At 50.6% G+C, this 57,671-nt stretch carries 41 protein-coding genes (2 of these 41 only partly in view); 29 read left to right on the plus strand and 12 right to left on the minus strand.

Annotated features, from left to right (window positions below):
* On the plus strand, window positions 1-391 hold the 3' portion of the coding sequence (locus L6442_RS06005) for a PhnE/PtxC family ABC transporter permease (protein ID WP_237100243.1). The gene continues 419 nt to the left of window position 1, outside the view; 391 of the gene's 810 nt are visible here — the last part of the coding sequence; its start codon lies beyond the left edge, outside the window; the stop codon is at window positions 389-391.
* A 68-nt stretch (window positions 392-459) separates the two neighbouring features.
* Window positions 460-1,266 carry a PhnE/PtxC family ABC transporter permease gene (locus L6442_RS06010; RefSeq protein WP_212981309.1) on the plus strand — a complete coding sequence of 269 codons (807 nt, stop codon included), beginning with the start codon at window positions 460-462 and terminating at the stop codon, window positions 1,264-1,266.
* Here L6442_RS06010 and L6442_RS06015 read toward each other — a convergent pair.
* The 3 genes from L6442_RS06015 to L6442_RS06025 all read right to left on the minus strand — a co-directional run bounded on the left by L6442_RS06015 (window position 1,188) and on the right by L6442_RS06025 (window position 5,127).
* The gene (locus L6442_RS06015; RefSeq protein WP_237100244.1) at window positions 1,188-3,182 is read right to left on the minus strand and encodes an IS1182 family transposase; all 1,995 of its coding nucleotides are present in this window, start codon (window positions 3,180-3,182) and stop codon (window positions 1,188-1,190) included. The two genes, L6442_RS06010 and L6442_RS06015, sit on opposite strands and share 79 nt — an antisense overlap.
* A 164-nt stretch (window positions 3,183-3,346) precedes the next feature.
* Window positions 3,347-4,471 (minus strand): cytochrome P450, encoded by a 1,125-nt coding sequence (locus L6442_RS06020; protein WP_212980756.1) that lies wholly within the window; start codon window positions 4,469-4,471, stop codon window positions 3,347-3,349.
* Window positions 4,472-4,548: 77 nt separating this feature from the next.
* Window positions 4,549-5,127 (minus strand): TetR/AcrR family transcriptional regulator, encoded by a 579-nt coding sequence (locus L6442_RS06025; RefSeq protein ID WP_212980755.1) that lies wholly within the window; start codon window positions 5,125-5,127, stop codon window positions 4,549-4,551.
* 254 nt (window positions 5,128-5,381) lie between these two features.
* Here L6442_RS06025 and L6442_RS06030 point away from each other — a divergent pair, with 254 nt between their 5' ends.
* Together L6442_RS06030 and L6442_RS06035 are read left to right on the plus strand one after the other, a co-directional pair.
* A complete protein-coding gene (locus tag L6442_RS06030) occupies window positions 5,382-5,570 on the plus strand; it encodes a DUF3934 family protein (protein ID WP_194233827.1) in 189 nt (62 codons plus the stop codon).
* A gap of 226 nt (window positions 5,571-5,796) precedes the next feature.
* Complete coding sequence (locus tag L6442_RS06035; RefSeq protein WP_194233826.1) at window positions 5,797-6,084, plus strand: hypothetical protein; 288 nt, start codon at window positions 5,797-5,799, stop codon at window positions 6,082-6,084.
* Window positions 6,085-6,154: 70 nt separating this feature from the next.
* Here L6442_RS06035 and L6442_RS06040 read toward each other — a convergent pair whose 3' ends face one another.
* Window positions 6,155-6,499, minus strand: a complete 345-nt coding sequence (locus L6442_RS06040) for a winged helix-turn-helix transcriptional regulator (protein WP_212980754.1) — start codon at window positions 6,497-6,499, stop codon at window positions 6,155-6,157.
* Window positions 6,500-6,648: 149 nt separating this feature from the next.
* On the opposite strand from L6442_RS06040, the gene L6442_RS06045 reads away from it, so the two are divergent.
* From L6442_RS06045 to L6442_RS06080, 8 genes are all read left to right on the plus strand, one after another.
* Entirely contained in the window at window positions 6,649-7,587 is a 939-nt protein-coding gene (locus L6442_RS06045) for an aldo/keto reductase family protein (RefSeq protein WP_212980753.1), read from the plus strand.
* Between the two features lie 700 nt (window positions 7,588-8,287).
* Entirely contained in the window at window positions 8,288-11,824 is a 3,537-nt protein-coding gene (locus L6442_RS06050) for an S-layer homology domain-containing protein (protein WP_212980752.1), read from the plus strand.
* A gap of 364 nt (window positions 11,825-12,188) precedes the next feature.
* Window positions 12,189-12,800 (plus strand): glycerol-3-phosphate responsive antiterminator, encoded by a 612-nt coding sequence (locus tag L6442_RS06055; RefSeq protein WP_194233822.1) that lies wholly within the window; start codon window positions 12,189-12,191, stop codon window positions 12,798-12,800.
* A 179-nt stretch (window positions 12,801-12,979) separates the two neighbouring features.
* Window positions 12,980-14,293, plus strand: coding sequence for an ABC transporter substrate-binding protein (locus L6442_RS06060; protein ID WP_237100245.1), 1,314 nt, complete (start codon window positions 12,980-12,982; stop codon window positions 14,291-14,293).
* Window positions 14,294-14,335: 42 nt separating this feature from the next.
* On the plus strand, window positions 14,336-15,244 hold the full coding sequence (locus L6442_RS06065; RefSeq protein WP_212980750.1) for an HAD family hydrolase: 909 nt from the start codon (window positions 14,336-14,338) through the stop codon (window positions 15,242-15,244).
* Window positions 15,198-16,271: an ABC transporter ATP-binding protein gene (locus L6442_RS06070; protein WP_212980749.1), complete on the plus strand. Its 1,074-nt coding sequence runs from the start codon at window positions 15,198-15,200 to the stop codon at window positions 16,269-16,271. The genes L6442_RS06065 and L6442_RS06070 overlap by 47 nt, the downstream gene beginning before the upstream one ends.
* Window positions 16,268-17,140 (plus strand): carbohydrate ABC transporter permease, encoded by an 873-nt coding sequence (locus L6442_RS06075; RefSeq protein ID WP_194233818.1) that lies wholly within the window; start codon window positions 16,268-16,270, stop codon window positions 17,138-17,140. The genes L6442_RS06070 and L6442_RS06075 overlap by 4 nt, the downstream gene beginning before the upstream one ends.
* Window positions 17,141-17,260: 120 nt before the next feature.
* Entirely contained in the window at window positions 17,261-18,079 is an 819-nt protein-coding gene (locus L6442_RS06080; RefSeq protein WP_194233849.1) for a carbohydrate ABC transporter permease, read from the plus strand.
* 1,421 nt (window positions 18,080-19,500) lie between these two features.
* Here L6442_RS06080 and L6442_RS06085 read toward each other — a convergent pair.
* Window positions 19,501-20,028 carry a hypothetical protein gene (locus L6442_RS06085; protein WP_194233817.1) on the minus strand — a complete coding sequence of 176 codons (528 nt, stop codon included), beginning with the start codon at window positions 20,026-20,028 and terminating at the stop codon, window positions 19,501-19,503.
* A 663-nt stretch (window positions 20,029-20,691) separates the two neighbouring features.
* Between L6442_RS06085 and L6442_RS06090 the strand changes: the two genes are divergently transcribed.
* Both L6442_RS06090 and L6442_RS06095 read left to right on the plus strand, forming a co-directional pair.
* Complete coding sequence (locus L6442_RS06090) at window positions 20,692-21,885, plus strand: amino acid deaminase/aldolase (protein ID WP_212980748.1); 1,194 nt, start codon at window positions 20,692-20,694, stop codon at window positions 21,883-21,885.
* On the plus strand, window positions 21,873-23,186 hold the full coding sequence (locus L6442_RS06095) for a D-arabinono-1,4-lactone oxidase (protein ID WP_212980747.1): 1,314 nt from the start codon (window positions 21,873-21,875) through the stop codon (window positions 23,184-23,186). The genes L6442_RS06090 and L6442_RS06095 overlap by 13 nt, the downstream gene beginning before the upstream one ends.
* A 247-nt stretch (window positions 23,187-23,433) precedes the next feature.
* On the opposite strand, the gene L6442_RS06100 is transcribed toward L6442_RS06095, so the two are convergent.
* The 4 genes from L6442_RS06100 to L6442_RS06115 form a co-directional block, all read right to left on the minus strand.
* Window positions 23,434-25,368 carry an FtsX-like permease family protein gene (locus tag L6442_RS06100; RefSeq protein ID WP_212980746.1) on the minus strand — a complete coding sequence of 645 codons (1,935 nt, stop codon included), beginning with the start codon at window positions 25,366-25,368 and terminating at the stop codon, window positions 23,434-23,436.
* On the minus strand, window positions 25,343-26,113 hold the full coding sequence (locus tag L6442_RS06105; RefSeq protein WP_212980745.1) for an ABC transporter ATP-binding protein: 771 nt from the start codon (window positions 26,111-26,113) through the stop codon (window positions 25,343-25,345). The genes L6442_RS06100 and L6442_RS06105 overlap by 26 nt, the downstream gene beginning before the upstream one ends.
* A 300-nt stretch (window positions 26,114-26,413) precedes the next feature.
* Window positions 26,414-27,427, minus strand: a complete 1,014-nt coding sequence (locus L6442_RS06110) for a sensor histidine kinase (RefSeq protein WP_212980744.1) — start codon at window positions 27,425-27,427, stop codon at window positions 26,414-26,416.
* Complete coding sequence (locus L6442_RS06115; protein ID WP_373871852.1) at window positions 27,424-28,128, minus strand: response regulator transcription factor; 705 nt, start codon at window positions 28,126-28,128, stop codon at window positions 27,424-27,426. The genes L6442_RS06110 and L6442_RS06115 overlap by 4 nt, the downstream gene beginning before the upstream one ends.
* Window positions 28,129-28,522: 394 nt before the next feature.
* Here L6442_RS06115 and htpG point away from each other — a divergent pair, with 394 nt between their 5' ends.
* The 15 genes from htpG to L6442_RS06190 all read left to right on the plus strand — a co-directional run bounded on the left by htpG (window position 28,523) and on the right by L6442_RS06190 (window position 53,927).
* A complete protein-coding gene (gene htpG / locus L6442_RS06120) occupies window positions 28,523-30,403 on the plus strand; it encodes a molecular chaperone HtpG (protein ID WP_194233811.1) in 1,881 nt (626 codons plus the stop codon).
* 473 nt (window positions 30,404-30,876) lie between these two features.
* Window positions 30,877-32,043, plus strand: a complete 1,167-nt coding sequence (locus L6442_RS06125; protein WP_212980743.1) for a YecA family protein — start codon at window positions 30,877-30,879, stop codon at window positions 32,041-32,043.
* 294 nt (window positions 32,044-32,337) lie between these two features.
* Entirely contained in the window at window positions 32,338-34,044 is a 1,707-nt protein-coding gene (locus tag L6442_RS06130; RefSeq protein WP_212980742.1) for an amylo-alpha-1,6-glucosidase, read from the plus strand.
* Between the two features lie 577 nt (window positions 34,045-34,621).
* On the plus strand, window positions 34,622-36,349 hold the full coding sequence (locus L6442_RS06135; protein WP_212980741.1) for a cache domain-containing sensor histidine kinase: 1,728 nt from the start codon (window positions 34,622-34,624) through the stop codon (window positions 36,347-36,349).
* Window positions 36,346-37,533, plus strand: coding sequence for a response regulator transcription factor (locus L6442_RS06140; RefSeq protein WP_212980740.1), 1,188 nt, complete (start codon window positions 36,346-36,348; stop codon window positions 37,531-37,533). Before L6442_RS06135 ends, L6442_RS06140 begins: the two co-directional genes overlap by 4 nt.
* A gap of 132 nt (window positions 37,534-37,665) precedes the next feature.
* Entirely contained in the window at window positions 37,666-38,931 is a 1,266-nt protein-coding gene (locus L6442_RS06145) for an ABC transporter substrate-binding protein (RefSeq protein WP_212980739.1), read from the plus strand.
* Window positions 38,932-38,988: 57 nt separating this feature from the next.
* Window positions 38,989-39,978, plus strand: coding sequence for a carbohydrate ABC transporter permease (locus tag L6442_RS06150; RefSeq protein WP_194233805.1), 990 nt, complete (start codon window positions 38,989-38,991; stop codon window positions 39,976-39,978).
* Window positions 39,975-40,787, plus strand: a complete 813-nt coding sequence (locus L6442_RS06155; RefSeq protein ID WP_212980738.1) for a carbohydrate ABC transporter permease — start codon at window positions 39,975-39,977, stop codon at window positions 40,785-40,787. The genes L6442_RS06150 and L6442_RS06155 overlap by 4 nt, the downstream gene beginning before the upstream one ends.
* A gap of 22 nt (window positions 40,788-40,809) precedes the next feature.
* Window positions 40,810-43,917: a beta-galactosidase subunit alpha gene (gene ebgA, locus L6442_RS06160; RefSeq protein WP_237100246.1), complete on the plus strand. Its 3,108-nt coding sequence runs from the start codon at window positions 40,810-40,812 to the stop codon at window positions 43,915-43,917.
* 11 nt (window positions 43,918-43,928) lie between these two features.
* Complete coding sequence (locus L6442_RS06165; protein ID WP_212980737.1) at window positions 43,929-44,711, plus strand: SDR family NAD(P)-dependent oxidoreductase; 783 nt, start codon at window positions 43,929-43,931, stop codon at window positions 44,709-44,711.
* 396 nt (window positions 44,712-45,107) lie between these two features.
* Window positions 45,108-46,514: an aminomethyl-transferring glycine dehydrogenase subunit GcvPA gene (gene gcvPA / locus L6442_RS06170; RefSeq protein WP_212980736.1), complete on the plus strand. Its 1,407-nt coding sequence runs from the start codon at window positions 45,108-45,110 to the stop codon at window positions 46,512-46,514.
* An 18-nt stretch (window positions 46,515-46,532) separates the two neighbouring features.
* Window positions 46,533-48,110 carry an aminomethyl-transferring glycine dehydrogenase subunit GcvPB gene (gcvPB, locus tag L6442_RS06175; RefSeq protein ID WP_212980735.1) on the plus strand — a complete coding sequence of 526 codons (1,578 nt, stop codon included), beginning with the start codon at window positions 46,533-46,535 and terminating at the stop codon, window positions 48,108-48,110.
* Between the two features lie 668 nt (window positions 48,111-48,778).
* The gene (locus L6442_RS06180; protein WP_212980734.1) at window positions 48,779-49,948 is read left to right on the plus strand and encodes a glucose-1-phosphate adenylyltransferase; all 1,170 of its coding nucleotides are present in this window, start codon (window positions 48,779-48,781) and stop codon (window positions 49,946-49,948) included.
* Window positions 49,949-50,354: 406 nt separating this feature from the next.
* Entirely contained in the window at window positions 50,355-51,458 is a 1,104-nt protein-coding gene (gene glgD / locus L6442_RS06185; protein ID WP_194233799.1) for a glucose-1-phosphate adenylyltransferase subunit GlgD, read from the plus strand.
* Window positions 51,459-51,485: 27 nt separating this feature from the next.
* Window positions 51,486-53,927 (plus strand): glycogen/starch/alpha-glucan phosphorylase, encoded by a 2,442-nt coding sequence (locus tag L6442_RS06190; protein ID WP_212980733.1) that lies wholly within the window; start codon window positions 51,486-51,488, stop codon window positions 53,925-53,927.
* A gap of 344 nt (window positions 53,928-54,271) precedes the next feature.
* Here L6442_RS06190 and L6442_RS06195 read toward each other — a convergent pair whose 3' ends face one another.
* The 3 genes from L6442_RS06195 to L6442_RS06205 all read right to left on the minus strand — a co-directional run.
* Window positions 54,272-56,710 carry an ABC transporter permease gene (locus L6442_RS06195; protein ID WP_306436705.1) on the minus strand — a complete coding sequence of 813 codons (2,439 nt, stop codon included), beginning with the start codon at window positions 56,708-56,710 and terminating at the stop codon, window positions 54,272-54,274.
* A gap of 53 nt (window positions 56,711-56,763) precedes the next feature.
* Window positions 56,764-57,432 (minus strand): ABC transporter ATP-binding protein, encoded by a 669-nt coding sequence (locus L6442_RS06200; RefSeq protein ID WP_212980731.1) that lies wholly within the window; start codon window positions 57,430-57,432, stop codon window positions 56,764-56,766.
* Window positions 57,433-57,543: 111 nt separating this feature from the next.
* Window positions 57,544-57,671 carry the 3' portion of a sensor histidine kinase gene (locus L6442_RS06205; protein ID WP_237100247.1) on the minus strand. Its footprint extends 790 nt past the window's final position, so 128 of the gene's 918 nt are visible here — the last part of the coding sequence; the start codon falls outside the window, past its right edge; it ends in the stop codon at window positions 57,544-57,546.

Here is a 57,671-nt window from a genome sequence, read left to right on the forward strand (position 1 = left end):
ACAAAATGTCATGACGGGCTATTTTGCTCTTTTCTTCGGCTCCTTCGGGTTCCTGACCCGGGCTTTTCTGGAGTCGATCGACGAGTCCAGCGGCCACTCCGTGGAGGCGCTGCGCGCGACCGGGGCCGGGTACGCCACGATCATATGCCAGTCCGTCATCCCATCCGTGCTGCCCCAGCTGATCAGCTGGATTCTGTTCATGATCGAGACCAATATTCGGAACGCCACCCTGATCGGAATACTGACCGGCACCGGAGTCGGCTTTTTGTTCAACCTGTACTATAAAAATCTGAATTACAGCGCCGCCAGTCTGATCGTGCTGATCATCGTGGCGTCCATCCTGATCATTGAATTTGCTTCAAACTATATTCGAAAGGTGGTCATAGGATGAGGATGAGCGCCGGTGCCGCCGACAAAAACGCAACCGCAGAGCTGCTTCGTCCCTGGGAACGTACCGGCATGAGCGTTCCCCCGAAGAAGCCGTTTAATAAGGCCGTTTTTACGATCCGGCTGACGCTGCTGGCGTTGGGCCTATTAACCGTGTTTGCCTTCTTGACCTTCGATTATAAAGGGGTACAGGTATTTCAAGGAGTCTACGCGACTTTGCTAAACTTGAAGACGATGTTCCTGCAGCCGAGGTTGCATCATTTCACGCTTATGGATGCGCTTTTTGAGGTTCTGATTACGTTGGGGCTGGCTTTTCTTGCGACGTTGTTCGGCGCGGTGATCGCCCTCTTTCTCAGCTTGTTTTCCGCCCGCAATTTATCTTCCCCGGTCGCTGTGGCCGTCATCAAGGGCGGGGTCGCGTTCGTCCGGGCCGTTCCTACGGTGATGTGGGTCCTCATTTTTGCCGTGGCGGCAGGTTTGGGAAGCGTGGCCGCGGTGATCGGCATGACCTTCCACTCCATCGGTTATTTGATTAAAGCGTATTCCGAAGCCTTCGAGGAAATAGACAAAGGCACGATCGAGGCGCTCAAGTCCAGCGGGGCGAACTGGTGGCAGATCGTATTTCAAGCAGTTATTCCTTCCTCCATGTCTTATTTGATGTCGTGGACGCTGCTTCGCTTTGAGATCAATTTCTCCGTAGCGGTCGCCATGGGGGCGGCGGCAGGGGCCGGCGGGATCGGTTACGACATGTTTATGGCCAGCAGCTTTTATTTTGACCTGAAGGAAATCGGAGCCATCACCTATTTTATTTTGGGATTTGCGATTTTGCTGGAGGTGGCGGCGGGCCGGGCCAAACGCAGGCTTAAAGCCGGGAAATAGGACCGCGGGATGCCCAAGCTGTTATCATAAGGACTGATCCCTGCGAAAATGGGGCTGTCCAATAAGTCCCCAAAATAAAAAGTTGGACGGGAAAACGTCATGTTTTCCGTCCAACTTTTTTTGTTCTGTCGCTTTTGCAGGAAAGTGGCTGAGCGGATGCCCGCCACCTTCAGTAGATTGTGGGCCAAAGCCACAATCCCAAATTCGGTGTGAACCTTCTCCATCCCTCGCAAGGAGAAGCGACGGAACGAGCGATTGCCCTTGATGTGACCGAATACGCTTTCTACCTCGACTTTACGCCGAGCATAGATCGCAGATCTCTCGTCATCCTCAAGGGCTTTCTTGGCCTTTGCTTTTAACTCTTCCCAGATTGTATTCCAGTGTACCTGGCGGTTCCCCTTGGCCTTGGTGCAGCTTGCCTTGAGTGGACAATCACTGCAATCTTCACATTCATAAATCTTAAAGCTTTGCTCCAGGCCAGACGCGTTTTTCTTCATTTGGTATTTCTTAAAGCGAACGTACTGGCCATTCGGGCAAATAAATCGGTCATCTTGCTCTTCATACGTCCAATTGGAGGCATGTCGGATGTCCTTCTTGTAGCGACGCGCTTTCTCTTTCATATAACTGCCGTAAGGAATGAGAAAATCAAAACGAGGCTCTTTTTCTTCGCCCACCGCATACAAGTAATTTTCCTCGCTGCCATAGCCTGCATCGGCAATCACCGTTTTCGGCATCGGCAAAGCAGACGCAGCCAATCGCTCCATATGGGGGATGAAGCAACGTGTATCTGTAGGTCGCTGATGAAGGCTGTAAAACAAAATGAACTGGTTTTCTGTCGCTATTTGCACATTGTAACCCGGTTTCAGTTGACCATTCTTCATGTGGTCTTCCTTCATCCGCATAAACGTGGCATCTGGATCAGTTTTGGAGTAGCTGTTGCGATTGCCAAAGCAGGCTTTCTGCTGCTCATACTTGGCGAGCCGCGGAAGAAAGTCCTCCCAAATTTGTTTCAGTGGCTGCTTCAGGGCACTGCGCTCTTTGCGTAAGGCTTTTCTCGCTCCGCTGTCGTTTGCCTGAGCCATTTGTTCGGTGAAATCCTCCACTTTTTCTTCCAGTAGGGCGGCTGCTTCTTCGAGTCTTACAGGAAGTTCATCCGGGGCTGCCGCCGCGTATTCGTCGGCTTCTTGCTGTGTGAGCGTATGAATATGCGCAAGGGTCGCCTGTACCTTTTCCTTGAGCTTCTCTTCAAAGTGAAGGGTGGATTTTTTCCACACAAAAGAATACTTGTTAGCATCAGCTTCGATCTTCGTGCCGTCTAAAAAGTAGTTCTCCATCGTGATGTAATTGTCTGCGATGAGCTTTTGGATCATTGTTTCAAACAGCTCGTCCATAAATGCTTTCATACGCACGCCACGGAAGTCGTTCAAGGTACGGAAGTCGGGCTGTTGCATCGCCGCCAGCCACATCGCCGGGAGGTTCTCTTGCAGCAGCTTTTCAATGCCTCGGCAAGAGTAAACCTTTTGCGAGTAACCGTAAAGGATCACCTTGAGCATCATTTTGGGATGGTAGGGACTGCGGCCTCCGCCTGTGTAGTGGGCAAACAGTTGCTGATCTGGAATGGATTCGATCATTTCATCAATGACATGTGCCACATGGTGGTCAGGAATGAATAGTTCCAAATTCAGAATCATCTGAGCTTGCTTGTTATCGTACGGCTTGAAGGTAGGGGCAAGATTTCGTTTAGGTATCACTTTTTCTTCCACATCCTCTAGAGGAAGTGTCACTTGCATGGTATACTGTTCGGTAGTAGTCGTTAGATTACGCAAAAAAATCGCCCTTTCCTGAGTTGGTTGTGTGGTAACTTCCATTCTACAAGAATTGGCGTTTTTTTTGTTCCTTTTTTTAACATCCAACAAAAACGGGGCGTCCAGCATCAGCTTTTACTGACTTTCTGGACAGCCCCATTTTTTTAGGATTCAACGCTTTAGGCATACCTGTACCGGGCCAATGTTTGGGAACCCCACAGGAATGTGACGATTACCGTCGCAATGGCTGTTCATGATCCGGCCACATGAAAACGTTATTTCAAAATAATAGGCAGTTCCTTCAGCGCAAACATCACCGTGCTTTCCTGGCGCTCAAGCTCTACGGAATGGTCGCGGCGAAAATCCGGAAAACGTTCCAGCAGTGTTTCGATGGCAATTTTGGATTCAAGGCGGGCAAGCTGGGCGCCGAGACAATAATGAATACCGCTGCCAAGGCCCAAATGAGGGTTGGGATTACGATGGATGTTAAATTCATCAGGCCGTTCAAAGACATCCTCGTCATGGTTGGCTGCAGCCATCCAAATATGCACGAACTGACCTTTTTTGAGTTCTTTGCCGCGCAGCACGGTGTCTTCTTTGACATGGCGGAACATCAATTGTACCGGTGAAAAATAGCGGAATGTTTCTTCGATGGCTCCCGGGATCAGCGTCCGGTCGGCAAGCAGTTGCGACCTTACTTCGGGTAAACTGTCGATGGCAAGCATGGCTGAGGAGATCAAATTGGTTGTGGTTTCATTGCCGGCCACGAGCAGAAGGATGCAGAAGCCGATGATTTCCAAATCGCTGAGATGTTCATTATCAATGCGCGCTTCCACCAGTTTGGTGATCAGATCATCTTGCGGATGGCGGCGCCGGTCCTCGGCAATGACCGAGAAATACTCGCTCATTTCCCGCTGGCACTGGTAATAGCTTTCTGCATGATCGCCAACCAAAGCATCCGACCATTCCTTGAATTTTTGCCTGTCTTTTATGGACACCCCGAGCATTTCAGCGATGACGGTAATCGGAAGCGGACTCGTAAAATCGGCAACCGCGTCCATTTTGCCGTTTTTCTCGGCTTCATCAAGCAGGGAAGCGGTAATGGCTTGGATTTTCGGAGCGAGGGATTCAATCACACGCGGGGTAAAGGCCTGGGAAACAAGCTTGCGCAGCTGACGGTGTTTTGGCGGATCCTGCCGCAAAATGCTTGATTCAAGCGGATCTTCAACAGAAGGGGAACCTTGGGAAGAAAAAACTTCGTAATTCGTAAAGACAGCCTTGACGTCCTCGTATTTAAAAACGTTCCAGAACCCATTTTCTTCGGGTTGAACGACCGGGGAGTTCTCGCGCATTTGTTTGAACCATTCCAAGGGCAGCAAACCGTTTTTGTTCCATTCCATATTTTAAAATCCTCGCTTTCATCCGCATTTTTTTGAACTGACTGGTCAGTTTTATAAATTTAAAAAAGAAGGCCTTGCTAATCGATCGATATAAACAGGCCTTTAGTAATAACTGTGAAGATAAAATGCTCCAAGTCCTGGCGGGAATACTCATCCTGGTGGCTCAGATAGTAATTGCAGGCGCTCTCCATTGTGCCGACAATGCTGGCTGCGGCCAAATTTGCATCAAGATCGCGGAGCAGATTTTGTTCGCATTTGCCTTCCTCCAGGATTTTCGCCAGGAAGTTCAGATGCTCGCGTCTTAGCTGCTTTAATTCATCCAGGACATCCTGCTCGATTCCATTTGAAATCTCATTAAAGACAATATGCGCAAAATGGCGGGATTCCAAAAATAAATCCAAATGATGACGTATGATCCGAAAAATCATTTCTTCAAGCGGAAGAGGAGCATTCAGATCGGCTTCCGTCCGCCGCATAATGTCTTCGAAGCCGGCTTTGACCACCGTTTTGAACAGCTGGGATTTCGAAGGGAAATTATAGTAGAGCGTACCTTTGGCGACCTGTGCCCGCAGGGCGATTTCGTCCATGCTCGCACGGTGGTATCCATTTTCGGAGAATACTTCGATGGCTGCGTGAATGATTTTTTCTTTACTCAAGGGTATCTACCTTTCACAAGCATAATTCGCATTAAAATTAATCTGACTGGTCAGTTCAAAAAGAGAATAACATGCTGGGAAAAATTAGTCAAATGGGTTAACATGAAGAAGAAGAAGAGGTCCGATGATTTGCTTTTTCCGTGCGTATCCTGTACATATGGACCATAGTAGTGTATATTTCAACATCTGGTTCATTTATCGGTAGAAATGGATATGACTGAATCAAGAACAAAATAAGGTAACGGAGTGATCACTTGAGCAAATCAAAAGGCAAGGGCGGAACAGGCAGGGGAACGGGCAAGAAAGGCTGGACCCGCTGGGATGCTAAAGCCCGCCGGATCAAAAGCGCCCCGAAGCCTTATACCAGTAAGGGGACGAAAAAAACTGGTGAAGCCGCAGGCGATGGACCCGTCAAAAACGACAGCGACGCAAAGCGCGGGTGACATTCATAAGGGGATGACATGCAAATTAAATACGGAAGTGGAAAGTAAACGCGCAAGCGGTCTGCCCGAAGAATTACAATGAACTAAAATGCCGCCAACCGCACGACGGACTGAAGAGAGCGGCTGGGCGTTGTCAAGCGGTTAGGCCAGGGGAAAAGGCAGCAAACGATTGACAAGCGCCGCCAACTACAATTTAAGGAGTGGTATTCTGAGAAAGCAAAAACCAATGTCATTTGAAGATCTGCTGAAAGAGCTGCAAGGCCAAAAAATGGTTCAGGAAGATCCGGATCATGTACCGCTGAACGAATTGTTTGATGCGTCGTTTATGCGGAAGCATTCTTCCTTCAACAGTTTTGGGGAGTTTGTAGAGAAGGGCAACTTCCAAATCGAGACGTATGCAGACATCGGCAACATCCCTGACGAGCTGTTTGACCGGCATATCTCCAGAGAGACCGACTTCGCGGACTGGAAATCCATGCTGGATCAAGCCAACGCGGAGTATAACGGGAAGTAAGAGAATGCTCCGCATCTCAGTTTATAGAACCTTGATCTTAGAAGAGCGCACCGATACAGGCTGCGCTTTTTTAAGTCCACCGTGCCGCCCATAACTTCATTTCATGGCAAATGACATGCAAATCCTGACCTTTGGGCGTTAACGTATACTCAACGGTTACCGGAACGGTTGGGAAAACCTCACGTTCAAGGACGCCGTGCTCTTCAAGATGGCGAAGCGTACTGGTCAAGGCCCTCGGGCTTACGCTTGGAATCCGGCGCTGCAGTTCACCAAAGCGGAGCGTGCCGCCGAATAATTCGCGGATCACGAGAAAAGCCCATTTCCCGCCGAGCACATCAAGCGTTTTTTCGATATTGCATTCGATATGATCCGGGTTTTTCGGAATATAACTGCTGGCTTTTTTGATCGTTCCCATAAGCATCCACCTCCATTAGTATTTACTATACTTAGTATACTAGATATCATCCGTATAATTAACTGAAAAACATTTCACTTCTTTTAATCGCATATAAACTTTTATAGAATGGACAATGTATGCAGGAAATTTTAAGGAGGAATGTGAACATGAAATACCGGAGATTGGGCGGAAGCGGCCTTAAGGTCAGCGAAATCAGCTTGGGAAGCTGGCTTACATACGGCGGTTACGTAGAACGCGAAAATGCGGTAAATTCGATTAAAACGGCATATGATCTCGGCATTAATTTTTTTGATACAGCAAATGTGTATGAACGAGGCGCGGCGGAGGAACTGGTTGGCGAAGCGCTGAAAGCGTATCCGCGTGAATCGTACGTGCTGGCGACCAAAGCCTTTTGGCCGATGGGCGACGGTCCCAATGACCGCGGTTTGTCGCGCAAACATATCATGGAGCAGGCCCATGCCAGCTTGAAGCGGTTGAATCATGACTATGTGGATATTTTCTACTGCCACCGTCATGACCCGGAAACGCCTCTCGAAGAAACGCTCCGTGCGCTCGACGACCTGGTTCGCCAAGGCAAAGTATTGTATGTGGGCGTGAGCGAATGGCAGGCTTCGCAGATTGCCGAAGCGCTTGGCGTAGCCGATCGCTACCTGCTGGACCGGATCGTGGTGAACCAGCCGCAATACAACATGTTCGAGCGTTATATCGAAAAAGAAATCATGCCGCTTTGCGAACGTTCCGGCATTGGCCAAGTGGTATTCTCGCCGCTGGCTCAAGGTCTGCTGACAGGCAAGTACACCTCCGCTTCGGATATTCCGCAGGATAGCCGCGCCGCCAAGCTCGAATGGATGCGCAAAGGCATCACCGAAGAAAAAATCAACAAGGTAAAGCAGCTGGAGGGCATTGCGGGCGAACTCGGACTTTCCGTAGGCAATCTGGCTCTGGCCTGGATTCTGCGCAACAGCAATGTGGCCAGCGCGCTGGTTGGCGCAAGCCGTCCGGATCAGGTCACAGAAAATGCCAAGGCTTCCGGCGTGGAGCTGAGTGCAGAGGTAATCGACCGCATCGAGGAAATTTTGAAATAGATAGCATATCGTGGGCGAAGTAATCATTGGTTTGAAGAGAACCTTTGATTGGCTTGCCATCAAAAATAGCGGCTCATGTAATTGGGTCGCTATTTTTTGTGTGTAAAAATATCTTCTCTTTGGATTGTGGCCCTCTTCACGGGTTTCTTAGTGCGGTGCTGTCGCAATCTGTGCCCAATGTTTCGTTGGGGTATATCCCATATAAGCTAACGAAACAGAGAAGCGCTATTGCTGCTAAAAGGGAGCCGAATCCTGCGTAACGAAACTACATATCGTTATTTGGGCCAAAAGCGGTTTGATCTGCTCCAATTTTGGCGAATAACGATGCACAGTTTCGTTAGGATATTTTAAGGCTGTATTTTGGCTTAATAGCGATATCCAGTTTCGTTAGAGCATCGCAATGTGATCCGTCCAGTTTCATTAGAGCGTCACAATGCAATCTGCCCGATTTTAAAGAGCATCACAATGTAAATGTACCCTGGTTGCGATAGAAAACAGCGATGGGAATATCTCCCTGATTTCCCACGTAATAGCTATAAAAGGATGGTTATATTTGGTTTATGTAAAATGCGACGCTTACTTTTGTATAGTTTCTGTAAAATCATATACTTAGTAGATTCAAGTTTGATATAGTGTTCATCAAGGTAACCGGATACCAGGAACGATACATTTATTTTTACTTCAAGGCGGTGCAGACAACTTGTTATCTCAAAAATGGACACGAATGTTATTGGCAGTTCCACTTACGTTGAGCTTGTTTGGACAGGGAGTGCCAGCGGCTTCGGCGAGCAGCGACAGTTCCGCGCAGGCGCAGGAAAGTCCGGCAGCAAGCGGCACGGGCAGATGGATGTCCGGGGAATTTCACGTACATACGTTTCAATCGGATGATGCGCAGACTTCTTTGAAGGATGTGCTTGATCATGCATTTGACAAATACGGCTTCGATTGGATCGCGACCGCGAATCATTTGCGGTCTTCGAAGCGTGACGATAAAGGGAATGATATTCCGGGTGGACCGATCCCGTTTTCCAAAGGGGCGATGGAATACGAGGTGCCCGAAATCAAGAAACTTCAGGAACAAGGCAAATATGCAGGAAAAATGATTTTCTCCGGTTTCGAATGGGATATGCCAAGCCATGAGCATGTGTCCATCGGAATTTTGGGCAACGAGCCGAATTCGGAAGCGACGCTGAAGGCGGCGAATCAGTTCGAATATTTGTTTACGAACCGGGATGCTTCCTGGTTCGATCCGGCAGATGTCGCCGAGTGGAACCAGCAGGATCAGCGGGCGTACACTACGCATGCGGATGCCTTAACCGCCATTAGCTGGCTCAAAAATAAATTTCCGCAAACGAGCTACGTGATTCTGAACCATCCGTCCCGTATCGTAGGCAAATACACGATTGCGGACATCCGCGACCTGAATAACCTGGCGCCGGATATCGTGTTCGGGATGGAAGGCATGATCGGAGGTCAGATGGAGCCGGACCGGGGGGGTTATAATACGCCTTATACTTCGGCCGACCCCCTGTTAGACCCGAAGGCCAAAAACAGATCTTACGGCGGTACGGACTACATGGTCGCCAAGGTCGGAGGCGTATGGGATGCATTGCTTGGCGAAGGGCGTCATTTTTGGAATTTCGCCAACTCGGATTTTCATTTTAAAATCAGGGGACCTTATTCGAGCGGATATTGGCCTGGGGAATATTCCAGGAACTATACCTGGACCGAAGGCAGCGACATGCAGTCGATCCTGAACGGTCTCCGATCGGGTAAATCCTTCTCCGTCTACGGAGATTTGATCAATGAACTGGATTTCCATGCCGCAAACGGCGGGGCGAAAGCCGATATGGGCGGCGATCTGCAGGTGACGGAAGGCGATGACGTCGAGCTTACGATCCGCTTCAAGAGCCCGGAAACGAATCATTACGAATCGCCGGTAGACAGCGGGATATCCGGGCATGCGGTTCCGCAGGTCGATCATGTGGATCTGATTGCCGGGGACGTCACCGGAAAAACCGAGCCGGGAACTCCTGAATACAGCAAAGACACCAATGATTCCACCAAAGTGATCGCGACCTTCACAAGCAAAGATTGGACGACGGACAGCGAAGGTTACAACGTGATCAAATACACAGTGAAATCCGCGGAGAAAAACCAATATTTCCGGTTAAGAGGCACTAATCTCGGCATGAATGTGGAAGGCGAGACCAAGGACGGCAATCCGCTGCTTGATCCGGTTACCGATGAAGCCGATAACGATACGCGTTTTAATGCGATCAACGACCGCAATTATAAGGATCTTTGGTTTTATTCGAACCCAGTGTTTGTGACGGTTGCCCCGAATGACCAATTTGCGGTTGAGGCAGCTAAAAGTGCTCTGGATCTGGGCGACTTAAGCTCTGTTACTACAGATATTTCTTTGCCGACTGAAGGTGAGCGCGGCACAAGCATACAGTGGACAAGCTCGCATCCGGACGTGATCGCAAATGATGGAAAGCTTGGAAATCGGCCGGAAAATAACATATTGGTAACGCTGACCGCCGAAATTACGCGCGGCAGCGCGAAGGTAACCAAAACATTCCTGGCGGTAGTAGCCGGTATGAATCCTGCGACCGTTGAACTGCACAGCGCTATGTTTACCGCAGATGGAAAACCTTATGCTGATGGTGCGTGGACGAATCAGAGCGTGACGGCCAGCGTTTATGCCGATGTACATGAGCCGAGCACATCGGTGACCCTGGAGTTGTCGCAGGACGGCGGACAAACTTATGAGCCTTATACCGCTAATGAACCGCTTGTTTATGAGGAAGAAGGGGAGCGGCAGCTGCTGTTCCGGGCGACGGACGAAACGAATGTTCAAACGCTCTTGCCGTTAAAGATCAAAATCGATAAGACGCCGCCGGTGATCACTCTTATCGGTGCCGAAACGGTAACGCTGACCGTCGGTGATCAATACAAGGAGCAGGGGGCGAAAGTCACTGATCCGGTTGGAGTACCGGAAGAGGTTGTTATTACTGGGGAAGTCAATACCTCGGTTTCAGGCCAATATACGGTGCTTTACAATGCTAAAGATGCCGCAGGCAACGCTGCCGCGGAAGTAAAACGAACCGTTATTGTGAAGGAGAAGGACAGCGGTATGCCGCCTGCAGGGGGAGGTTCCAATGCCGGAGGCGGAACTGGAAACGGCGGTTCCGGCAGCGTAACGCCAACACCGCCAACGACGACTTCGCCTTCCACACCTCCACCAACGCCATCCGTTCCGGAAGGTCCCAAACCGCTGCCATCCGCACAAGCCGATGTATCAGCTGCCCATGGTTCAACGGGAAGCATACCGGATGTCGCGAAATGGACGATTCCGGCAGGGGCGGTCCAGGTGGACCGTCAATTGAATGTAGCTGTCGTGACGGATAGCGGGGTGCCGTCTACGGGAACGCATAAAGTTATTGGTCCGGTTGTTGCTTTCACGAGCGCATCTGGCGGTACGCTTGCCAAACCGATGGATCTGACGCTTCACTATGATCCGAAGCAGCTCCCTTCTTCGCAGAAGCCAGCCGTATACTACTACAACGAATCCAGACATGCCTGGGTGTACCTTGGAGGGAAAGTAAACCCGGACGGCATGATCACGGTTGAAACGAAGCATTTGGCAAAATACGCCGTGTTTGGTTTTGAGCCGGCAGCATTTACGGATTTGACCGGACATTGGGGAAGCCCGTTTGTGGATCGTCTGGCAGGAATGGACGTGATTCGCGGTTACGACGAGCATTTATTCCATCCGGAGGATCAGGTGACGAGAGTACAGTTTGCGGTTATGCTCTCCAAAGCTCTGGGACTTGCGGTTGACGGGGACAACCTGTCGTTTGCCGACCGGAACCAGATTCCGGCCTGGGCCAAGGCGGATGTGGCGGCGCTTGTGAAAGCCGGATTGATTAGCGGATATTCAGGCAAGGAAGGCCTGGCTTTTAAACCGGATCAAGTCATCACGAGAGCCGAGATGGCCGTTATGCTGGATAAAGCGCTGCAGAGCGCGGGTGTGAATGCAGCTGTAAGTGCAAGCCCTGCATTTAGGGATGCGTCGCAGATTCCGGCTTGGGCCGCCGCATCGGTTCAATCTCTTACGGCAGCCGGGATTATTCAAGGTTACGGGGATCAGACCTTCCGTGCCCAAAGTCATGCGACCAGAGCGGAAGCTGCATCGATGCTGTACAAATGGCTTGAAGCCATGAACATTTAATTATACGACGTAAAAGAGGAAGCCTGCTGATCCTATCAGCAGGCTTCCGGCATGATATGCACTGGATTTAAGGCGCTGCCGCTGTGCCGGATCTTTTTAAGATAATGTTTAATTGGAGCTGAGGCGCAAAGTTTTTTATCTACTCAACAGGTTTCGCAAGCTTCGTTTACATAACCAAGCCTCTTATTTAACAATCGGAAAACAATTTGTCCATACGATGGAAAGAGAAGGAAGCTCCATTCAAGCTGAGTCGCCGACCGCGCGCAGCTTCCCGCACGCGGTGTGGCGTTGCATGACGAGGGCCACCGCCAAAAATTGCGGAAAGCATACGGGATAATCGAATCTTACGAAGGAGGCTGCATTTATGCATGGCTTGATGACTAAAGAGGAATTTTACAAGCGGCTTACCGAACATAAGCGCATCGCCTCGGTCAAAGATCCGCGGCATATCGAGCTCGCTCTGAAACGGCGGAATCAGCTAAGCGGCATTTTTTTGTTAATGGGACATATCGGAGTGGTAAAGGGATACGTTAATGTGTTCCAGGAGCACGGACTGCCTGTTTTCATGCATTTGGAGAAAATCGGAGGTCTCAGCACCGATCACTACGGGCTCGACTATTTGGCCAAAAGCATCCGGCCTTACGGGATCATTTCCACCAAAACCAATGTCGTCAAAAATGCGAAAAAAATGGGACTGCTTACCGTCCAGCGTTTTTTTCTCGTCGATAGCGAAGGATTGGACAATATCGCCAAAAGCATTTCGCAAACCGAACCGGATATTATTGAACTGATGCCTGCCCGGATCCCGGATATGATCTGCAAAGTGAAGTCTTTTACATCGATCCCGATCATAACGGGCGGGTTATTATATGAGGAATCCCACTGCGAAGACTGCCTGAACCATGGTGCAACCGCGATCTCTTCCTCGAGGCCGGAGCTGTGGGGCAAGCCGGGGAGAAAGTTGATGCAGATTTAATCTTTTGCCGGAATAGTTTTAACACTTGTCCTTTATATTGGTTTTAACAAGTAAATAAAACGGTTGGAGCTTTGGAGAAACCTGATCTGCTGCGGGTGTGTGTAGTCACCGGCAGTACTTCAGGTTTCTTTTTTGCTGCTTCCGGCCAGATTCTACAAAAATAGGGTGGAGGAATGACTGTGTTTAAGAAGAAAATCACGGCTTTTACGCTTGCGGCTCTGATGGCGGTATCATTGGCAGGTTGCGGTTCAGGCGGTACGGACAACGCTGAAGGCGAAGGAAAGGCTGAAGCTGCCGGATCATCCAAGAAAGTTGTCATCAAATACTGGTACGCCTACGGGGACAAAATCGAGGAAGCAAAGCTGCACATGGTCAAAACCTTTAACGAATCGCAGGATAAATACGAAGTCGTAGCCGAACATCAGGGCGGATATGATGATCTTCATGCCAAAGTGCAGGCGGCTTTCGCTGCAGGCAATGCCCCGGCCGTTACGGATCTGGAGATTGCCTCGACCGGCGTATTCGCCAATTCCGGCATGCTGGAAGAGCTGACGCCATATGTGGAAAAGGATAAGGATCAGGTGAAGCTGGATGATTTTATTCCGGGTCTGATGGGGAATGCCTACGTGAACGGCAAGCTGTATGGGCTTCCTTTTATGCGCAGTACCCCGATTATGTATAAAAACGTGACGATGCTGAAAAATGCCGGGCTCGATCCCGCCGGTCCAAAAACATGGGAGGAGTTAGAGCAATACTCGCGTGTACTGAAGGAAAAAGGCAAGATTGGCATGACAATTCCGGTGGATATTTGGTATTACGAAGCGCTTGTTGCGCAAAGCGGCGGCCGCATGCTGAGCGAAGACGGCAAAACGGCTGCGTTCAACGATGCTGCCGGAGTTGCGCCGGTTGAGTTCTGGAAAAAGCTCTCCAGCGAAGGGCTCATCAAAATGCCTGTCGGCGACGAAGCCGGAGCGACTGCGGGCAAAGACTGGGCGAATCAAATGTCCGCCTTCAAAATCGGTTCGACTGCGGGCGTAGCTGAAAGCTTGGAAATCGCCAAAGGCAACGGCTTCGAGCTGCAAACGGCATTTATGCCAGCCAACAAGGATTACGGCGTTCCGACAGGCGGCTGCCAGTTGGTCATCACATCCAAGAGCAAGCCTGAAGAAAAGGAAGCAGCATGGGAGTTTATTAAATGGATGACTTCCAAGGAAAACACGATTTACCAGCACAAGCATGTCGGCTATTTGCCAACCCGTACATCCGCTGCGGAAAGCGAAGAGCTTCAAGAGCATTTCAAGCAATTCCCGCAATATAAGGTCGCTGTTGACCAACTTCAATATGCAAGACCGCGTCCGATGGAGAACGCTTATCCGGAAGTAGCCAATATTTTGAGCGACGCCATTCAAAAAGCGATCATCGATCCGAACACTTCACCGCAGGACGCCTTGAATCAAGCGGCAGAGAAAGCAAACAAACTGCTTGCCAAATAAGAATTTGCGTTCATCCTGACATAAGAAAGGATCATGCTCAATATGGCGGTAGACAACTGGCTCGAGGACATCAAGGTTGTTATTTTCGATATGGACGGTACTTTGTATCAGGAAGATACCTATATGGAGCGGTATATTCGTTATCTGTTGGAAGGGACAGCGCATGAAGCGGACACGGAGACGGCGGTTGGCATGGGAAAAGCGTTGCGATCCGGAGAGCAGGTTTTCGGGTTCGGCCACTTTTACCATCTGCAGGATGACCTGCTGGTGATCCGGCTGGAAGACGGATTGGCGCGCGGATATGCATGGGACGGTTCATCCGTCCCTGTCCGCAAAAAGGTATACAAGTTCGAATCCATCCCTGCTGCGGATTTGCTGCATATCGGTGATCCATGGGGCATCGTGACCATGTTCAGCCGCAAATACAAGCTTCCGGAGACGAAGCTGGCTGAAGCTTTTGACAGGGTGCGCAAGGAAATGCTTGCCGCACCCTACCGCTTCGAGATTCACGGTGGTTTGATGCAAGCAATAGAACAACTCGGTGTGGAGAAAAAAGTGCTTATGACCAATACGCATTCAGAGTCTGGCGCCGAATTTTTGAATTTTATGCAGATACGCCATGTATTTGACGAAATCTACTGCGGGGCGGGAAAGCCGGCGGGATTGGAGAGCTATCTGGCTTCCCTGCTCCGGCAGGGATACAAGGAGTATGAAATTTTGTCGGTCGGGGATAACCCATGGAATGATCTGCATCCGGTGAAACGGATCGGAGGCCGGACCTGCTTTATTTCCCCGTATCCAAGCCATGATCCCGAAACATGGGATTTGCGGCTTGCGACATTGGATGAACTTGAACGGCTCATGCGTGCGATTGCAGAGCGGCAAATGAAGGAGGAAATTGACGATGGCACGGATTCTGCTGAAGGGAATCTGCAAGGAATTCAAGGATGAAACCGTGATTCAGGACTTGAACCTGGAGATCAAGGACGGCTCCTTTACGGTGCTTGTCGGACCGTCGGGCTGCGGCAAATCGACCACGCTGCGCATGGTCGCCGGACTTGAGAAGCAAAGCGGCGGCGAAATATGGATTGATGATACATGCGTAAACGAAACGCCGCCCGGGCTGCGGGATGTCGCCATGGTGTTTCAAAATTATGCGCTGTATCCGACCATGACCGTGCGCGGCAATATCGAGTTCGGCCTCAAAAACAGAGGCGTCCCCCGCAGCGAGCGCGAGAAGCTGGTCAAGGACATTTCGGAAATCGTCGGTCTTGCCCCTTTTCTTGACAAAAAACCGCAGAGCCTGTCCGGCGGGCAGCGTCAGCGTGTGGCCTTGGCGCGGGCGATGGTCAAAAAGCCGAAAGTATTTATTCTTGACGAACCTTTGTCCAATCTGGACGCGAAGCTGCGCAACCAAATGAGAACGGAACTGATCCAGCTGCATAAGCGGCTTGGAACTACGTTTGTATACGTGACCCACGATCAGGTGGAGGCGATGTCGATGGGCGACGAAATCGTCGTGATGAATAAAGGAGCGATTCAGCAGGCGGATTCCCCGATGACGCTTTACCAGGATCCGGCCAATCTGTTCACGGCCCAATTTATCGGTACGCCAGCGATGAACATCATGAACATGAACGAAGTAAAAGGGCTGAACGTCCGTGCGGACCGCCCGGTAAGTTATGTGGGCTTCCGCCCGGAGCAGGCGCTTTTGAACCCTGACCAGCAGGTGGAAGGACTTGTTCTGAAAGGCGAGATTCTTACCCGCGAAAGCTTGGGGGCGGAAAATATTTATCAAATCCGTTCGGAGGCGGGAACGTTTTTCGTCAAAACCTTCCTGAAGCCGCTGGAGACCGCGGATGCAGTGAACGTGGCGGTTCCGTATGACCAGCTTTATTATTTCGGATCGGATGGGGACAGAGTATACGGGGCCATGCTGGAAACCAAACCTTTGGTTGCCGGAGGCGCATTCGTATGACGCTTTGGCATAAGCTTCGCCCCTATAGCATGGTTGCTCCGGCCATCATTGTTTTTTCGGTGTTTTTCATATATCCGATCTTTTACATGATTTATTTGAGTTTCTTCGATTGGAATTTCGTCAGTCCGACGAAAAGCTTCGTCGGAATACAAAATTTTGTGGATTTGCTTACCGAACCGGAATTCCGGCAGGTGCTTTCCAATACGACGCTGTACACGATTTTGACGGTAACGTTAACGACGGGCTTATCCCTGCTGCTCGCTTTGTGGCTCAACCGCGGGAACTTCTTTTACGGCATCGTGCAGGGCGCCATTTTTAGTCCGCATATCATTTCGCTGGTATCCATTTCGCTTTTATGGAGCTGGATCATGGACCCCGAATACGGGCTGCTCAACTGGGTTATCGGGCTGTTTGGCTTTGGAAAGCTGCAGTGGCTCGCCCATCCAAGCACATCGCTCATTTCGCTTGTCATCGTTGCCGTTTGGAAGGGGATCGGTTACAACACGCTTGTGTTTATCGCCGGCCTGCAGAGCATTCCCGCAGATATTTACGAGGCGGCTTCCCTGGACCGCTCCCGGCCTTGGACGACGTTTACCAAGCTGATTCTGCCGATGTTGTCGCCGACGATTTTTTTCCTGGTGATCATCAACATGATCGGGTCGTTCCAGGTGTTTGAGACGATCGCCATCATGACCCAGGGCGGTCCGGTCAATTCGACGAATACGCTCGTGTACTACATTTACCAATACGGCTTCCGGTTCTTTAAGATCGGCTATGCCTCTGCCGCAGGCGTAATCCTGCTGGTGATCGTGGGCATTCTGACCATCATTTATTTCAAACTGCTGTCGAACCGGGTTCATTACCGCTAAGAAAAAGAGGTGAAACGCTTGAAAGCCGCAAACCGTGCCATCGAAGGCGGTCCCGTCGGGACTGCCGCCGGCAATCCGCTTAATGGAGTCCGGACGAAACAAGCTAGCCTGCGAAAAGCCATGACCCTCATTCTCCGTCTTGTCAATGCGGCAGGGCTGCTGCTGCTGGTGCTGATTTTCGCGATGCCTTTTGTCTGGATGTTGTCCACCTCCCTGAAAACATTGCCGGAGACGATGATTTTCCCGCCGGAGTGGATTCCGCGTCATCCCGTCTGGAAAAACTACATCGATGCCTGGAATACGGGACCGTTCCTGCATTATATAATGAACAGCGTCATCATTTCCGTAAGCATCCTGGTTCTGCAAATGCTGACGATTATACCGGCTTCCTATGCGTTTGCGAGATATAAGTTTGCTGGATCGGGCTTTTTGTTCGGCGTCGTCATGGTGACGCTGATGATTCCGGAGCAGCTTATTTTCCTGCCTGTTTATTTGGAGCTCAGCACCTTCAAGCTGCTGAATACCCATCTGGGACTCATTTTGCCATTCGCTTCAAGCGCCTTCGGCATCTTCCTGCTGCGGCAGGCTTTCCGGCAAATCTCGGATGAACTGCTGGAAGCAGCCAGACTCGATCAGGCGAAGGAATGGAAAATCATCGTTCGGATTATGGTGCCGATGGTAAAGCCGGTGCTTGTCACCTTCGCTTTGTTCAGCTTCATCGCCCATTGGAATGATTATTTCTGGCCGCTGGTGATGACGACAAACGACGTCGCCAGAACGCTGCCGATCGGCATTGCGAAAATCCGCGAGGTCGAAGGCGTGGGAACATGGAATATTTTGATGGCGGGGAATTTGATTCTCGTAGCGCCGATTTTGGCTGTGTTTTCCCTATCGCAGCGCCATATCATTAAGGCGTTTGTGTATAATGGCGTAAAATAATTCGGATAAGGGAAAAGCTGCTTTATCGTCTGCTCATGGCGGCATGGAGCAGCTTTTTTGCTGTCGAATGATTCAATTCTCAGGTGGAATTATTCAAAGTGCGCGTCCTTTTTCGATGTTGGGTTAGACTCTAGTGTATGTGGAAAATTGGTTGAACTCTAGTGTGTGTGTATGAAAATTGGGTTAGACTCTAGTGTATGGAAAAGTATGGTGAGTAGCTTCATTTCACGCTCTGTATTTGGCTGGAAGGCGAGCCGTTGTGGATTCCAATTGTCTGAAATATTGAATTGTTGCGAAGTAGAGCGCGAAATTGTTGCGATAGTGCATCAATTTGACCATGAACCGCTTGGTTATGCTCAAAAAGTGGGAAAAACCTGCACTTTTGCAGGTTTTTCATCCATAACAAACTTAAGTGCCCAAAATAGATGTATTTTCGCAACAATTTCCAAAGCGAGCCACCAATCGTTTATATTCGAGATTTTGCAAAAATCCAATAAGCGACTTTCAAGAATCAATTTCATCATGTCACTAATCAAATACCCTAATTTATTATGAAAGGTTTATTCAAGCAATATGTAGAACACGACTGCAAAACTCTAACGGACACCTCGGCCGCTATTGAGAGCAATTTCGACCATTTTGATTTCTAACGGACACAGATGCTGCTATTTGGTGAAAAATTCTCTTTTGGCGGTGTTTTGAGGCAATTAAGCGCTGTGGTGTCCGTTAGGATTTAAAAACGGCTGTTTTTAGCCACTTAGCGGCCGTGGTGTCCGTTAGCCGCCGTGGTGTCCGTTAGCGGCCGAGGTGGTGTCCGTTAGGGCTATTTTCGTGTTAGTTCGTCTATGTATTCTTCCCGGGAGCGTCTGGAATCGAATTTTGCAAAATCTGATTCAAAAACAAATATGTCCCTTCAACGGTATTCCATTAAAGCTTAAGATGCGCATAGCTGCATCTGCCAGGCCGTGGGAAAGTCCGGAAGACTTTTGGAAACTTCCATTTTTATGTGGTGGCTTTTAAAACAAAGATCGATTTAAACGATTCTCATGACCCCATTGTTGAGGCAATGTAGGCAAATCTTAACCCCCTGCAAAAAACAGGGGGTTTTTCAGCAGCCTGGATATAGATCCAGCTTTTTTACGTATTGATATGTTCGCCAGTCCGGCGAGCTGGGGATAATGAAACACGGTGCCGGGGACCGTATACGTTCAGAGTTCGCACTTGAAGCGGCACTTGATAAAGGTGCATCGCTATTTCCTCCCGTCTGGCCGTCATTGTTACATTAGCCTATTCGGCAGCGGGTATTTACGCGACATGTTGCTGAACGGTCAGATTTGTCAGTTGAAGCTCCAGCGGGCAGAATCGATAAAATGAAAAGGACCCCCCCGGCAATCCGGGGAAGTCCAGCTACTAATCAAACTTTACTCGCTATATTTTTTTGCGTATTCCTCTAGCTTAGCTGTGTATTGAGCGATTAACTTACGTCCAGCTTCCAGTTTGTTGTTGGCTGGCGTCAGGCTCTTTTTCTTGTAAATGGCCTGCTGCATCAGATCGAAGGCTTCCAGCTGCAGTTGCGTGCCTTTGACCATCAGGTTATGGATGGATTGCAGCTCCGCATTCGGCGCTTTCACTTTGGCAGTCATGCTGACGACTTTTTTGTAGTTGGGAATAACAACGTTGACGAGCGAATTGTATACGGTTTTCCGGTTGGACGTTGTCACGATCGAATATTTTTGATACTCAGCAATTGCCTTGTCTTCGTATACTTCAATCGGCGCAAGCATGTCTGCATAGTCCTGAAGTTCCTGCAGTTTCGGTGGAAGCGCTTCTTCCTCCTCAGCATTAACATTTACGGATGACGCGTCATTCGAGTTGTCGGGGGCCGCAAAAATGGTCGTTGGCATCAACAGGATGAATGCCATGAGAAGCAATGATAACCGTTTTTTCATTTTTTAAGCAATCCTTTCGTATGTATTGTCTGTACGCTATGAAGTCTGTCTATAGTTGTGTATCTATTAATCTTATTAGGTAAGATAGAGAGATGTCAATACAATTATCTACAAAATATGACAAAACCTCCATATGGGGATGGGAAAATGATGAAATGGATCAGGCATCAGGCGAAAATAAGCGATAGACCTTCGAAATCTTTTCGGCTAAAATAAGGATAATTCAGTTCAGGTCCACCGGACCCGCATAAGATTTAAAGAAGACTTGCTAAGACTCGCATAAAACCCGAATAAAACCCGAATAAACAACGCATAAGAATTCCTCGGGATCAAGGTGCGCTGCCAATTGCCCATGGTCCAATCCATTCACCGCTTTCACAAGATCTGCTTCAAGGCAATTTAACCTTTACTTCTGTTACTTCTACATTTACTTTTACATTTACTTCTACATTTACTTCTACCTTAACTTCCATCTTGACTTCTAACATAACTTCAACTTCAATTTCAATTCAGCTTTCATTTGCATCTCTAACCATCACCCTGTAAAAAGCATGCATCTACCGCCGCTTTAAGAGAAAAATGAACCGAACCAGATCCTTTTTTTAAAAAGAATGACAACGCTTACTTGAAAATGAATCTCGGCCTTCTTAAGGAGGGGAGAAGATGAAGAGGAATTATTCCTACTATAAAAAGGTATTCGAAGGTGTGCCAGGGCCGTTTGCATTCGTAGATTTGGATCTTCTAGATGAAAATGTCGAGCGGATTATCGCGCAGGCCGGCTCCAAAAATATTCGCATCGCCACCAAGTCGATTCGAAGCACGGCTCTCCTGAAACGGATTCTTCGTCAAAGTCCGCTGTTTTGCGGATTGATGTGCTTTTCGCCGCAAGAGGCCATATATCTGGTAAAGCAGGGGATGGATGACATCGTGATGGGATACCCGATCTGGGAGCCGTCAGCGTTATCCGGGTTGGCGGAGCTGATTCGCCAGGGCAAATCGGTCACGCTTATGGTGGACTCCATTCGGCATATCGAACATATTGAACGGATTGCTGAGCGCCATGGCGTCCGGTTTCCGGTCTGTCTCGACATGGATATGTCGATGGATTTTCCTGGGCTCCACTTTGGAGTATGGCGTTCGCCGGTCCGTACGACAGCGGAAGCGAAAGCGGTGGTGGAGAGGATTGCTTCTTCGCGCGGCGCCGCTTTGGATGGCGTGATGGGGTACGAAGCGCAGATCGCCGGCGTTGGCGATCAATACCCCGGCATGGCTGCGAAAAACATGCTGGTAAGGAAGCTCAAGCAGCGATCAGCCAAGCAAATTGCCGTCAAAAGGGAGGAGCTTGTCGCCATGGCGGAGGAGGTTTTGGGTACGCCGCTGCGTTTTGTGAACGGAGGAGGAACGGGCAGCCTACGGACCACCACGCAGGAGCAAGCAGTGACTGAAGTTACGGTCGGCTCCGGTTTTTTTTCGCCGGGGTTGTTTGACAACTACAGGGATTTTCGCTATCAGCCTGCAGCGGGTTTCGCCGTGGAAATCGTGCGCCGGCCGGGACCATACCTATATACGTGCCTGGGCGGCGGGTATGTCGCCTCAGGCGCCGCCGGCAAAGATAAACTGCCGCAGCCTTATCTGCCGGCAGGAGCGGCTCTGATGCCCCTGGAAGGCGCCGGGGAAGTGCAAACACCTGTATTCTACAGGGGGGAGGAGCGTTTGGAGCTAGGGGACCCGATTTTTTTCCGGCATGCCAAGGCCGGGGAATTATGCGAACGATTTAACAGCCTGTACGCGGTATCCGCAGGCAAAATCGTGGAACAAATCTCAACGTACCGGGGGGATGGGCAATGCTTTCTTTAGATGAAAACCGAAAGGTATGGAAAAATTGGTCGGGGATCGTCAGCAGCACGCCAAGGCATATCGTTTATCCAAAGTCTGTCGAAGAGGTTACTGATCTGGTGCGGTCCTGCGCCAAGGAAAGCAGAAGGATACGTGTTATTGGCGCGGGACATTCGTTCACGCCGCTTGTTCAAACCGGGGATGTGCTGCTGTCGCTGGATCACCTGGCAGGCGTCGAACCCGTAGACGAGATTTCGCGCAGCGTCTGGATTTGGGCCGGAACGAGACTGCGGGACTTAAGCGAGGCGCTTTATCGACAGGGATGGGCGCAGGAAAATTTGGGCGACATCGACACGCAGTCGATTGGGGGCGCGATCGGAACGGGAACGCATGGAACGGGGATCCGTTTCGGTTCTTTGTCGACGCAAATGATCGAAGCGCAGGTGGTAACGGCCTCAGGGGAGCTGGTGACATGCAGCGAGCAGCATCACCACGAGATATTTAAGGCGCTGCAGGTTTCCTTGGGGATGCTCGGCATTATCGTAAAGGTTCGGCTGCGTGTGGTTCCGAGGACTGTGCTTCATTACCGGAGCGAACGTCTTTCTGTTCGAGAATGCTTCGAAAGATTGGCGGAATTCAGGGACAAACACGATCACTTTGAGTTTTTCTGGTTTCCCCACACGGATGTCGTGCAGGTCAAACGTTTGGATGAAACCGATGAAAAACCTTCGGAAAGCCGTTTCTGGAACCGGATGAATCAACTTGTGATGGAAAATGGTTTTTTCGGATTGATGTCCGCAGGCTGCCGCATGTTTCCGGGGTTATGCAGGCCGGTCAGCCGGTTGTCGGCGCGTTTCGTTCCGACAGGGCAAGATGTGGCATACAGCCATCAGTTGTTCACCACGCAGCGACTGGTGCGTTTTAATGAAATGGAATACAGCGTCCCCGCGGAAAAAATGGAGGAGGTCGTCGCGGAAATCCATGCCTGCGTGGCGGCGCAAAATCATGCCGTGCATTTTCCGGTGGAATGCCGCTTTGTCAAAGGCGACGATATTTGGCTTAGTCCGGCGTACGGGCGCGACTCTGCTTATATCGCCGTGCATATGTATAAGGGGATGGAACATCGGACGTATTTCCGGGATATCGAGGAAATTTTCCGGCGGTATGACGGGCGTCCGCATTGGGGGAAAATGCATACCCGAACAGCGGAGGAATTGTCAGGACTGTACCCCAAGTGGGATGCCTTTCAGGAAATCCGCAGGCAGTTGGACCCGCTGGGCATATTCCAGAACGATTATTTAAAGAAGCTGTTTGCCTTCTAAATGAAAGAAAAAACCAAAGCCCACGATTCCCCCGCGGGCTTTGGTTTTGCGTTTTGCGGCTATGAATCTCACGAATACACTCTACGGCACAGCCACATAGCGATGCCAAGCGCTCCTGCCCTGCAAGAGCGACGAACATGACATAAACCCGCCTTTGTTTTGGTAACGGCATGCCGATCATAGAATTGCGGGCTGCGGTGTTGTATCTATACTTTATTCGCGCTTGGCCAATCCATATCCTTCAAATTCACACCATAAGCTTGCGTAAACTGCGGATGTATTGCATGCGGACCAACAGGAAATAAACGGTCTGCACAGCGGTGAAAGCTGCTGCAGTGATGAGGATCGGCGGCAGGATATTGGTTTGATTCAAGCCGTGCAGGATTGGCACGACTACCACCAACGTTTCGACGATGGCCGCCAATATCGGAATGTAAAAGAGCAGTGCAATTTGCGTTGTCGCGGCTTTCGACATTTCGCCTTCAGCAAGTCCGATTTTAGAAAGGGAGCGGTACATCTGCTGATCTCTTTGAAGCTCCGTATGCAGTTTGAAATACAGAAAGCTTGCCGATGACAACGAGAAAATAAGGGCGATAAAGACGCCGATAAAACCCATCATGGCCGTACCCTGCCTGGAGCTCTGATAATGATCGCCTCGGGCATGTAACATGAGATTATAGTTATGTTTTGAAGTAACTGTCTGATTCCAGTCCACCAGCTTCGTTCCAATGGTCACTTCCGGATCGTGTCGGGACGGGGGCGCTCCATCCCAAGCCGGAATTTTATACAGATAATAAGTAACCTGGGAGAAAAGGTTCGGATCTTGAAGCAGTTCCTTATATACTGCATCGCTCACGATCAGAAACGGGGAAGAATACGGCCCGAAAGGCAGAATGTCTGTATTGATTTTCTGATTGACGGTAAGGCTCCGCTGTTTGGTTTGCAGGCGGGCTCCCGCAAAATCTTCATAATTTTGGACATTGGTGGTATGACTCAAGATCAGTACCCCATCCGAGCCGGATACATTCTGAATGCCCGGCAGGCCGGTTTGTTCGGACAACAAGCGATATGCAGACAGCGGGAGCAGGTCAATGCCCCGTGGTTTGCCATTCAGTGTAAAGCCGCGATAATAAATGAAATCCAGTTTTTGTTCGGTAAAATGGACTCCGCTGGCGTTCAGCTCCTTGACGATATGCCCGCGATCCCCTTTTTCGGAATTGGCGTTGCGGATCGTATAGATCAATGCATAAGGGGAATTTTTGTATGTCGTGCTATTGGTCTGGGCCATAAACAAAAGCACGCTGGAAACCATACAGGCAATCGCGGTGGCAACTGTAACCATGAACAGCATGCGCGCGTTATCCTTCAACTTGTAACTCATCTCGGAAATCCGGAGCAGGTTCGTGTTTCTCCACGTGAGAGAACGATTTTTTTTTAAGAGTCGGACGATGACAACGGACAGCTGGGTGTAAAAGAAATACGTGCCGGCTATGCCCGTGACTGCGGCGTACATGAGCGTGTTTTTTGAAAATTTACTGGTAACGGCAATTACCCCGAGAATCAGGAGCGAAGCGCCCAGGATGGATAGAAACCAGGATACTTTGGGTTCTTTTTTGGGCATCACGCTGCCTTTGAGCAGTTCCAACACGTTTTTATGGCGAATAAAAACTAGCATGAATATCGAGACCGCGATAAAAAGCAGGAGAAACGCGATGGAAGTCACCATCAGAGCTTTGCCCGGCCAATAAAAGCGAAGTTCGGCCTCTCCGATAATTTTGCTGGTGATGAGCAGAAACAGCTTGGAAATCAGCATTCCGCCCAGAATGCCGGTGACGATGGAACTTATGCCAATCAGCATATTTTCCAGGAAAATAAGCCGGTTGATCTGGCCCGTCCGCGCTCCCAGGATTGTGAGAATGCCGAATTCCTGATTCCTAGATTTCAGAAAAGCGCTGATCGAATAAAGCACAAAGAAAAAGGAAAAGACATAGACCACATAGGATGCGATCCGCATACCGGTCGCGACAAAATTTCCGTAATTCGAATGGGCCAAATCCGGATGGTAAATGAACAGGGAATATGCGAAAAAGATCATGATCATGACGGCGCTGCTGAGGAAATACGTAAAGTAGGCCCGGAAATTGCGCCTGACGTTGTTAAACGCGAATTGAGGAAAGCTCATGGCTGTGACCTCCCCAGAATGACAGCGCGTCGATAATATTTTGGAAAAAGGCTTGCCGGCTTTCACCGCGATGGATTTCGGCCGCGAGCCTTCCGTCCTTGATGAAGATAATCCGGCTGCAGTAGCTTGCGGATACCGGGTCATGCGTGACCAGCATCAGCGTCGTTTGATCCTCACGGTTGACACGCTCAAGCGACTCCATGACATTCCTTGCCGAACCGGAATCCAGCGCTCCGGTCGGTTCATCGGCCATGATGATGGCGGGCGAGGTAATCAGCGCCCGGGCTATGGCGGTCCGCTGGCGCTGGCCGCCTGAAATTTCGTAAGTGCGTTTCTTTAAAATATCGGTAATGCCGAGTTTGTCCGCCACGCGCTTCAGAGAAGCTTCGATATCGGCCAGCCTCCGGTTGTCCAGGGTAAGGGGCAGCACGATATTTTCGGCAACGGTCAGCGTTTCCAGCAGGTTGAAATCTTGAAACACAAAACCTAGTTTCCTGCGGCGGAAACGTGCCAGTTCTTTTTTATTCATGCGGTGCGGGCTTATTCCTTCGACCAATACTTCTCCCGAACTAGGTTCATCGATGGTGGAGACCACGTTGAGCAGCGTCGTTTTCCCGCTCCCGGAAGGACCCATAATGCCTACGAATTCTCCCTGTTCAATATTGAAATGGATATCGGTTAAGGCTTGGGTGTTTACTTTTCCCGGATAGACCTTGCTTAAGGCTTTTACCTGCAGCAGTTCCATAAACATTCATCCCTTTCATATCGTTTGGCAGCGGCTCCTCTGCTTGGAAGAGCCTGATATCAATCTACCAAACCCGAAAAAACCGAGCCATCGAATTGAATTAACGTTTCCTTACAGCCGGGATAAGGTTATGTTCGTATGCGGAGCAGCACTTAACGCGCGAACAGCCCAGAATTTGTTGGCATCACTCAGTATAAGTTGAACCAATGATGATTTTGCACGGATGAAGGCAGCCGAGTGGAAATGTTCTTTTTGAATCGCTGCTGCCTCCCTGTCTTTTTTAGTTCAACTTAAGTGTTGCTAGCAGACATTACGAACAGGATGATGTCGAAAAACAAATCTTACCAATGTGCCTTGTCCCTGCACCGATTCAATCATTACTTCATGCTCTAGACGAGAGCAAATCTCTCGAACGAGATAAAGCCCCATGCCTGTGGATTCCTGGTATTGCCGTCCCCGTTCCCCCGTGAAGTAGGGCTGGAAAACCCGTTTTAGATCTTCTTTGCTGATGCCGATGCCCTGATCCCGAATGTCCAATATGATCTGTTGGCCTGATGTTTCAGCCATGATGGATACAGTTTGTCCCTTGCCGGCGGAATAGTTGACGGCATTAATCAATATTTGATTAAGCATGAACCGCAGCCATTTGGCATCCGAATACACCGCTATCTCTTCTCCGATCCGGATATCCGGCTGAATCCCTTTGCGTATAAAAAGCCGGCGGTTTTCCGTTACCGCGCCTTTGACGGCCTGCAGCAGCGGGATGCGCTCGATCCGGAAATCTTCCTCAAACCGGTCCAAACGGGAGGTGTACAGAATCATCTCCAACCCTTTGCGCAAGCGTTCAATCTCCTCCTGGATGCTGTCAGCCGCAGCGGATTGATCGATGTCGCGCAGGGTCAGCTGCATAACGGATAACGGGGTTTTCATCTGATGCACCCAACGGTTGATAAATGTGATATGCCGATCCATGCCGGTCGCATGCAAATTCAGCTTGTCCTGGTAATAACGGTCGTACACGCGCAGAAGTTCCTGAACCGCTGCTGGCATAGGCGCGCCGCCCAGCGGTTCCAGCGGCAGTTCCATATCCGCAGCAATATTCCTTATGTTACTTAAATGAGCATAAAGCTTGCGGAATTGAATAAACCGGATAACAAGGTAAATGGCTAGTATGACGCTGCTGAGCAAAACGCCATAAGCGATGATGCGCAGCGGCCTGTTTTCGCCGGATAGCCAGTACAGCAGCGGGATCAGCAGCATTTGCGACAAATAGCAGACAAGAAGGGGGATCTGATCTTTCCAGAACAGTTTCATACGTTATCCCCACCGTCTGAGCGAAGCCGGTATCCCGCCCCCCGGACCGTTTCCACCATCCCATCCGCTCCCAGTGCCTTAAGTTTTTTCCGCACGCGGGTAATATACACATTCAGCGTATTATCATCGATAAACTGCTCGTCGCTCCACATCAGGTCCAGAAGCTGCTCCCTGCTGACCACACGGCCATTACGGTCCATCAGCGCCTCCAAAAGCAGCGACTCCTTTTGCGAAAGCTCCGCTGCCTTTCCCGCGAACTGCATGACATATCGTTCCGGGTAAAGTTTGAGCTCGCCCGCATCCATCGTTCGTTCTTCCAGGGACTGGGCATAAGAGCCGGATGCGCGGCGCAAGTTGCTGCGGATTTTGGCCACAACCACCTCATAATGAAAAGGCTTGGTGATATAGTCATCCGCGCCGTTTTCCAGTGCCATCACCTGATCCATTTCATTCTCGCGCGCAGATATGAACAGGATCGGGCAGAGCGAGAACTTACGGATCTGCCTGCACCAGTAGAAGCCATCAAATTTGGGGAGGTTGACGTCAAGCAGCACCAGATCCGGTTGGCATGCCTCAAACGTCTCCATTACACGATTGAAATCTTCCACCGCAATCGTAAGAAAATCATATTTTGTTAGATATTCGCTTAGCAGTCCGGCCAATTTCCGGTCATCTTCAATAATTAGGATGGTTTGTTGCAAAATGATCACCCATTCTTCTGGATCAACATGTAATTAGTACTTGAAAAGAAGCGAAGTAGCGGAGGGGACGGAATCGATCTGAAGAAGCGATAGCGTTCGCCTTTGTCTCCGAATTTCTACCTTTCTGAAAAATATAATCATAGAAATTTGGAGACAACAGCGATCGGAAGAACGATCCGGAGCCGCAGCGGTCAACTCGCATCATATCAAGCACTATTTCAGTATTGTCTCATTCTAATTCCAAATTTTGTACTTTAATATCTTATCATGAAAACCTTGAAATACTACGGTTTGTATTGACTTCGAAAAACAAGGTATGATATATAAAAATAAGAATTAGCACTCATGATGATAGAGTGCTAACATATCGTTTGAGCTGAAAGGAGCCTGACGCATGGTTAAAAAAGAGTTTAAAGCTGAATCGAAACGATTGCTGGAAATGATGATTAATTCGATTTATACGCAAAAGGAAATCTTTTTAAGAGAACTGATCTCCAACTCCAGCGACGCGATTGACAAGATTTATTATAAAGCGCTCACCGACGACCAACTCGTATTTAATAAAGACGACTATTATATCCGCATCACCGCCGATAAAGACAATCGCACATTGACCATCTCGGATACGGGGATCGGCATGACGCAAGAAGAGCTCGAAAACAACCTGGGCATTATCGCGAAGAGCGGATCGCTTGCATTCAAAACTGAAAATGAAGCAAAAGACGGCCATAACATCATCGGCCAGTTCGGAGTAGGGTTTTATTCCGCGTTTATGGTTGCCGACAACGTGACGGTCATCAGTAAAGCGCTCGGCAGCGACCAGGCTTACCGTTGGGAGTCCGAAGGCACGGACGGATACATGATTGAACCATGCGAAAAGGAAACAGTCGGAACGGACATTATTCTTAAAATCAAAGAAAATACGGAAGATGACCGATACGATGAGTTTCTTGAGGAATACAGGCTGCAAAGCATTATCAAGAAGTATTCCGATTTCATCCGTTACCCGATCAAAATGGAAGTGAGCGGACATCGTCCGAAGGAAGGCAGCGAAGGGGAATTCGAGGAATATAAGGAAGAGAAGACCGTCAACAGCATGGTGCCGATCTGGCGCAAAAACAAAAGCGAGCTGACGCAGGAGGATTACGAGAACTTCTATGCCGAAAAACGGTACGGGTTCGACAAGCCGCTTACTTATGTCCATGTCAAAGCCGATGGGGCCGTCGTATATAATGCGATCCTGTTTATACCGGAGAGTACGCCATTCGATTACTATACAAAAGAGTACGAAAAAGGTCTTGAGCTGTATTCGAATGGCGTGCTCATTATGGATAAATGCGGGGATCTGCTGCCGGATTATTTCAGTTTCGTTAAAGGGATGGTCGATTCCGAGGATCTGTCCTTGAACATCTCCCGCGAAATGCTTCAGCATGACCGCCAATTGACGCTGATCGCGAAAAACATCAAAAGCAAAATCAAAAGCCAGCTTCTATCTCTGCTCAAAGACGATCGCGAGAAATACGAAACCTTCTACAAGGCATTCGGCAGACAGCTTAAATTCGGCGTATACAACGATTACGGCATGAACAAGGACATGTTGTCCGACCTGCTGCTGTTTACGTCCTCGCATGAGAAAAAGCTGGTAACCCTCGATGAATATGTGTCGAGGATGCCTGAGGATCAAAAATATATCTATTACGCTACCGGAACTTCCGTGGAGCGCATCGAGAAGCTGCCGCAAACCGAACTTGTCCTTGATAAAGGTTATGAAATTCTGTACTTTACCGATGACATTGACGAATTTGCGATCAAGATGTTGACGAATTTCAAGGAGAAGGAATTCAAATCCGTATCCAGCGGAGATCTCGGCATTGAGTCCGAAGCGGACGAAGCCGCAGCCAAAGCCGAGGCGGAAGAGAATAAAGAGCTGTTCGAAGCGATGAAGGATCTGCTTTCCGGCAAGGTGAAGGACGTGAAGGCTTCCAAACGGCTGAAATCTCATCCGGTTTGTTTGTCCGCTGAAGGCGAGCTTTCGATCGAGATGGAAAAGGTGCTGAATGCGATGCCGAGCAGCGAGGGCATTAAAGCCGACAAGATTCTGGAGATCAATGTGCAGCATGACGTGTTCCAATCGCTGAAAGCTTCTTTCGAACAAGACCGGGAGAAGCTGGCATTGTACACGAACCTGCTCTATAACCAGGCGCTGCTGATTGAAGGGCTTCCGATTCAGGATCCGGTTGATTTTACGAACGATATCTGTAAAATCATGGTGTAGTCTTATTTTTATAACAGGCCTTATGCTCCCGGCCTTCCGTGAAAGGACGGGGGCATGTACATATTTTTGATTCCATAAAATGCAAAATTATCCATATTAAAATACGTGTTCAAGAAGGTCGGTTTTCAGCACCGAGAAGGTTGAAAGAAGCTAGGGACGAAAGGAGCGGAGCGTACGTTTAGGTACGTGAGCACCGGAAGGCCCGGCTGAATTCAAGATTCGATGTCGAACCAGCTTCCTGATTCACTTCGTGTTAGATATAGAATTTATACGTTATCTAGCTACGATTCTATATCGCATGAAAACCTACCGTTGAATCGCGGTCGCTCATCCTAGGATTGACCTCGATTGGTTTTCTTATCAAAAGCGGACTTTTTGATAACCTCTAGAAGATGATTTTGCCGGAATAGTGTATAATGTGTAAAGGTGTGGCCAAAATGCCGCACATGCTTATCAATGTGGAAGAGGTGTAAATGTTGGAAGACCCTAGGTTACAAATGGAAGAACGCAATATACAGCACGCCATCATTGGAGACGTGATGACCCGTTTGCCGGAAATTCTGCAAAGCTTGACCAAATCAAGACTCTCTTCGCTTGCTACCGTCAATCAAATTTCCGGACGTTCCAAGATGAAGAAGGAAGAGCTTGCGGATGCTCTTTCAGCATATTTGACCGATCCCGAACAGTTGAAGTCCATTGTTCTTGTTACGGATGCGGACGAATGGGCTCTTCTGGAGAAGCTTGTTAAAGAAACTTCCATTCAGGATAATGAATTGCCTTTTGGACAATATTCCTATTTTCTGGAGCGCGGGCTGGTATTCAGCTTTTTTAGCGAAGGCAAGCTGCATGTACTGATGCCGGATGAAATCAAATCCGCCGTGTCCGGAATCGATTTGTCCCAACTGAAAGAAGAGCAGGGCTCCAAGCAGGGAGCTTATGAATATATTGCCGCTGCAGCTCACTTGTATGGTGTCATCAAGCTGGACAAGCTTGTTCATATATTCAACTCGCAAAACAGCGAGCCGATCACGACGGAAGAGCTTGCGAAATATGCGGGCGAGATGATGGAACGCGGACAAAATATCGTTCTCGATGATGACGTTCTTTTTAACGGTTTTTTGGCAAACGGCGCAGAGAAAGCCAAGCTGGCTGAACTCATTGAAGGGCTGGACGGCAAGTCGCTCTATGTTCCGGAGAAAGAAGAGCTTCTCCGCTATGCGGACATGGGCTACTTCGAAATGACGCCGCAGCTTGAGGAGCTTCAGAATTTTGTGCTGAACAATATGTGCAAGGATAAAGACCGCGTAGAAAACCTGATTGACGATATCCAATTAGGCTGCGTGCGCAAGTCTTCCATGCAGGATTTGATCGATGAGTTTAACCGGCACAAGATTCCTTTCAAAACGCCGGTGCATGCTCAGCGCGTGCTTTCCCTTTTGACGGAAGTTTATAACAACACGAGAATGTGGGGAAGCGGCGGATATACGCTGGTGGAACTGAGCGCCATGAATGAAATCGATCCGCAAAAAGGTCTGGTAAGACTGGTGGATGAAAGCGAAAACGTTCTTCCTAAAGTCGGAAGAAATGAGCCTTGTCCATGCGGAAGCGGATTGAAATACAAGAAATGCCATGGCAAGTAAGACCAATCCATAAATTGCATTTGTACATTGTTCATATGTAAAAGCCTTGACTAGGATTTAATCAGCACCCTGCAGTATGCGGACCCCTAAGTGTGGTCCGATGCTGCAGGGTGTTTTTATATGGCCATCTAACATTTTCACCCCATATTTCTAACAAAAAGACACCTTGGTGAGGAACGGTCCTGTTTTTCCAACAAAATGGCCGCCACCCGAAAAACAACTGACCGTTCCTGCTTTCCCGGATCGAGAGTACAATGAAAGCGTATTATTCCCCTTGATGAAGGAGAGCAGCCTATGAAATTCGATCTGAGCATTGTACCTTTCAGCCGGAGAGAGACCTTTCTCGCGGTGTCGCTCCTGCCTGAAGGAAAAAATAGACAAGAAGGCCTTTACCTTCGGACGGTCCGCGGCGGGGACGACAAGTTCGGAGAAGCATTCCGCATCGAACTGCTGGATTCGCACGGTACGCTGATCCTGTTCACGCCGGAGGCGTCACCTGAGGCAGTCAGGCTTAAGTCGCCCGCATCCGCCATCTTCGCGGAAATCTGCATTTCGGACAGCCGTACGGTCCGCTTCCGTTCGAAAGGCTGCGGCATCCGGCTGACCTTCATGCCGGCCGCTTACGATTATGCGTACGAAGTAAGCGAAGACAGCTGGGAGATGAACAGTTTTACCCATGAATGCCGCTTTATGCTGACACGACTGCTGGGTGGCATGAAGATGGAGGTACCATGGGACAAAATTAAAAGCTCGCGCGTCGTCGCCGAGTTCAATCCCGATCCGGACACGAATACCGCGGAGTTTGCCGTGGAGGAGTTTCGGACGGTATGGGAGCCGCGGGCTGCCTGGGAAACCTTTGACGAAGCCGTTCAGTCGGCGAAAGCGGATTTTGCTGCTTGGCTGGAGCGCAGCTTGTCCGTTCCCGAACGCTATAAGGAGGGACGGGAATTGGCGGCTTATATTACATGGTCCTGTCTCGTTCCGGCGGAAGGCTGCCTGACCAGGCCAGCCATGTATATGTCGAAGAACTGGATGACGAATATTTGGAGCTGGGATCACTGCTTTAATGCGATGGCCTTGGTACGGCATGACCCGAAACTCGCCTGGGACCAGTTCATGATCTTTTTCGACCGGCAGGATGAGAGCGGCCTTATCCCTGATTTTGTCAACGACAAATACGAGCTGTGGAACTGCAACAAACCGCCGATTCACGGCTGGACGCTCGCCTGGATGATGCAGCGGACCGATTACATCAGGGAAACCCAACTGCGTGAGGTATACGGCCCGCTGTCCAAATGGACGAGATGGTGGTTCCGGTACCGCGACGGGGACGGAGACGGCATTCCGCAATATAACCACGGCAATGATTCGGGCTGGGATAACAGCACGGCGTTTAATAACGGAATCCCGATCGAAAGTCCGGATTTGGCCGCTTTCCTGATCATCCAGTCCGAACTGCTTGCCGAAATCGCCGGTTTGCTTGGATTCGCGGAGGAATCCTCGGCCTGGAGGCGCCTCGCTGAGGATACGCTGACAAAAATGATCGCCCATTTTTGGCGGGACGGCAAATTCATTTCCTGCCGCTCAGGCACGCATGAGCCGTCCGATGGCGACAGCCTGCTGCTGTTCATGCCGATCCTGCTCGGCAAACGGCTGCCTGATGAGATCCGCGCCGCGCTTCTTGCGGGACTGCGGGATGAAAACCGGTTCCTGACGGCAAACGGCTGGGCGACCGAAAGCGTAAGCAGTCCATACTATACGTCGGACGGATATTGGCGCGGTCCGATATGGGCTCCTTCGACGATGCTGCTGGTGGAAGGCGCGGCTGCAGCCGGCGATCTCGAGCTCGCGCGCGAAGTATCGCGCCGCTTCTGCAGCATGCTGAACCGCAGCGGCATGGCGGAAAATTTCGATGCCTTGACCGGCGAAGGCCTCCGTGACAGAGCATTTACATGGACGTCAAGCGTATTTCTTATTCTGGGGCATGAGTATACAACCTAAAACGCGGAAACCGCACTTCCCCTGCTTTTTTTGAAAAGCGTCAAGGGGAAGTGCTTTTCCCGTTTCTTTGAAGATTATAGAATCCATAAGTCTCAGCAGAGCTTATAGATTCTATTATCGCAAGAAAAACATCCGCTTAACGCGGTCTGTCTTCTTTTAAAGTACGTCGATAGACGTTTTTCTTAAGATTATAGAATTTATAAATTTTCTTGCTACGCTGAACAATTCTATAATCGCAAGAAAAACATCCGCTTAACGCGGTCTGTCTTCTTTGAAAGTACGTCGATAGACGGTTTTCTTAAGATTATAGAATTTATAAATTTTCTTGCTACGCTGAACAATTCTATAATCGCAAGAAAAACATCCGCTTAACGCGGTCTGTCTTCCTAGAAAGTACGTCGATAGACGTTTTTCTTATCGGCTTCCGATAAAGGTTCACCCTCCTATTTCACAATGGGTATGGGTAAAAATTCGCAATGTTGTAAGCGGTACCATCCAAATAATGTGTTTTCATCTATTCAAGGCCCGTCCGTGCTAAAATGCATATATACGCAACCGCATGTGGGGTGAACAATGTATGAAATTCCAGTGGCTTCAGCAGTTTTATCGCCGCATTTTCTCCGGTTCTTATCGAAGCATCCGGACCAAACTGTTGTTTTCTTTTCTCGTTGTAACCCTTATTCCGCTGCTCTCCCTTGGGGCGGCATCTTATTATCAATCGGCTAAAACCATTAATTCGCAGTTCGGCAAATACGGTGAAAATGCCGTGGCCCAACTGGATCAGCAAACCAATTCGGCTCTCAGCCGGATGAAGCAGATGAGCGAAACGATCTATTCGTATTTGCTGGATCCGGCCCATAACGATCTGGGAAATCGTGTACCTGTTACCTACAATGAAATTATCGAAAAAAACGATTTTGAGGCTTTGCTTAAATCCATGCGCACCGAACAGACCGCAGGAATCTACATTATTACCCCTTCCGGTTATTATTACGGGGAGAACAATCTGGATATCGCGAAGCTGGATAGCATTCCCTCCTGGAAAATGAAGCCGGCTTCATGGGAGGGGACGTATTGGCTCGGATTTTATCGGCAGGATCATGCGATGCGCAGCGACAGCAATATCGGCCAGCCGGTTCTCGGGCTTGCGGTGCCGATTCACAATTCGCACGGGCCTCAGGATGGCAGCATCATTTTGATCGAAGAAAAAGCCGGCGATTTGCTGCATATGTTCCGGATGTTTGAAGAAGACACCAATGCCCGATTGTTGATTAAGGCACCTGATGGAAGAGTCATTTATAAAAGCGATCTTGCATTTACGCCCAAAGACAGCGATATTGTGTGGGACCGGACGCTCGGCGTCAGTCAGTGGACCTTGGAAGCAAGGCTTCCGGCCAAAGAATTTTACCGGCCGTCGGGAATCATACGGTCCAATACGATTGTGGTGGCCTTCATTTCATGTTTGTTCGCTTTTGGCCTTGCTTATATTTTTTCTTCGCATTTTACGGCCCGAATCCGCTCGCTGAAGGACTCCATGCAAAAGGTCAGCTTCGGCAAGCTGGACACCCGGATGCCGATTGAAGGCGGGGATGAACTCGGAAGCCTTGATATGAGCTTTAACCGGATGGTAAGCAGGGTGCAGACGTTGATCCGGGAAGTGGAGCTAAGCGAGCGGCTGAAAAAAGAAGCCGAACTCAAGGCTTTCCATTACCAGATTAACCCGCATTTGCTGTTTAACACGTTGAATTCGATCCAGTGGAAGGCCCGGCTTGAAGGGGCCGAGGACATCCGCCAAATGCTGTATCATCTGACAATGGTGCTGGAGGGCAATCTCGATATTTCGCAGGAACTCATTTCTCTCGGCAGGGAGCTGCGCATGATTGAGCATTTCTTGAAGATCCAGGAGATCAGATATGGTCCCGTTTTCCGCTATGAACTGCACTGCGGGGAAGCGCTGAAAGAGTATCTGATTCCGCGGATGACGCTGCAGCCATTGTTCGAAAATATATTTTTTCACGGCTTCACCGACGGCATCGGCGTTATTGAGCTGGATATCCGCGAGGATCAGGAAGAACTTCTGCTTACTTTGAGGGATGACGGTTCAGGCATTTCGGAGGAAAAGCTGCAGCGATTGTTTGTCCCGGGTCCAAAGCGCAGCGGGCGCGGAGGGCTGGGCGTCCAGAACGCAGACCAGAAGTTTAAGCTGCATTTCGGCCCGCAGTATGGGCTTACGGTACATTCGACAAAGGGTGAGGGCACAACCATTTTCATCCGTTGGCCCAAAAAGGAGGAGCGCTTCCGATGAATACAGCAAAGAAAATCAAAGTGTTGATCGTTGATGATGAAAGCATTGTACGCAAGGGACTGCGTTCAACCGTATCTTGGGAGAAGTTCGGCATGGAGGTTGTCGCCGATGCGCCTAACGGCCTCAAAGCCTGGGAGGCTTTTCTCGAACACCGTCCCGAAGTGGTCATAACGGATATTGTCATGCCGGAAATGGACGGGATTGAGTTGTCCCGCAAGGTGAAAGAGGCGGCCAAGGATACCAAGATCATTTTGCTCAGCTGTCACCGGGATTTCGAATATGCGCAGCAGGGAATCCGCCTCGGAGCTTCGGGTTATCTGCTGAAAACAGCTTTTGAAGACGAAGAGCTGGAGGAAATGCTCGGAAAGTTCGAACGGGAACTGACGGCACCGGTTTCCGCGGCTCCCCAGGATGGAGAAAGACTCGAAACGCTGCTTTTTGCCTGGCTTAATGGGCATAACGACAAGTTTGCTTCAGAGTTCGCCCAGCTTCATAAAGACCAGTGGCATTATGGCGGGCAGCCTCTGCATATCTACCTGATCCGAACGGCTGAATGCGATTTATCCTGGGGCGAGCTTGTGAGGGCAGCCGCTCAAAACGAGCGCTCTATCACCGAAGGGTCTCTCATTCCTTATGGGGAAGAATACTGCTATTGGGTTGTGCCCGATACGCTGCGCGAAGCGGCCGACGGCCTGCTTGTCGAGTGCAAAAGCAAATGCGGCAAGCTGCAGTGGAGCCGCCGCGGTTCTTTAATGCACAGCGATGATTTGAAAGAGGCGTTCCAGGCGCTGCATAAAGAAGCGGAGTTGGAACGAATCTATGGAGTGTCGGGAGAGGACTGGCCCGAGCCGATTTGGAAAGCGGTCCACCTGCTTCATGCGAATCCTGCAGCCGACTGGTCGGCAAGCGATTTGGCGGAAGAGGTCGGCCTCAGCCGCAGCCACTTCTCCATTTTGTTCAAGAAGGCGGTTGGCGACAGCTTTATTGCGTTCCAATACAAGCGGAAGCTGCGTCTGGCATCCGGGCTGCTGCGAGACACGGCGCTAACGATGCAGGAGATAGCCGAGCGGACAGGGCTTGGCGACAGCAAATATTTCAGTAAATGGTTCAAGCGTTGTACCGGACAGACGCCTAGCCATTACCGATCAGAGCAACAAAAGGGGGACGTATCCCGAACAAATTGACACCCCCCTGCCAAATTCGAACAAAATCACAACAACATTCGAATAGATGAACGTTTTGAACCGCTTTCATAAGAGTTACGATGAAAGCGGTTCAATTATTACTACACCTCATTTAACAGGGGAGCTGACAATATGAAAAAGAGAATTTCACTCATTGTCCTTGCAGCAACGATGATGGCATCCGTACTGTCCGCTTGCGGCGGCAGCGGCGGAGATAGCGGAGCAAGCCAGGGAGACGGTGGATCAAACCAGAAGACGCTTCGCTTTGCAACCTGGGACACGGGAGACACGCTCAAGATCGAACAGGATATTGCCAAGAAATTTGAAGCAGAGCACCCCGGTACGAAGGTACAGGTGGAGGCTTACGCAGACGGGTTTGACCAGAAGCTGGCTGCCGGTTTTGGGGCCGCGAATCCGCCGGATGTGATGTACATGTGGGACTTCCCGACCTATCATCAATCGCTGGAACCGCTAGACAACTATGCAAATAAGGATCAGGATCTCAAAATAGATGATTTTTACAAAGGATTGTTTAACTACGGCAAAATCGACGGAAAGCTATACGGCATTCCGGCCGGTTTTACGACACGCGTCGTTTACTATAACAAAAAGATGTTTGATGCGGCGGGCGTTCCTTATCCTAAAGACGGATGGACCTGGGACCAATTCCAGGAAATCGCCCAAAAGCTGAGCGACAAATCCAAGAAGCAATACGGCTTTGGAGTTCGGGCCGAAAACGACACCTATGACCTGCAAGGACTTGTATGGAGCAACGGCGGCTCTTTTATTTCTCCTGACGGCAAAACGATCGACGGCTACATGAACAGCAAGGAAACGGCTGAAGCGATCCAAATGTTCGGGGATATGGTGAAAAACGGTTCCGCGGTTCTGACAGGCGGAAAAGGGCAGCAGAGCGGGGACGACATTTTCAAAGCCGGCAAAATCGCCATGTGGGAAAGCGGCATCTGGCCGCTCGAATCATTTAGAAAAGCGGGAATCGACGTCGGCACCGTGGAAATGCCTGCCTTCCAGGGCAAACCGGTGAAGGGCGTGCTGGCCGAGTCGGCGCTGTCCATTGCCAAAGATTCCAAGCAAAAAGATCTCGCATGGGAGTTCATCAAATTTTATGTATCCGACGCATCGATTAAAATGCGCGTAGCCGACCTGCCCGTCCGCCAAAGCGTCGTCACCGAGCTGAAAAAGGACCAGGATCCGCTCTACAAGCCTTACTACACGATGCTTGAACGTTCGGACAACACGCCTGCCTTCCTGCTGAATCCGAAATGGAACGAAGTGAACCGCCAGCTGTCCGCAGCGGTCGAATCGGTCATGCACGGCGGCAATGCCCAAGAGGTACTGAACCAGGCCGTCAAGGATAGCGAAAGGTATCTGAAATAAACACGTACAGTCCGAGTTGAAAAAGTTAACATCCTTTTGTAGAAAGAAGGTTAGGAGATGGCTCAAACCTACCTGCAGCATACACGGGAACAGTCAGCCGCCCTTAAGCCCTCGAGAAAACGCAGATGGGGCGGGGCTGCTCCCTACCTCTTCATCTTTCCTTGGATCTTCGGGTTTATCGTTTTCACGTTAGGGCCGCTGCTGTTCTCTCTGATCATTTCGTTTTTTGATTGGCCGATTGTCGGCAAGGTCACGTTTATCGGTGTGGATAATTATGTTCAGATGTTTACGAATGATCCGATGTTCTGGAAATCCCTTTTCGTTACCTTGAAATTTGCAGCTTTGTTCGTTCCGCTCAATATTATCATCGCGCTGGGACTCGCCATGCTCCTGAATCAAAAAGTACGCGGGAGCGCGATATTCCGCACCGCCTTCTATTTGCCTTCGGTCATCTCGGGCGTAGCGCTCGCCATGATCTGGTCTTGGGTATACAGCGGGGATTACGGGATTCTGAATTACTTCCTGTCGCTCTTTGGCATCCAAGGTCCCGATTGGCTGAATGATACGAAATGGTCGCTTGTGGCGATGGTGGTCGCGAGCCTGTGGGGCCAAGGTTCGATGATGCTGATTTTTTTGGCGGGGCTCAAAGGCATTCCAAAGGATTTGTACGAATCGGCTTCCATCGACGGCGCGGGTAAGATCCGCCAATTCTTCAGCGTGACGATCCCGATGATTACGCCAACGATTTTATTCAATCTGATTACATCCATTATCGCGGCATTCCAGCAGCTGACTTTGGCCTTATTGCTGACGGGAGGCGGGCCGCTGAAGTCCACGTATTTTTATGCCATGTACATGTACGAAAACGCATTCAAATATTTCAAAATGGGTTATTCCGCCGCAAACGCCTGGTTTATGTTCCTGATCGTGCTTGTGCTGACGTTCCTCGTCTTCAAGTCATCGGAAGCGTGGGTATTCTATGAAGGCGAAATGAAAAAGAATTCACAGAAGAAGCTGAAAGCCGGAAAAGGGGGGCAGACCGGATGAGAAAAACATTGACGTACGCGATGCTGATCTTTTTTTCGCTCCTTTTTATCGCGCCATTGTTCTGGGCGGTGACGACCGCGCTAAAATCGCAGCAGGAGCTGTATCTGTTCCCGCCCAAATGGATTCCTTCCGTCTGGAAATTCAGCAATTTCGCTGAAGCATGGAATACCCAGCCTTTTAACCTGTTTTTGAAAAATACGGTGATCATCACGGCTTTGTCCACAATTGGGCAGTTGATCTCCTGCACCCTTGTCGCTTACGGCTTCGCCCGGTTCCAGTTCAAGGGACGCGACATGCTGTTTCTCGTCGTGCTGGCGACCATGATGATTCCATGGGAAGTGACCATGATTCCGCAATACATGGAATTTAACTATTTAGGTTGGATCAATACGCTCAAGCCGCTGATCGTGCCATCCTGGTTCGGGTCTGCTTATTATATCTTTTTGCTGCGGCAGTTTATTTTGACCCTGCCAAGAGAGCTGGACGAAGCCGCGACGATTGACGGCGCCAGCAAAATGACGGTGCTGTTTCGAATCATCGTGCCGCTGATGGGGCCTTCGCTGATTCTGGTGGCCGTATTTCAGATCATGAACTGCTGGAACGATTACCTCGGACCGCTCATTTTCCTGAATGACCAGACGAAATATACGCTGACGCTCGGACTATCCCAATTCAAGGGCATGTACGGCGTCGATATGCAATCGATAATGGCGATTACATGCCTGATCTCCATTCCGCCGCTGGCCATTTTCTTCTTTGCGCAGCGCTATATTGTCGGGGGAATTGCCACGACGGGCATTAAAGGATAGATCGAGAGAAAGGAAGAGGACCATGAATGACATCATGACGGAGCGGGATTGGGATAATCTCGGCGTGCTTAAGAGAAACCGCGCCAAGAGCCGGGCTTATTTTATTCCGTTCCCGGACCGGGCTGGCGCTTTGAGTTATGACAGGGGAAGTTCTCCCTGGTTCAGGTCGCTGAACGGGCTTTGGAAATTCAGCTTTGCGGAGGGGCCGGAGCTGGCTCCGCAGCATTTTTACGAGAAAGACTACGATATTTCAGGTTGGGACGACATCCGCGTTCCCGGACATTGGCAGCTGCAGGGTTATGGTCATCCGCATTATACGGATCTCTATTATCCGTTTCCGGTTGATCCGCCGCATGTGCCAAACGATAATCCGACGGGAAGTTATGTGAGAGAGTTCGAGCTTCCTTCCCAGTGGGATGGAAAAAACGTGTCTATTAAATTCGACGGCGTGGACAGCGCCTTTCATGTATGGCTGAACGGTTCATTCATCGGCTACAGCCAGGGCAGCCGCCTCACCTCCGAATTCGATCTGACGCCATATCTGCATGCCGGCGTAAACCGTTTGGCAGTTCGGGTATACCAATGGTCCGACGGCAGCTATCTGGAAGATCAGGATATGTGGTGGATGAGCGGCATTTTCCGGGACGTATATCTGGTTGCCGAACCTGCGGACATCCGCATCGCCGATTTCACGGTCGTGACGGAACTGGATGCGGATTTGACACATGCAGTTCTCTCGGTTCGCATGGACATGAAAGGCAAGAATGTGCAAGGAAAAGTGCGGCTGCAGCTGCTAGATCATGCGGGGGCTGAAGTGGTTTCCGCCGAAAAATTGCTGCCCGGGCAGGCGCAAGCCGAGTGTAATCTGCCTGTTGCCAAACCTGCATTATGGAGCGCCGAGTCTCCTTATCTGTATCATCTCGTTTTGACCGTGCTGGATTCGGGGGAGCAAGTCACTGAAACGATCGCCCAGCGCGTTGGATTCCGCCGCATCGAAGTGAAAGACGGCCAGTTTCTCGTGAACGGAAAGGCAATTATGCTCAAAGGCGTCAACCGGCATGACCATCATCCGGATACGGGCCGGACGGTGACGCTGTCGACGATGCTGCAGGATATCAAGCTCATGAAACAGCACAATATCAACGCCGTACGTACGGCGCATTATCCCAACGATCCCCGGTTTTACGATCTTTGCGACGAATATGGGCTTTACGTGATGGAAGAAACGGATCTTGAAACGCATGGTTTTGAGCCGCTTGGGAATATTTCGCGCCTGAGCGACGACCCGGCCTGGAAGGAAGCTTACGTGGACCGAATCCGCCGCATGGTGGAACGGGACAAAAACCACCCGTCGGTCATCTTCTGGTCGCTCGGCAATGAATCGGGTTTCGGCTGCAACTTCCGGGCCATGTCCCAGTGGTGCAAGGAACATGACAAGACCCGCCTCGTGCATTACGAAGAAGACAGGGAAGCGGAAGTATGTGATGTCGTAAGCACGATGTATTCTTCCGTGGAGAAAATGGAAGGGTTCGGGCAAATGGAAGACCATCCGAAGCCGCATATTTTATGCGAGTTCGCCCATGCGATGGGCAACGGGCCGGGCGGTTTGCGGCCGTACTTCGACGCCTTCGATAAGTACCGGCGCCTGCAGGGCGGTTTCGTATGGGAATGGATCGACCATGGCCTCAGCCGGAAGACGGCGGACGGAAGCAACGATTACGCCTACGGCGGGGATTACGGCGATGTGCCGAATAACGGCAATTTCGTTATCGACGGTTTGGTCCGTCCGGACCGGACGCCATCGCCCGGACTCATCGAATATAAGAAAATCATCGAACCCGTTCGGGTCGAAATGATAGATGCCGGCAGAATCCGCATTACGAACCGGTATGATTTTATCGGTTTGGATCATCTGCAGGCGCACTACAGCGTAACGGAAGATGGCTGCACGCTGCAAAGCGGGGCGCTGGAGCTTCCAGACATTGCTGCCGGCGAAAGCTGCGAGGTGACGGTGCCGCTTCGGGCCGATCTGCCTCAGGTCGGCGCAGAGCCTGGCGTGGAACGCTGGTTGAACGTAGGTTTCACGCTGGCGGCGGACTGCAGCTGGGCTTCGCAAGGCCACGAGGTGGCATGGGCACAGTTTGCGCTTCCGGCCGCTGAGCATATGGAGACCGATGGTATGGCTTTATCGCATGAACGCCGTACATTAGCGGTGGATGAAGATGGGCGGCATCTCGCTTTTCATAATGATGAATTCCGCATATCATTTGACCGGCTGCAACCTGGCATCGCTTCCCTCAATCTTGGCGGCAAGGAATTGATCAGCGGCGGTCCCCGCCTGAATTTCTGGCGCGCGCCGATCGACAATGACATGTATGTGCTGCCGGATTGGCGCAAAGCCCATCTCGACAGATTGTCGGAGCGAATCGATGATTTCCGCTGGAAGCGGATCGATGATGCAGCCGTCCGTTTGACCTGGACTTCGCGTATTGCGCCGCCGGTCTATGACTGGGGTTTCCGCTGCGAGATCTCCTATACGGTCAGCGGCAGCGGGCTGGTCATGATCGACGTGAACGGGACGCCGGAAGGAACGCCGCCGGCCATGCTGCCGAAGATTGGCCTGCAGCTTCAAATTCCGGGCGATATGGAGAATGTGCAATGGTATGGGCGGGGGCCGGGCGAAAGCTATTCGGACAGCAAAGAAGCCGGAAGATTCGGCGTGTACCGGAATACGGTCGACGGTTTGTTTACGCCATACATCTATCCGCAGGAGAATGGGAACCGGACGGACGTAAGGTGGATGTCCATCGCGGACGGAGCCGGAATCGGACTGCTAGCCGCTGGGGCGCCGGTCCTTGAATTCAGCGCAAGCCGTTATGCGGATGCGGATTTGGAATCGGCGCAGCATATGAGCGATCTGAAGTCGCAGGAATATATCACACTCAATCTGGATTACCGGCAAAACGGCCTTGGCAGCAACAGCTGCGGGCCGGCGCAGGCGCCGGAGCATACCGTCAAGCCGGTACCGTTCCGGTTCCGCATTCTGCTTCAAGCGTATATGGCAGAGGACAACTCGCCTGAACGGTTGAGCCGGAGGATGGCAGCGGAAGCCAAACAACATGAATCGTGAGGAGGAGAACCATGCTAAATGCACAGGATGTTTTAAATTTATCCGGCAAGGTGGCGGTTATTACAGGCGGGGCTTCAGGGATTGGCCTTGCTACTGCCGAGCTGCTGGCGGATTTCGGAGCACATGCGGCATTGATCGATATTAATGAGGAAGCGGGCGAGAAAGCGGCCGCGGCCATACGGGCCAAAGGGGGGCAGGCCAGCTTCTACCGCTGCAACGTCACCTCGGCCGCGGATTGTGAACGCGTCGCCTCGGAGATCGCTTCCGCTCAAGGAGGCATTCACATCCTGTTTAATAATGCAGGCGTGATCCGCCGCAAAACGGTAACCGAACTGGAAGAAAAAGATTGGGACCTGGTATTGGACGTATCGCTTAAAGGCGTTTATCTGCTCTCCAAGTACGTGATCCCGATTATGGAGCAAGGCGGAGGCGGCAGCATCATCAACACGGGTTCCGGTTGGGGCCTGAAGGGCGGAGACCGTGCCGCAGCCTACTGTGCGGCCAAAGCCGGTGTCGTCAACCTGACCAAAGCGATGGCCATCGATCATGGTCCGGCTAACATCCGCGTCAACTGCGTATCGCCTGGCGATACGGATACGCCGCTCTTGCGCGACGAAGCTAAGCAGCTGCGGCAGGACGAGGCGGCATTCCTCGTCGCCTCCGCGGGCGGACGGCCGCTGGAACGCCTCGGAACGCCTCGCGATATCGCGAACAGCGTATTATTCCTGGCGAGCGACCTTTCTTCCTGGGTGACCGGAAGCGTGCTTGTTGTAGACGGAGGCGGTATTGCTTAGGACAGTTATTTCTTTTAGAGCTAAAGCGTTTTGAACACGCACTTCTATATAAGTTGAACTAAAGAAAAGCATAAGGAATAGGCAAGAGGGTTCAATATTCTAATGGAGAACCATTTTAGAATATTGAACCTAGGAGAAAGATTTACGGAGAAGCTAAAAGCTTTTTGAAAAAAAGCTGCTTCGGAAGCATATGCTTCGTTCGCCTAAAAGCTTTCCGTAGGAAAGCTAGCATCGTAAGCATACGCTTTGTGATCGGATTTCAACCATGAATTTAGTATAAATCAAAGAAATCTGGGAGCGGGCAGCGATCGAAAGAACATTTCACCCGACTGCCTGCATCCGTGCAAATCATTGGTTCAACTTATATAGTTTACCACACGAACGGAGGCGATCCATTTGGCTGATAACAGAACTTATGCCCATCCCTATATTCCGAATACCGTTCCGGAGGTCCGGGACGCCATGCTGAAGGAAATCGGCCTGACATCGATAGATCAGCTGCATGATGCGATTCCGGACAACCTGAAGCTGGACCGGGAGATGAATCTCCCGCCGGCAATGAACGAATACGAGCTGCGCCGTCACATTGAGGGTCTGCTGGCGAAAAACAAGCATGGCGCCGACTATTTGAATTTCCTCGGCGCCGGCTGCTGGCAGCATTTCATTCCGGCCGTTTGCGACGAGATCAACCAGCGCTCCGAATTCGTGACCGCATATGCCGGTGAACCTTACGAAGACCATGGGCGTTTTCAAGCGCTGTTCGAATACCAGAGCTTGGTTGCTGAGCTTGTGGACATGGATGTCGTCAACGTTCCGACTTTCGACTGGGCCCAGGCGGCTTCCACCGCGATCCGGATGGCCGGCCGCATCACGGGCCGCAAGACAGCTCTGCTTCCGCGTTCCGTTGACCCCGATAAGGCAGCGATCATTCACAATTACTGCACGCCGGTGATGGAAATCGAGTATGTAGAGATCGACACGGTTACCGGAAAAATGGATCTAAGCGACTTGCAAAGCAAGCTGGGCGATCATGTTGCGGCCGTCTATTTTGAAAATCCGGGTTATCTCGGAATTATTGAGGATCAGGGAGCCGAGATATCGAAGCTTGCCCATGACGCAGGTGCCATATCGATCGTCGGGGTTGATCCAATATCCCTCGGTGTCCTGGAGCCTCCGGCACGTTACGGAGCTGATATTATTTGCGGCGACCTGCAGCCGCTTGGCATGCACATGAACTACGGCGGCGGGCAAGCCGGCTTTATCGCCACGCGCGATGAAGAGAAATACGTGATGGAATATCCATCCCGCTTGTTTGGGATTGTTCCGACGGAAGCCCAGGGAGAGTACGGCTTCGGAGATGTCGCTTATGAGCGTACGTCGTTTGCTTTGCGGGAAAAAGGCAAAGAATCGGTAGGAACCCAAACCGCATTATGGGGAATTACGGCAGGCGTTTATCTGTCGCTGCTGGGACCGGGCGGGATGCAGGAAGTCGGCGCTACCATCATCGAGAAGTCGCATTACGCCGCGAAGCTGCTGGCGGATATCCCAGGTGTTTCCCTTCGCTTTGAAGGCGCCTTTTTCAAGGAATTTGTCGTTGACTTTAATGATACCGGCTTGACGGTGGCCCAGATCAACCGCCGCTTGATGGATGAAGGAATATTCGGCGGCAAGGATTTGTCCGCAGGTTATCCGCAGTGGGGGCAATGCGCGCTGTATTGTGTGACTGAAATCCACACGCAGGCCGATTTGGAACGTCTTGCGTCGGCGCTCCGCGCGATTGCGGCATATCAACCGAGATCATAAAAAGGAGGCGAAGGAGACATGAAACGGATTCAAAGAGACCATAAAGTTCGCCAGTTTCACCAAGCCAAATGGGATGAGCCGGTCATTTTCGAACTGCACCGGCCCGGAGAGCGCGGAGTTATACCGCCGCGCACTGAATCCGCCATCGCGGAAGCCGTCGGCAGCGCGCAGGATCACATCCCCGCATCCATGCGGCGGAACGCAGCTCCGGCACTCCCGGAAATCGGGCAGGCCAAGGTGCTCCGGCATTATTTGAGACTGTCCCAGGAAACGCTCGGATCGGATTTGAACGTCGAGATCGGGCAGGGAACCTGTACGATGAAATATATTCCGCGGATTAACGAGATGCTGATCAGAAATCCGCGCCTTACCGAATTGCATCCGCTTCAGGACGTCGATTCCGTGCAGGGGATGCTGGAAATTTACCATAACCTCGATCTGGCGATGCGCGAAATTTCCGGCATGAACGCCTTCTCATTCCAGCCGAGCAGCGGCACGCAAGCGCTGCTGGCCATGGCCTCCATTGTCCGTGCCTACCATGATTCACGCGGTGAAGGAGAGCAGCGGGACGAGATTATCACGACGATCTTCTCACATCCTTCCCAGGCCGCAACTGCGGCGGTGAAGGGATACAAGATCATAACGCTGCACCCTGACGAAGACGGCTTCCCGGATCTCGAGAAGCTGAAAAACGCCGTCTCCGAACGGACTGCCGGTTTCGTTGTCGCTAATCCGGAAGATACCGGCATATACAACCATCGCATCCGGGAATTCACGGATGTGGTGCATGCAGCGGGCGGGATTTGTTATTATGACCAGGCCAATGCCAACGGTCTGCTCGGGATTACGCGCGCGAAGGAAGCGGGATTTGATATGTGCTTCTTTAATTTGCATAAAACCTTCGCCGCGCCGCATATGTGCGGGGGTCCGGCCACCGGAGCGCTCGGCGTGACGGAGGAGCTGAAGCCGTTCCTGCCGGGACCGCTCGTAGAGCTTGCCGCAGATGGACGGTATGTGCTGACGGAACAGGGCGGCAACAGCATCGGCAAGGTGCGCAGCTTCCATGGCGTCGCCCAAACCGTGCTCCGCGCCTATGCCTGGATCATGAGCCTTGGCGCGGAAGGGCTCAAAGATGTGGCTCAGGTTGCGGTGCTGAACAACAATTATCTATATCACAAAATTTTGCAAATCCGCGGCGCAAGCGCTCCATATATTAAAGGACGCCGCCTTGAGCAGGTCCGCTACAGCTGGAAACAGCTCACGGATGAAACCGGAGTGACGACGGAGGACATTACGCGCCGGATGTGCGATTTCGGACTTCATTACTGGACCTCCCATCATCCGTACATCGTGCCGCAGCCGTTTACGCTGGAGCCGACGGAATCGTACTCCAAGGAAGACTTGGACGAATATATCCAGGCGCTGGAGCATATTTCGAACGAGGCTTACACGCAGCCGGAAATCGTCAAAACCGCCCCGCATAACAGCACCGTGCACCGCAACATAGAATCGTCCCTTGACGATCCCAAGCAGTGGTGCATTACCTGGCGCGCTTACTTGAAGAAAAGCCAGCCGGAACCAGCCGGGCAGAAGTAAAAATGCTCCGAAACAAACAATAGAGGTGCCCTAGTGCCCTGAAAGGGGCAAACTTGAATTAAGGATATTCAGTATGTACGATCACCTAATATGATGAAATAGCGGTACAAGGAATAACTCTTCCTGTACCGCTATTTTTTTTGCTTATAGTCACTTCTTCATTAAGGGATTTTTCAAACCTCCGAAGAGGGTACCCAACCCGCAATATCACCTCAAACGTTTTCGGCACCGATCATTCCTTTTTTGGCTTGGGATTGCGAATGAAAAACCTTTTTCTATCATATCCCTGTAGTGGGAACAAGTTATCTCATACTGCCCGGGCCGGAACCGTGACCACCGGTTTTCCTCTTTGATTCATGGAACCGTCCTTGTCTATTCCTCTTGAACAGATTCAAATACTCAAGCAAATATCCACTACATAATCGTTAAAAGTTGTCTGCAACATGTTTATCCGTGTTCCAATCTCCACAGCAATCCACCCAATCTATCCGGTGCCGCAAATGGCTGGATTTTTTAACCTATCAGAAAGAATAAACTTCCGGGGTCCCCGCAAAGTAATCGGAATAAGCTTCAAAGGATATACGTCACTTTGTGGGGGGGATTTTAGCCGAAATGTTTGCCAACCGGATAACCAACAAAAATCAGAATATGGTGAAGGAGGAGCTTCCATGAGGAGGAAAGAAGTCGTGGCCATGCTTTTGGCGGGAGGACAGGGGAAACGCCTCAAGGGATTGACGAAAACTCTAGCGAAACCGGCGGTTTATTTTGGAGGCACTTACCGCATTATCGATTTTCCGCTCAGCAATTGTTCGAACTCGGGTATTGATACCGTCGGCGTGCTGACGCAATATGAACCGCTTGTGCTTCACTCCTACATCGGAATCGGCAGCGACTGGGACATGGATCACCGCAGCGGCGGCGTTTACGTTCTACCTCCCTACGAGCGGGAAGATGGAACCAGCTGGTACCGGGGCACGGCTGATGCCATTTACCGGAATATGAAATTTATCGAACAGTTCAATCCCGAGCATGTGCTGATCCTGTCGGCAGATCACATATATAAGATGGATTATGAAAGGATGCTGAGCTACCATAAGCTGAAAAACGCCGACTGCACCATTTCGGTGATCGACGTAAGTTTGGAGGAGGCGTCGCGGTTCGGCATTTTGAATACTGACGACGATTTGCGGATTTATGAATTCGAGGAAAAACCTGCGCTGCCGCAAAGCACGCTTGCATCGATGGGCATATATTTATTCAAATGGGATGTTTTGAGAAATGCCTTGCTGCAAAATGTGGAAAACCCCGGTACGCATCATGATTTTGGCAAGGATATCATTCCGATGATGCTGGCGCAGGGAAAACCGCTGTATGCGTATCCGTTTAAAGGTTACTGGAAGGATGTCGGAACGATTGACAGTCTGTGGGAAGCAAATATGGATCTGTTGTCCGAGCATCCGCCGCTTATGCTCAATGATCCGGAATGGCGGATTTTTACCCGGAACCCCAACCAGCCCGCCGAATACATTGCTCCAGGCGCAAAAGTAAAAAACAGCATGATCAATGAAGGCTGCACCGTCCATGGGGAGGTTAACCATTCCGTGCTCTTTTACGGCGTAGAGATAGGGGAGGGCAGCGTCATAACGGATTCCGTCATTATGCCGCAGGTATCCATTGGCAGGAATGTCCGGATTCACCGTGCGATTATTGCCGAAGACATGGTGATTGAAGACGGTACCGTCATCGGCGGCGAGAGGGAGGAAGAAAGTGAGATTGTATTGATCACGAGCGATAACGAAGCTGCGACAAACTGTCAATTATCCCGTTTTCCCTCTTAGAGAACGCGCCTGGAATCTTGAAATAACCCCACAAAGAGTATCGGAAAGAAGTCCGACGCCGCTCAAGAGGGGCGCTTTTGCGAAGCAAAAGTACTGAGAGTATCGGAAAGAAGTCCGACGCCGCTCAAGAGGGGCGCTTTTGCGAAGCAAAAGTACTGAGAGTATCGGAAAGAAGTCCGACGCCTCTCACAGAGGGGCGCTTTTGCGAAGCAAAAGTACTGAGAGTATCGGAAAGAAGTCCGGGCGCCTCTCACAGAGGGGCGCTTTTGCGAAGCAAAAGTACTAAAGTGACGTGCGGCCTTCGAAGCTTATTCCGATCATTTTGCGGGGACCCCGGTACCCCATACGTTTTAATCCTGCAAAGGATTGAAGTTTCCTGACATTCTGAAAAAGGACGGTGTCATTTATGAAGCAACTTATGGGAGTTATCAATCTGGATCATGAGCTGGAACTGCTGGGCGAGCTGACCTATTTCCGGTGCGGTGCCGCGGTGCCTTTTGCCGGCCGGTACCGGCTGATCGATTTTGTCATGTCGAATATGATGCATGCGGGCGTGCTCGATATAGCGTTATTCGTCCGACGCAAATACCGGTCGCTTCTGGATCATCTCGGCGAAGGACGTCCTTGGGATTTGGACCGCAAGCGCGGCGGGCTGTTCATTCTGCCTCCCGATTGGAATGATCCAACCGATGTTTCCAGCGGCGAAATGCAGCATATTCATAACAATCAGGATTTTTTCGAACGCGGCTCGGCCGAATATGTCATTTATTCAGGGAGCCAGCATTTAAGCAACGTGGATTTTTGCGACGCTTATGCATACCATCTGGAGCAGGAAGCGGATGTAACGCTCATATATACGAAAATCGACCGGCTTCAGCCGGAGCATCAGCAATGCATCCGTTTGGATGTGGACGAAAACGGCCGCGTAACCGACATTCATCATGAGCGGGAGCACTCCAACATATATATGGAAATGTTCATCATGGAGAAAAGGCGGTTCCTGCATCTCGCCAAGCAGTGTATCGCCCATGGTGAGAGCCATTTTTTCCGCGATGCCATCCACAAAAACCGGAGCAGGCTGAAAATCGCCGGTTATGAATACAAGGGGTACCATGCGGTGATCAACTCGCTTGAAAGCTATTACCGCAACAGCATGGATTTGCTCCAGCCGGAGAAATACAATTCATTGTTCCGGGAGCAGCCCGTCCATACCAAAATCAAATACGAAGTCCCGGCAAGATATCTCCAAACGGCTGAAGTCAGCAACTCTTTGGTGGCAAACGGCTGCCAGATCGGCGGAACCGTCGAGAACAGCATTTTGTTCAGAGGCGTGCAGGTCAAGGAAGGGGCAAGGATCCACAACTCTATCATTATGCAAAAATGCGTCATTCATGGAGATGTAAAGCTTGAAAACGTCATTCTGGACAAAGACGTCATCATTTCGCGGGGGCGAAAGCTGCAGGGTGACGTCAGAAAGCCGTTTGTGGTTGCCAAAGACACGGCGATCTAAACTTTTATGCGTCAGGAGGATACTTCTTTGTTTAACAACACGGAATTGTTTAAGGCTGCGTTCATAGAGCAGTTGGTCAGCCGTTTGGGAAAAAGCCTTGAAGAAGCGACGGCAGGCGATGTCTATCAAATTCTCGGCGTTCTGGTTCGCGAGAGAATCGGACGTCATTGGGCGCAGACGAATGAAACCTATAAAAAGCAGCAGGAAAAGCAGGTATACTATTTTTCCATGGAATTTCTGATCGGCAGGCTGCTCGGAAACAATTTGCTGAATCTCGGCGTGCTCGACACGGTTCGGGACGGCCTGCTGGATCTGGGTTGGGATTTCCAGGAGATCGAAGAGCAGGAACAGGAAGCAGGTCTTGGCAACGGGGGGCTTGGACGCCTTGCCGCATGTTTCCTCGATTCCCTGGCTTCGCTGCAATATGCGGGACATGGCTGCGGGATCCGGTACAAATACGGCCTGTTCGAACAAAAAATCGTGGACGGACATCAGGTCGAGCTGCCGGATAACTGGCTTCAAAAAGGGTATGTGTGGGAAGAACGCAGGGCGGATAAGCGGATCGAGGTCAGCTTTTGGGGACGAGTGGAAATATCCGAAGAAAACGGCCGCACCATTTTTAAAACGGCTGATGACGAGAAAATTTGGGCCGTACCTTATGATATTCCCATCATCGGCTGCGGCCGGCCTCATGTAAATACTTTGCGGCTGTGGAGTGCCGAATCGGCGGTGGACCCGGCGAAATTGCGGGTGCATGGCGAAGACGGCTATTATAAATTTTTGGACTATAACCGTTCGGTGGAATCTATTTCCGAGTTTCTGTATCCCGATGACTCCAGGTACGAAGGCAAGCTGCTGCGCTTGAAGCAGCAATATTTTTTATGCGCGGCCGGCCTGCAAAGCGTGCTGCGGACCTTCGAGAAGCTGGGGCTTCCCTACAGTCAGCTGCCCTGCAAGGTGGCCATCCATATCAACGATACGCATCCGACCCTGACCATTCCGGAACTGATGCGGATCCTGATCGACGAGAAGGGTTACGGGTGGGACGAAGCTTGGGATATTACGATCCGGACGGTTTCCTACACCAATCATACACTGCTCAGCGAAGCGCTCGAGAAATGGCCCGTCCAGATGGTGCGTGAGCTGCTGCCCCGCGTGTATATGATCATCGAGGAAATCAACAAACGCTTTTGCGGCATGCTGCTGGAACGTTATCCGAGCCAGCCGGATGCCGTTTCCCAAATGGCCATCATCGAAAACGATCAAGTAAAAATGGCCCATCTGGCGGTGGTTGGCAGCTACAGCGTCAACGGCGTGGCCCGGCTGCATACGGAGCTGCTGAAACAAGACGTCATGAAGCCGTTTTATGAGCTGTTTCCGCACCGGTTTAATAACAAAACCAACGGCATCACCCATCGGCGCTGGCTGCTGCACGCGAATCCGGAACTTGGCGTCGCCATTAGCGAAAGCATCGGCACGGCCTGGATCGAAAGTCCGCATCAACTGCTTGAGCTGGAGCCGTTCAAAGACGATCCGGCATTCCGGGACAAATGCATGAGCATCAAGCGGGGAAACAAGCTGCGGCTGGCCGAATACATTCGGCAGAAGCAGGGGGCGTCGGTTGACCCGGATTCCATCTTCGATGTACAGGTCAAACGGCTTCACGGATACAAAAGACAGCTGATGAACATATTGCACATCATGCATTTATACAACGACATCAAAGACGATCCGGCGGCGGAACGCGTGCCGCGCACCTATATCTTCGGCGCGAAGGCGGCGCCGGGTTATTATTTGGCAAAATGCATCATTAAACTCATCCATGTGGTCGCTGACGCCGTGAACAAGGACCCGCAGATGAAAGGGAAGCTGCAGGTGCTTTTCCTGGAAAATTATTCAGTTTCCCTGGCGGAGAAGATCATCCCCGCCGCCGATGTCAGCGAGCAAATATCCACCGCCGGCAAGGAAGCATCCGGCACCGGCAATATGAAGTTTATGATGAACGGGGCGCTTACGATCGGGACGCTGGACGGCGCTAATGTGGAAATGCATCAATTGCTTGGCGACGATAATATATTCCTGTTTGGTTTGCGGTCGGAAGAGGTGCAGGATTATTACAAATATGGAGGGTATTTGGCGAGAGACATGTACGAAAGGGACCCCAGAATCAAGCGGATCATCGATCAGCTGGTATCTCCCGGTCCATTTTGCTGCCATGAACTCGAATTCGGGGTCATTCGCCAGTCCCTTCTGGACCATAATGACGAATTTTTCGTGCTCCGTGATTTTGGCGATTATGCAAAGACGCAGGCGGCCGTGGACCGCGCTTATCTGAACCCGCAGGCCTGGGCGGCCAAATCCGTGATCAATATCGCCCGCTCCGGCCATTTCTCCAGCGACCGAACGATTAGGCTGTATGCGTCCGACATTTGGAAAATCCAGCCGGTCGGGAGGCAGCTCGAGGGATAATCTTTTGGCGCTAGATGCCGCAAGCGAACGAATATCGTGCCGGCATAGGCGAAGGAGGAGGGTGCGAGCTCCCTTTTGCGCCGATTAGCCGCACTTAACGGACACCATGGACGCTAATTCGCAAAAAACAGCGATTTTCAAATTCTAATGGACACCACAGCACTTAATTGCCGCAAATGATCGAAAACAGGGTCATTTTCACTAAATAGCTGCAACTGTGTCCGTTAGAAATCATAATGGACGAAATTACTCCTAATAGCTGCAGCTGTGTCCGTTAGAATACTTTAATATGAGCATCATGTTGCCCGCAAAACGAAACGATTGCAGGTTTCGTTTTTAACCGGTTAATCGGCTAATCTAAGGCGTTCAATGATGCTATGTTTATCCGCCGTGCGATAGGCGGCCCAAGGGACAAGCAGTCCCAGCGCCAATAACAGCAGCGAGAGAATGGGGAGCGGCCAGAAAACAAAACGATAGTTTAAAAACCATAGTTGTCCGCACAGCGGCTGCAAAATCAGCAGCGAGCAACCGGTGGCCAGCAAAATGGAACATACCGCCGTCCAAGCCGCATAATAGCCGCCTTCGCAGCACAGCATCGCGGCAAGCTGCCTGTTCGTCATACCAACGCTTTGCATCATGGCGAATTCCTTGCGTCGGGTCAGAATGCTGGTCAAGATGGCGTTGATGAAGTTCAAAACACCGATTATTCCGATAATGAGCGCCAAGGAACCGCCAATCAGCAGAGCGGTATTCTGTATGCCTGCCAGACCCGCAAGCGCAGTGAACTTAGACTGATAATTCATGGTCGGTTCGGTCCTGTCCGTGTATCGCTTCAAGAAATTCTCCATATCGGCCTCTTGATCGTCCGCCACATTAAATGCGTAGCTCATGGCGTAAGTATTTCCGGTCAGTTCTTTGAACACATCACCAGGCAAAAAGAAGGCGGAACCCACCCAGCTGCCGTCCGTATTCGTGCTGGGGTTTTCTACAACATGGCCGAGTACGGTCATCTTCCGTGCATGATCGCCGTATGTAAGGGTGATTTGATCGCCTACCTGGTGATTAAAGCTGCCGGCCTCGACTTCATTGTGATCATTGGCCGTCACGCCCTCGAGAATATAGGCTCCCGTGGCGAGCTTGCCCATATCCATCTCACCATCCACAAGACGCAGACGGCTAAACGGAAATTCTTCAAGTCCGTATATCGCCGTTAAAAATGAACCGTCCGTTCTTTTATTCATTGTCTGGGCGGAGGTTTGGCTTTGATAACTGCCCCAGGAACCGTACAGGCGTCCTCCGGTTTCAAAACCATTCTGCCCGTTGACTGCGGTTATGAAGCTCTCGCTGAGCGCGTTGTCCTGACCGCTGTATTTATGGTTAAAGAGATCGGCATGGCCGATGAGAAAGTCCGAATCGCTAAACTTCTCGAGTGCTTTGTTTACATCGACGCTCTGCGAAAGCGTAAATACGGTATGGGTAAGCACAATGCTCAAACTTAAGCTTAGAATGACCAATACGGTGCGCTTTTTATTGCGGCCAAGGTTCGCAAACGCCATTCGCCAGATCTTGCCGCCTTTTTTGGATTTTTTGAGCTTTTTCCCCCGACTTGGCGTCTGATCCGTATAACCTGCAGCCTGGACAGGCGAAACTTTTGCCGCCATTTTCCCCGGCTTGTACGTGCTAATCCACACGGTAATGAGGGCAAAGATGGAGGCCCCCGCAAAAATCAGCGGATTGGGCGACACCTTCACCGCGCTGCCTGCATAGGCTGACTGTTCCATTAGCGCCGGAACCAATGCCTTGCCTACAAAAAATCCGCCTAAAAGCCCGAGGGGAATGCCGAGCAGCGAGAGCATCAACGCTTGCCGGCGTATGATTGCGCGCAGCTGCCGGCCTGTGGTGCCGATGGTTTTTAAAAGACCATAAAAACGGATATCCCGCAAAACGGAAATTTGAAAAATATTATAAATGATCAGATATCCGGTGAACACAAATAACAGCAAGGCGAGTGATAGTCCAAGCATCGTACCTGCGTCAAGTTTAACACCGGTGGACATAAAGGCCCAATTGACGCCTGTGGCAATATAATTGGGGGAGCCCTCCTGCATGGAAAAGCCGCTTTCCGTTATTACCGTTTTCAGGTCGCGTTCTATATTCAGACTGTTTTTAAACTTCATGTATCCGATGAGTGCTCCGGAAACCGAATAGTCTTTATAATAAGTGTTGTGCAGCTCTTCCTGATGCGCATCCATATATGCGCGTGAGGAGAAGATTTGCCCGGTGTTAAACCCCGGATCGCTTTCCCACCAGCCGGCCAATACAAATTCGCGTCGAACCTGCTTGCCATGGATCGTCAGCACGAGCGTGACAGGCGCGCCCGTTTTCAGCGGGACTTCCATAAGCTCCAACGTTTTGGTGTCGGCGATCACTTCATTTTCAGCTTGCGGTTTATGTCCGCTTGTCGGCTCGGCAAAGCCGTATCTAAGCCCGGTATAGTCATGATACCAAAACTCGGTATGACGTTTGATCAGAGACTTATTGTCAACGCTGTCGCTCAGCATCCGGCAATAGGCGATTTCCTTCACAAGGGGATGGCTTTTTACGGCGTCAAACTGCTCCTCCGTAACATACTTGATCGCGGCATGGCCGTCGCTGCCGGACATGCGCATCCCTGCTCGCTGCATGCTTTCCACCGCGCCAAACCCCATCGTAAACACGCTGGTGAATAAAACCGCCGTCATCGCAATCGCGATCACCGCAATAATGTTGCGAGTTTTGTTCATGCGAAAACTTCTGTCGGACAATAAGCGGATCGCATATTTATTCCTCACGTTGATCATGCCTGTTCACCGCTTACGATTCTACCGTCTTCAATCCGAATGATGCGGACTGCGAGTTGTGCGATTTCCTCGTTATGGGTAATCATCACAATCGTCTGCCGGAACTTTTCGCTTGTCACTTTCAGCAGGCCGAGAACATCCTGACTGGTTTTGCTGTCCAAATTGCCGGTAGGCTCGTCAGCGAGAATAATGGCAGGTTTGGATGCCAGCGCCCTTGCGATGGCAACCCGCTGCTGCTGGCCGCCGGATAGATTGTTCGGCAGGTTGTGCAGCTTGCTTGCAAGTCCCAGCGTTTCAACGATCCGCTTCACATCGTTTTGATCCGGCTCGTTCCCGTCCAGTTGAATGGGCAATACGATATTTTCAAATACATTAAGCACCGGGACCAGATTATAGTTCTGAAATACAAAGCCGATCTTGCGGCGGCGGAAAATAGTCAATTCCTGGTCCTTAAGCGTAAAAATTTCTTTGCCGTCTACGGTTACGGTACCGCTTGTGGGGCGGTCGAGCCCGCCGAGCATATGCAGCAAAGTCGATTTTCCGCTGCCGGAAGTACCGATAATGGCTACGAATTCTACCGACAGGTTTACGCCGTTTAATGCATGGACGGTTGTTTCGCCGTTTCCGTACTGCTTTTTCAGTTCTGTTGTTCTCAGTATGATCATTTTGCTTTCCTCCAAAAGAAAAAGTCTGCATCACGTTTCTTGCAATACAGACATGCTACCAAAACAATCTTTCCACGTTCTTTCTTAAATCTAACGGGTTTGAAAGATTCGTTATTTTCCTGTCGGCAAAAAAACAGAGAAGGCGGAACCCCGCCCCGGATCGGAGGAAACCTTGATATAGCCGCCGCCTGATGAAATGATCGTTCTTGCCAGAAATAAGCCGATGCCTACGCCATCCT

It is taken from the genome of Paenibacillus azoreducens, assembly GCF_021654775.1.
Classification (GTDB): domain Bacteria; phylum Bacillota; class Bacilli; order Paenibacillales; family Paenibacillaceae; genus Paenibacillus_AQ; species Paenibacillus_AQ azoreducens.

What these genes read in the sequence shown, in the direction of transcription:
- L6442_RS06010 (WP_212981309.1), top strand. Translation starts at nt 460, where the DNA reads ATGAGCGTTCCCCCGAAGAAGCCGTTTAATAAGGCCGTTTTTACGATC.
- L6442_RS06020 (WP_212980756.1), bottom strand. Translation starts at nt 4,471, where the DNA reads ATGGAATGGAACAAAAACGGTTTGCTGCCCTTGGAATGGTTCAAACAA.
- L6442_RS06035 (WP_194233826.1), top strand. Translation starts at nt 5,797, where the DNA reads ATGTCATTTGAAGATCTGCTGAAAGAGCTGCAAGGCCAAAAAATGGTT.
- L6442_RS06040 (WP_212980754.1), bottom strand. Translation starts at nt 6,499, where the DNA reads ATGGGAACGATCAAAAAAGCCAGCAGTTATATTCCGAAAAACCCGGAT.
- L6442_RS06045 (WP_212980753.1), top strand. Translation starts at nt 6,649, where the DNA reads ATGAAATACCGGAGATTGGGCGGAAGCGGCCTTAAGGTCAGCGAAATC.
- L6442_RS06055 (WP_194233822.1), top strand. Translation starts at nt 12,189, where the DNA reads ATGCATGGCTTGATGACTAAAGAGGAATTTTACAAGCGGCTTACCGAA.
- L6442_RS06065 (WP_212980750.1), top strand. Translation starts at nt 14,336, where the DNA reads ATGGCGGTAGACAACTGGCTCGAGGACATCAAGGTTGTTATTTTCGAT.
- L6442_RS06070 (WP_212980749.1), top strand. Translation starts at nt 15,198, where the DNA reads ATGGCACGGATTCTGCTGAAGGGAATCTGCAAGGAATTCAAGGATGAA.
- L6442_RS06075 (WP_194233818.1), top strand. Translation starts at nt 16,268, where the DNA reads ATGACGCTTTGGCATAAGCTTCGCCCCTATAGCATGGTTGCTCCGGCC.
- L6442_RS06080 (WP_194233849.1), top strand. Translation starts at nt 17,261, where the DNA reads ATGACCCTCATTCTCCGTCTTGTCAATGCGGCAGGGCTGCTGCTGCTG.
- L6442_RS06085 (WP_194233817.1), bottom strand. Translation starts at nt 20,028, where the DNA reads ATGAAAAAACGGTTATCATTGCTTCTCATGGCATTCATCCTGTTGATG.
- L6442_RS06090 (WP_212980748.1), top strand. Translation starts at nt 20,692, where the DNA reads ATGAAGAGGAATTATTCCTACTATAAAAAGGTATTCGAAGGTGTGCCA.
- L6442_RS06095 (WP_212980747.1), top strand. Translation starts at nt 21,873, where the DNA reads ATGCTTTCTTTAGATGAAAACCGAAAGGTATGGAAAAATTGGTCGGGG.
- L6442_RS06100 (WP_212980746.1), bottom strand. Translation starts at nt 25,368, where the DNA reads ATGAGCTTTCCTCAATTCGCGTTTAACAACGTCAGGCGCAATTTCCGG.
- L6442_RS06105 (WP_212980745.1), bottom strand. Translation starts at nt 26,113, where the DNA reads ATGGAACTGCTGCAGGTAAAAGCCTTAAGCAAGGTCTATCCGGGAAAA.
- L6442_RS06110 (WP_212980744.1), bottom strand. Translation starts at nt 27,427, where the DNA reads ATGAAACTGTTCTGGAAAGATCAGATCCCCCTTCTTGTCTGCTATTTG.
- htpG (WP_194233811.1), top strand. Translation starts at nt 28,523, where the DNA reads ATGGTTAAAAAAGAGTTTAAAGCTGAATCGAAACGATTGCTGGAAATG.
- L6442_RS06125 (WP_212980743.1), top strand. Translation starts at nt 30,877, where the DNA reads ATGTTGGAAGACCCTAGGTTACAAATGGAAGAACGCAATATACAGCAC.
- L6442_RS06130 (WP_212980742.1), top strand. Translation starts at nt 32,338, where the DNA reads ATGAAATTCGATCTGAGCATTGTACCTTTCAGCCGGAGAGAGACCTTT.
- L6442_RS06135 (WP_212980741.1), top strand. Translation starts at nt 34,622, where the DNA reads ATGAAATTCCAGTGGCTTCAGCAGTTTTATCGCCGCATTTTCTCCGGT.
- L6442_RS06140 (WP_212980740.1), top strand. Translation starts at nt 36,346, where the DNA reads ATGAATACAGCAAAGAAAATCAAAGTGTTGATCGTTGATGATGAAAGC.
- L6442_RS06145 (WP_212980739.1), top strand. Translation starts at nt 37,666, where the DNA reads ATGAAAAAGAGAATTTCACTCATTGTCCTTGCAGCAACGATGATGGCA.
- L6442_RS06150 (WP_194233805.1), top strand. Translation starts at nt 38,989, where the DNA reads ATGGCTCAAACCTACCTGCAGCATACACGGGAACAGTCAGCCGCCCTT.
- L6442_RS06155 (WP_212980738.1), top strand. Translation starts at nt 39,975, where the DNA reads ATGAGAAAAACATTGACGTACGCGATGCTGATCTTTTTTTCGCTCCTT.
- ebgA (WP_237100246.1), top strand. Translation starts at nt 40,810, where the DNA reads ATGAATGACATCATGACGGAGCGGGATTGGGATAATCTCGGCGTGCTT.
- L6442_RS06165 (WP_212980737.1), top strand. Translation starts at nt 43,929, where the DNA reads ATGCTAAATGCACAGGATGTTTTAAATTTATCCGGCAAGGTGGCGGTT.
- gcvPB (WP_212980735.1), top strand. Translation starts at nt 46,533, where the DNA reads ATGAAACGGATTCAAAGAGACCATAAAGTTCGCCAGTTTCACCAAGCC.
- L6442_RS06180 (WP_212980734.1), top strand. Translation starts at nt 48,779, where the DNA reads ATGAGGAGGAAAGAAGTCGTGGCCATGCTTTTGGCGGGAGGACAGGGG.
- glgD (WP_194233799.1), top strand. Translation starts at nt 50,355, where the DNA reads ATGAAGCAACTTATGGGAGTTATCAATCTGGATCATGAGCTGGAACTG.
- L6442_RS06195 (WP_306436705.1), bottom strand. Translation starts at nt 56,710, where the DNA reads ATGAACAAAACTCGCAACATTATTGCGGTGATCGCGATTGCGATGACG.
- L6442_RS06200 (WP_212980731.1), bottom strand. Translation starts at nt 57,432, where the DNA reads ATGATCATACTGAGAACAACAGAACTGAAAAAGCAGTACGGAAACGGC.